The sequence below is a fragment of the Mycolicibacterium setense genome (assembly GCF_000805385.1).
GTDB classification, from domain to species: domain Bacteria; phylum Actinomycetota; class Actinomycetes; order Mycobacteriales; family Mycobacteriaceae; genus Mycobacterium; species Mycobacterium setense.
In genome coordinates this window covers 228,173-284,463 of record NZ_JTJW01000001.1, presented here as the reverse complement: position 1 = coordinate 284,463, position 56,291 = coordinate 228,173, and the positions used below count along the sequence as shown (strand labels likewise).

The following is a 56,291-nucleotide window of genomic DNA, read 5'->3' as shown; positions in this document are numbered from 1 at the left end:
CGTCATAGGGGTGACGAGTCGGCTGGGCCTGACGTAACCACGAGGCCCGACCGTAACCACGAAACGGAGCGTGCAATGAACACCATCCTCTGGATCATCACCATCCTCGCCGCCGCGGCGTATGCGACCGGCGGAACCACCATGCTGGTGATGTCGCGCGAGAGATACCGGTCGATCGGCAAGACCCAGCACTGGGTCGACGACTTCGGCGCCGGTCACCTCAAGGCGATCGGGGCCATCAAACTGATCGGTGCGCTCGGCCTGGTGCTCCCCGTCGCGGTGGGCATCGCGCCCGTGCTGACCCCGGTGGCCGCCTGTGGCCTGGCACTGTTCATGGCCGGCGCGGCCACCACCAGATTCCGTCGCAGCGAATGGCCCTACATGGCAGGCGACGTGGTCTATCTCGGCGTGTTTGCCTTCTTGGCCTGGGGCTGGTTCACGCTGCCCGTCACCTGATGGTGCTGACTCCGCCGTCGACCGGGATCACCGCACCGGTGATGTACGCACTGGCCCGGCTGGCCAGGAACACCGAGATGCCGGCGATGTCGTCGGGTTGCCCGATGCGTCCGAGGGGCAGGGCCGACCCGACCGCGTCGGACCCGGCGCGCAGCATCTCCTTGGTCATCCGCGATTCGAACAGGCCGGGCGCGATCGCGTTGACCAGGATCCGCGGGGCGAGCTCACCCGCCAGATGCTTGGTCAGCATGTGCACGGCGGCCTTGCTGGCGCTGTAGGAGAAGTTGTCGCGGCCCTTTTCCGGTGCGACGATGCCGTCGATGCTGCCGGTGTTGACGACGCGGGCCGGATCTTCTTCGGTGGCACCGGAATTCAGCAGCGGGGTGAGCGCCCGGGTGAGCAGGAACACGCCTTTGACGTTGACGTCGTAGACCTTGTCGAAGCCCGATTCCGGGAACTCGTCGTAGGGTGCGCCCCAGGCCGCGCCCGCGTTGTTGAACAGCGCGTGGATCGCGCCCTCACGCCCGGTGACGGCCGCGGTGAGGGCGGCGACGCCTTCGGCAGTCCCGAGATCGGCAGGCACAGCGGAGATCCGGCCGAGCGGGGACAACGCGTCGACCGCCGCGGCCAGCTCGGCCTCCTTGCGGCTCGAGACGTACACGGACGCCCCCGCCTGCAGCAGGCCCCGGGCCATCATCAGGCCGATGCCACGGCCGCCTCCGGTGACGACGGCGACCTTGCCGTCCAGTCGGAACAGATCAGTCATGCCTACCCGTCCTTCAAGCCTTCTCGTCGATCTCGACACCGAGAGGGGATTCGTTGCGAACTGTCTCGTCTCGGATCAGGCCACGCAGCAGCGCGGTGCTGAACTCCACCGCGATCTCCTGGGCCGTCCGCCTGCCGTGCGGTCGCAACCACCGGTAGGAGCCCAACGTCATCCCGATGTAGCCGAGGGCCAGCACGTGCGAATCGCAGTCGTAGAACTCGCCGCTGGCGATGCCCCGGTCGATCACGTCACGGACATGCTCGTAGACCTGGGTCTCGGCGTGCCGGATATAGGCCACCTGCTCCTCGGTGAACCACTCCGCGATGTACGGGCCCTCCTGGAAGTACACGGCCGCGCGCTCCAGGTCGTTGGCGATGCCGACCATCAGCCGCCGGGTGAAGTTGTAGATGGTTTCCCGGGCCGAAGCCGTCGGATCATCGTGCAGCGCCTCGACGGTGAAGTCCGCCGTGCCTTTGTAGATGTCGTAGAGGATCAGCGACTTGCTGGAGTAGTAGTGGTAGACCGTGGCCTTGTTGAGGCCGACGGCCTCGGCGACATCGTCCATCCGGGTGCCGTGATAGCCGCGGGCGGCGAACAGTTTGGCCGCGACACTCAGCAGTTCATCACGGCGGGATGTCCCGTTGGCGGCCGCGCCGCCGCGGCCCCGGCCGCCCTCTGCATCGGATGACATAGCACACTCACTATCAGCATCGCCCGGACCTTGCCCAGGAAATCAATCAACTAGATGGTTGAAGAGTGTAGGCAATTCCGCGCGCGACCCTGTTCCGGCCTTGCCTTATACGACTAGACTCCGGGCATGGATCCGAATCCTGACTACGACCTCAGCGACGAGAGCGACTTCTTCTTCCCGTGGCTGGCCTGGGGTCTGCGCGGCGTCTACCCGCCCCCGGCCTATCCCCCGGTGTGATCAGGACTGTTCGTCAGTCTTCGCAGTCCGGGCGCGCTGGTGATGCCGGCGCGCCTTCATGCGGTTTCCGCAGGTAGCCATCGAACACCAGCGTGCGGTGTTCCGCTTGCTGCGATCAATCAGAAACAGCCGGCGATCCGGATTCCCACGCGCGTAGTCGGCATGGCCGCCCCGTTGACGATCGGCTCCAGCGCAGCCGCTGCCTCATTCCCACGGGCCACCGCCTGAAACACCCTCCAGGCCTCGGTCAGATCGGCCAATTCGGCTTCGGTAACCCCGTGCTCATGTAGCCAGCCCCGGCGTGCGTTCGGCGAGTATGTCGCGCCGCCCCCATTCGATCACCGGTGTCGCGTTGGGCAGATCCAGCAGTAGGACCCCGTCTCGCAGGCCGACTCGAGCAGCCTCATATCTAACCCCTTAATGCCTATTGACAGGTTAAGTCGCGAAGCGTTGACTGTCGCTAACCACTGAAACTAGTTATAGGAGTTAGATATGACCGTGCACCATCGCTTCGCCACCGTCGACGGACAGCGGCTGTTCTACCGTGAGGCAGGCACGCCGGACGCACCGACGATCGTGCTGCTGCACGGCTTCCCGACGAGCTCGCACATGTTCCGCGACCTCATCCCCCGGCTGGCCGAGCGCTACCGCGTCATCGCGCCCGACCACCTGGGCTACGGACACTCCGATGCACCGGCGGTCACCGAGTTCGACTACACCTTCGACGCGCTCGCCGACTTGACCGAAGGCCTGCTCAACCAACTCGGGGTCTCCCGCTACGCGATCTACGTCCAGGACTACGGCGCCCCGATCGGCTGGCGCCTGGCGCTGCGGCATCCGCAGGCCATCACGGCGATTGTGAGCCAGAACGGCAACGCCTACGACGAAGGCTTCGTCGAGAGCTTCTGGACCGGGGTGTGGGCCTACCAACGTGAGCAGACCCCCGAGACCGAAGCGGGAGTACGAACCGTATTGAACGTCGACGGCATCAAATGGCAGTACCTGACCGGGGTTTCCGACGAAAGCCTGGTCAACCCCGACACCTGGGTGCACGACGCGGCGATGGTGGCCCGCCCGGGCAATGACCTGGTGCAGCTCAAGCTTTTCCGTGACTACGCCACCAATGCACCGCTGTACCCGGCGTTGCACGAATACCTGCGCACCAGTGCGGTTCCCGTGCTTGCGGTGTGGGGCGAGGGTGATCCCATCTTCGGCCCCGACGGCGCCCGAGCGTTCGGCAAGGACGCTGTCGACGCCGAGGTCCACCTGCTCGACGGTGGGCATTTCCTGCTGGAGACACATGGCGACGAAGTCGCCGCATTGATCGACGACTTCCTGCAGCGGCGGGCCTGACGCGAAAGTCCTCCGCCGAAAGTGACGCCATGGTCGTTACCCGTGAGTGTTTACGACCATGGCGTCACTTTGGGCGCAAAGGTTTACGCCGCACCAGCCCAATTCGCGGCTACGCCGCGGGAGCCCGATTCGCGGCTACGCCGCCGGAGCCCGATTCGCGGCTACGCCGCGGCGGCAAGCTTTACCGCGTCACTCACATCCGTCCGCAACTTGAGGTACTCCGGCGAGCGACGCAGCTCATGCGCATCGACGCCGGTGCGCGGCAGATCCACCGGCAGGTCCAGGGCGATCTTGCCGGGCCTGCGGGTCAACACCACGATCCGTGAGCCCAAGAACGCGGCCTCGTCGGCGCTGTGCGTGACGAAAACTGTTGTGCGACCGGACTCTGCGCTCACCTGGCGGACATCCTCCTGCAATCGCTCGCGGGTCAGCGCGTCCAGTGCCGCGAACGGCTCGTCCAGCAGGAACAGAGGCGTCTCGGCGGCCAGTGCCCGCGCGATCGCGACACGCTGCTGTTGCCCGCCGCTGATCTCCCAGATCTTGCGTTTGGCAGTGCCTTCCAGCCCCACGCGTTCCAATATTTCCGCTCGGCGCTGAGGCCGTAGGTCACGCGGCACGTTGGCGTACTTCAGGGCCAGGTCCACGTTGCCGCCGACCGTGCGCCATGGAAACAGCCGCGGCTGCTGAAACACCACGCCCGAGGTGACCCCGGGCGTCGGGCGCCCACCCGAGACCTGAACCTCGCCCTCCGACGGGGTCTCGAACCCGGCGATGAGCCGCAGCAGCGTGCTCTTGCCGCACCCCGAGGCCCCGACCAGAACCAGGAACGCACCGGGCTCGACGTCGAGATCCACCGGGCCGAGCGCCGTGACCTCGTCCGAGCCACGCCCGTAGCGGTGCGCGACGTTCTTGATCACCAGGGCGCCGGCGTCACTGCTTGGTGATGACATCCGGCAATCCCTTCGTGTAGACGGCGTCCTTGAAGGTCTGCAGGGACGCCGCCGCCGGGATCTGTTTCTGATCGGCCAGGAACTGCGAGGCACTCTGCAGATTGGCCGCGATGTTGCCCGGCGCGCCCTCGGCGCCCAGCCACTCGGGTGAGGCCACCTGCGCCGGGGTCAGGTAGACGCCCTGCTTGAGTTGTCCGGCAACGTCTTCCGGGCTCAGACCGACCTCGGCGGCGATCGCCTTGGCCGCGGCCTGCGGATCGTCCTTGATGACATTGAGCGCGCGGGCCTGCTGCTGGCGCCAGATGTCGACGACCTCGGGGTGAGCCGTGGAGAACTCGTCGGACACGGCGGCCAGATCCAGCGTGGGCTTACCGTCCTTGGCCAACTGCCGGCTGGTGATCAGATCCTTACCGCTCTTGCGCAGCTGGTCCAGCGTCGGCAGCCAGCTGTAGGCCGCCGCGATGTCGCCCCGGTCCCACGCCGCCAAGATGGCCTGCGGCTGCAGGTCGATCAGCTGAACATCATTGGGCGACAAGCTGTTCTGCGCCAAAGCTGCCAGCAGGCTGTAGTGCGCGGTGGACGCGAACGGCGTCGCGACGCGCTTGCCCCGCAGATCGGGGATCGAGTTGACCCCGGCACCGTCACGGGCCACCAAGGCCTCATTGTCACCGGCGACGTCGAGGACGAAGGCCACCTTGTACGGAATGTTCAGCGGGGCCGACAATCCGCGTGCCACAGGGCTCGAGCCCAGGGCACCGAAGTCCAGTTCCTTGGCGATGAACGCGGTGTTCACGTCGGCCCCGGAGTCGAACTTCGTCCACTTGATGTTGTAATCGGGCAGCGCCTCTTCGAGCCACTTGTTGTTCTTGACGATCAGATCCCCACTCGGAAAGGACTGGTAGCCAAGGCGAATGGTAGGTTTCGCCGGATCGTTGCCGTTCCGCCCGTCCTGGCCCACCGCGCACCCGGACAGTGCCAGGGCCGATGTGACGGCCACCGCCACCAGTGCTTTGAACTTCATATCTTCCCTCTCCATGGAACAGCGCGCCGCTCCACGGCGCGCAGACCTCCGTCGATGACCAGACCAGAGATCCCGATGGCAAAGATCCCGACCAGCACGACCGGTGTGTTGTTGTAATTGCTTGCGTCCTTGACCAATCCGCCGATGCCGGGGATGCCGTTGAACAGTTCTGCGGCCACCACCGACGAGTACGCCATGCCGACGGCCAGCCGGATTCCGGTGAAGGTTTCCGGCAGCGCCGAGGGCACCACGACGTCACGGATCACCTGTGCCCGGGTGGCGCCCAGCGCCCGCGCCGCCTCTTGCAGCCCGACAGGTGCGGCGACCACGGCCGCCGTGGTTGCCACCGCGGCGGGCGGCAGCGCTGCGAGTGCCAGCAGCGCGATCTTGGGTGCCTCGTCGATGCCCAGCCAGATCACCAGCAGGAAGAAATAGGCCAGCGGTGGCAGAGCTCGCAGGAAGGTCAGCCACGGCTCGAGCACACTGCGCAGCCATCCGACCGAGCCCATCAGCAGACCGAGCGCGACGCCGACGACGACGCCTATCACGACACCGGCCAGCACACGGCGCAGCGTCATGTAGAGGTGCTCGTAGAGCAGGTACCCGCCGTAGCCGCGGGCCCCGTCATGCGTGGTCGAGACGTCGATGAAAGCGCGCCAGACCGCGGACGGGTAAGGAACGAACGTCTGATTCCAGATGCCGGCCCAGGCGACTGCCTGCCACACAGCGAAGAACACCACGACCGAAAGCAGCGGCAATACGGACTTGGCCAGCACACTGCGCCAGCGGTTGGACGACGCGGCGAGACGTGGCGGACCGGTTTCGGCCTCGCTGGGCACGATATCGACGAACACAGACACTGTGGGCAGCTTTCTGTTGCTGAAGCAGGATGTGGCGATCGGCTTCAGCGACGACAGCAACCGGGCAGCGTTCCGTTCACCCGGGTATTGCTACCGATGTCAGCCCGCTGCGAGAAGGGCTGGAATCGCGGTGAGTTTATGGGCCGCTCAGGTTGCCGAACGTGGCAATGCCCGGATCGCGTACCGGGCGCTGAGCAGAACCAGCGTGGTGGTCACGACGAACAACGGCCAGCCCATCGCGAGGCGGGCCACCGCGAGTAGCCCGTCCTGCCCCGTGTCGTAGAGGTAGTTCTGCACCAGGAACCGCGACCAGGACACCGTCGCCAGGACCGCGGTGACGACATTGAAAACCAGCCGCACCCCGGGGACCTGGCGCCAGGTGCCGTCCCGCCCGGTGGCCCAGGCCCAGATGACGCCGACGAGCGGACGCCTGACGAGGATCGAGACGGTCATCGCGATGGCCGAGGCCAGCGACATCCAGATACCCGGGAGATAGAAGTCCTTGGCCTGGCCCGTCACCAGGGCCAGCAGCGCACAGCCGGCAACACCGACGAATCCCCACAGTGCGGGTCTGATCGATTCGCGGCGCAGCAGTTGCCAACCGAACACGACGGCCGCCGTCGCCAGAGCGGCGATGATCGCAGGAACCCGCCCCGAGAGTGCCGAGACCGTCGCGTACACCGTCACCGGTAACGCCGAATAGACCATGCCGCTGACACCGCCGACGCGCGCCATCAGTCCGTCGAGTGGGGAATCCGTCATGGGGGTGTGGGCCTCGCGTTCAAGATCGGGCAGGTCCCCACCGAGAGTACCGAGTTCAGCAGACCAGACCGGCGGGCTCCGTGCGCCTGGTTCCCAACAGGGCGGGCAGCTTCACGTACCCGTGCAGATTGACCAGCCCTCGCGGGCAGGGAGTCTCGGTCAGCCGCAGGTCGGGGTACGCCTCGAACAGTGCACGCAGGGCGACGGCGCCTTCGATACGGGCCAGCGCCGCGCCGAGGCAGACGTGGATGCCCGACGCGAACGCCAGGTGGTCACGCGCGTTGGGACGGGTGATGTCGAAGCGCGTCGGCTCGGCGAACACCCGCGGATCCCGGTTGGCGCCACCCAACAGAACCGCGACTATGGTCCCGGCCGGCAGCCGCTGCCCGGCGATCTCGACGTCGGATTGCGCAGTGCGCGCGGTCATCTGCACCGGGCTTTCGATGCGCAGGATTTCCTCCACCGCAGCGGGCCACAGGTCCGGATTGTCGCGCAGCAGGGCGAGTTGGTCGGGGTGCTGCTGCAGCAACACGATCCCATTACCGATGAGGTTGACGGTGGTTTCGAATCCGGCGCCGATCAGAAGCGCTGCGTTGGCGGCGAGTTCGTGGTCGGTCAGCGTGTGGTCGGCGGCCATCTTGGTGAACGGGTTGTCTTCGGCCGCTCCCGCGCGGACCTTGTCGAAGAGGTCGGCGAGGAATCCGTCGAGCTCACGCATCCCGTCGATGCCGCGCCGATACGTCCGCCACGGAATCCCGACATCGAGCAGTGGCGCCCCGTCATGGCCCCACGCGAGCAGTTGCGCATGGGATTCGCCCGACAGGCCGAGAATCTCGGCGATCATGGCGACCGGAAGGAGGGCGGCGAAGTCCGCGATGAGATCGGGGCGGGGCGTACCGGCGAGCCGTTCGATGAGTTCGGTGGTCACCTCGGCCACCCTGGTGTCGAGCTTGTCGATCGCGCGCGGGGTGAAACTCTGTGCCACCAGCTGCCGGTACTGGGTGTGCGCCGGCGGGTCGACGATGACCATCGCCGGCGGCTCGACCGGGTTGGCCACTTTCGGATCGGTCCGGTCCAGCAGCTGCTGGACCGGCTTCGGCATGCCCATTCCCGTGGGTGGGGTGACGCCGAACCGCTTGTCCCTCAGGATTTCCCGGGCGACCCCGTGGTCGACGGTGACCCAGACGAATGGCGTCTTCACCAGTGGGCCGCGTCGGCGGATCTGCTCCATCAGCGGATACGGATCGATGCCCTTGCCATGGCTGGAGATCAACGCACCCATCGGGTTGCCCACCCGGCCCTGAAATGACATGAACGCCTTCGGTACGGCATGCAGCGCCAGCCAGCGAGTCCACAGTCCGATGCTCATAACGCCCTCCCTCGCAGGCCCGAACAACTATGGTGAGGCTTGTGAGACGACGAGACGCTAAATGTCTCGCTGGTCTCGATGGCTAGGCTACGGCCATCGGGTCGCACGGGCAAGGAGGGATTTCGTGGCTTCCACGCGAACAGCGGACTTCGTGCGACGCCTCGCCGAACCGGATCCCGCCATGCTGGCCCGCGTGCGCGAGCCCGACCCGATCAGCATCCGGATCCTGTCCGCAACGCTCGAACAGGCGGAGCTCGTCGGAATCCGGCGCACGACGATGGAGGACGTGGCCAGGCGCAGCGGTGTCGGCCGCGCCACGCTCTACCGACGGTTCCCCACCAAAGACGCCCTCATCGACGCTCTTGTGTTGTCCGAGGCGCGCCGCTACCTCGAGGGCAGCGCGCAGGCCCGGGCCCATGCCGAAACACTTGAAGACCGGCTCGTCTATGGCACCGTCTTCACGGTGACCTTCCTGCGGGACCACGCCCTGCTCAAGAAGCTCCTACGTACGGAACCCGAGACGATTCTGCCGAGCCTGACCGTCGACGCCGGGGCCATCATCGATTTCGCGACGCAGCACTCGGCCGCACAGTTGCGCACCGACCTCTACGGGTCGGCCGAAACCACTCCGGCACAGGAACGCCACCTCCGCACCGTCGCCGAGCTGCACACCCGACTTACGTTGTCGTTCATCGTGACTCCACACACCGGCATCAAACTGACCAGCCTGGAAGAAACCCGCGACTACGTGCGCACCTACCTGCTGCCGATGGTGGCGACCACATGAAGAATGTGCAGGGACGAGTCTGGCGGGCCGGAAAGCCGGTGGACGGTTTCACGTTCTCGGGCATATCGGATTGCCTGGCCGAAGAGGACGCGCTGGTGTGGGCCGACATCTACGACCCCGACCACGAGGCGCTGCGCGAGCTGGCCAAAGAACTCGGGCTCAACATCTGGGCCGTCGAAGACGCCGTCGCACCCAAGGAACGCACCAAAACCTCGGTGTACCAATCTCATACGTTCTTCACGGTGTACGCGATCGACACCCGGAAGCCCGACGAGGACCTGGCGCAGGACACCTCGATGTTGCTGAAACACCGCATCTCGGCATTCGTGCTGCCGCGTGGGCTGATCACCGTGCGACTGCCCAGCGTCAACGGTGCGGCCACCGAGTTCGACATCGGCGAGGTGTCCCGACGCTTCGATGACCTCGGCGGCCAGCGGTACGGCGTCGGCGCCCTGGTGCACGGTCTGCTCGACGTCGTGGTGGACGGGCACTTCGAGGCCGTCGAGGTGCTGGACGATGCCATCGAATCACTCGAGGATGAGTTGTTCGCCGACGGCGGTCCACGGCGCGGCCTGCAACGGAGGACCTTCCAGCTGCGCAAGGACCTGGTCGAACTGCGCCGGGTGGTGCTTCCCATGCGCGAGGTCGTCAGCACCATCCAGCACCGCAGGCTCGACTCCTCAACGGAACCCGCGCTCGATCCACTTTATGCCGACCTGTACGACCACGTGCTGCGGGCTTCGGAGTGGACCGAATCCCTGCGCGACATGGTCACCACGGTGTTCGAGACCAACCTTTCCCTGCAGGACGCCCGGCTCAACACCGTGATGAAGAAACTCAGCGGCTGGGCGGCCATCATCGCGGTACCGACCGCAATCACAGGTTTCTACGGCCAGAACGTCATGTACCCCGGGATCAACACCGTCGTCGGCTTCATCGCCAGCAGCATTTTGATCGTTGTGCTGGTCATCCTGTTGTATGTGATGTTCAAACGCCGGGACTGGCTGTAGCAAAAACTGCGCCATGGGTCACATCCCCCAAAAGGGGCATGGGCGTTATCTGAACACAAATGCGACACTCTTTCGGGCTGAACCAGTAGGCCCAACGAACAGAACGGAGCGGATTCGATGCTCATCGGGATCCCGCGCGAGTCTCTACCTGGGGAAACGCGCGTCGCCGCCACACCGCAGACTGTCGGGCAGATCATCAAGCTCGGGTACGCGGTAGTCGTAGAGTCCGGCGCCGGTGCTGCCTCGAGCTTCTCCGACGCCGCCTACGTCGACGCGGGTGCCGAGATCGGTCAGCCCTGGGACGCGGACGTCGTGCTGAAGGTCAACGCGCCCGATGATGCCGAGATCGCCAAGCTGCGCGACGGAGCGACGCTGGTGAGCTTGATCTCACCCGCTCTCAAGCCGGAGCTCGTCGAGAAGCTGTCCACCCGCCCCATCACCGTGCTGGCCATGGACGCGGTGCCGCGCATCTCGCGGGCCCAGTCGCTGGACGTGCTGTCCTCGATGGCCAACATCGCCGGCTACCGCGCCGTGGTCGAGGCCGCACACGCCTTCGGCCGGTTCTTCACCGGCCAGGTGACCGCAGCGGGCAAGGTGCCGCCGGCCAAGGTGCTCGTCGTGGGTGCCGGTGTGGCCGGCCTGGCCGCCATCGGTGCCGCGGGCAGCCTCGGCGCGATCGTGCGCGCCACCGATCCGCGGCCCGAGGTCGCCGACCAGGTCGCCTCCCTCGGTGGCGAGTACCTCTCCGTCGATCCGGCCGCTGCCGAGGTGTCGGCCACCGGCTACGCCAAAGAGATGGACGACGACTACAAGGCCCGCGAGGCGGCGCTGTACGCCGAGCAGTGCAAGGACGTCGACATCATCGTCACGACGGCACTGATCCCCGGCAGGCCCGCACCGCGCATCATCACCGCCGAGATGGTGGCGTCGATGAAGGCCGGCAGCGTGATCGTCGACATGGCCGCGGCCAACGGCGGCAACGTCGAAGGCACCGTGAAGGACCAGGCGATCGTCACCGACAACGGCGTGACGATCATCGGCTACACCGACCTGGCCGGCCGTCTGCCCGCCCAGGCCTCCCAGCTGTACGGCACCAACCTGGTGAATCTGCTCAAGCTGCTCACCCCGGAGAAGGACGGCAAGGTCGTCCTCGACTGGGACGACGTGGTGCAGCGCTCGGTGACCGTGGTGCGTGACGGCGAGACCACCTGGCCCCCGCCGCCCGTGCAGGTCTCCGCCGCCCCGGCCGCCCAGCCCGCTGCCGCGGCCCCGGTGGTCAAGGAAGAGAAGCAGCCGATGTCGACCGGGCGCCGGCTGGGCGTCACGTTCGCCGCGGCGGCCGCGATCTTCGCCCTGATCGCGATCTCCCCGGCCGCGCTGCAGGTCCACCTGACCGTGTTCGCGCTGGCGATCGTGATCGGCTACTACGTGATCGGCAATGTGCACCACGCGCTGCACACCCCGCTGATGTCGGTGACCAACGCGATCTCCGGAATCATCGTGGTGGGCGCCCTGCTGCAGGTCGGCCACGGCAATGCGCTGGTGACCGCGATCGCGACCTGCGCGATCCTGCTGGCCAGCATCAACGTATTCGGCGGCTTCGCGGTGACGCGTCGCATGCTCGCGATGTTCTCCCGCAGCTAGAACCTGCGTGCCCACTGAGACTTTGGAATGGATTCCATGTTCACCCTAGAAAACGTTGCCACCGCCGCCTACGTCGTCGCGGCCCTGCTGTTCATCCTCGCCCTGGCCGGACTGTCCAAGCACGAGACGTCAAGGGCCGGAAACACCTTCGGCATCGTCGGCATGGCGGTCGCCCTGATCGCCACCATCGCCCTGGCCTTCGAGCACAAGATCGAACCGCTGGGCCTGGCCCTGCTGGTCGGCGCCATGATCGTCGGCGCCGCGATCGGTCTGTGGCGCGCCAAGGTGGTCGAGATGACGGGCATGCCCGAACTGATCGCACTGCTGCACAGCTTCGTCGGTCTGGCCGCGGTGCTGGTCGGCTGGAACGGCTACCTGCACGTCGAGGGTGATGTGGCCGGCGCCGAAGCCACCAAGCTGGCCGGCGAAGGCATGCTCGGCATCCACTCGGCCGAGGTGTTCATCGGCGTGTTCATCGGTGCCGTCACCTTCACCGGTTCCATCGTGGCCAACCTGAAGCTCTCGGCCCGCATGAAGTCCGCACCCCTCATGCTGCCCGGCAAGAACTTCCTCAACATCGGCGCGCTCGTGGTGTTCGCCGCGCTGACCGTGTGGTTCGTCATCGAACCGCACCTGTGGCTGCTCATCGTGGTGACCGTGCTGGCGCTGCTGCTCGGTTGGCACCTGGTGGCCTCGATCGGCGGCGGTGACATGCCCGTCGTGGTGTCGATGCTCAACAGCTACTCGGGCTGGGCCGCGGCCGCATCGGGCTTCCTGCTCGGCAACGACCTGCTGATCATCACCGGCGCCCTCGTCGGCTCCTCCGGTGCCTACCTGTCCTACATCATGTGCAAGGCCATGAACCGGTCGTTCATCTCGGTGATCGCCGGCGGCTTCGGCATCGAGGCCGGCCCGGCCGAGGACAAGGACTACGGCGAGCACCGCGAGATCAACGCCGAGGGTGCGGCCGAACTGCTCGCCCACGCGGACTCGGTGATCATCACGCCGGGCTACGGCATGGCCGTGGCCCAGGCCCAGTACGGTGTGGCCGACCTGACCCGCAAGCTGCGGGAGCGCGGCGTCAACGTCCGCTTCGGCATCCACCCCGTCGCCGGCCGCCTGCCCGGGCACATGAACGTGCTGCTGGCCGAGGCCAAGGTGCCCTACGACATCGTGCTCGAGATGGACGAGATCAACGACGACTTCGACGGCACCTCCGTGGTTTTGGTGATCGGCGCCAACGACACCGTCAACCCGGCCGCAGCCGAGGATCCGAGCAGCCCCATAGCGGGTATGCCGGTGCTGACGGTGTGGAACGCCGACCACGTCATCGTGTTCAAGCGCTCCATGGCCTCCGGTTACGCCGGCGTGCAGAACCCGCTGTTCTTCCGCGAGAACACCCAGATGCTGTTCGGTGATGCCCGCGACCGCGTCAACGACATCCTCGCGGCCCTGCCCGTCGCGGAGCACGTGTAGTTTCTCTGCCCAGCAGACGTGAAGACCCCCTATTTCTCCGGAAATAGGGGGTTTTCGCGTCTTCTCGCGGTAGGCCGGTGCCCGACGCGCAACTGCGCTGAATCAGGAGCTATACATGAAAATAGTTGTCCCGCAGTGGATGCAGCCGATGTACGACGCCCACCACTTCGCGCCCGCGGTGATCGACGGCGAGCACCTGCACTGTTCGGGGATGATCGGCATCCGACCCGACATGAGCGTGGCCGAGAATCCGCGGGAACAGTTCACGCAGGCCTTCGAGAACCTGAACGGGCTGCTGGCGGAGGCCGGGCTGACCTTCGCCGACGTCACCGACATCACCAGCTACCACGTCGGCCTGCGACAACATGTGCAGGTGTTCGGTGAGGTCAAAGACGAATTCGTGGCTGCACCGTACCCGGCCTGGACCGCCGTCGGTGTCACCGAGTTGGCGATCCCTGGCGCGCTGGCCGAGATCCAGATCATCGCCCGGATGCGTTGAACGCCAACCGCTCCGACGCGCTCACCGTGAGGTGAGCGGGCCGGAGCGGCTGGTGTGTTCGGATACGTTCAGGGACTACATGTTGGCCCGATCCTCGTCGATCCTGTCCTGATCATTGACGCTCTGCACGTCACCATCGAGGTCAGAGGTGATGTAGCCGGTCATCGTGCGCTGGAGCTTGTTGATGGTGGCGTCCGCCTTCAGATACCCGGTGTGCTCACCCGTCACGGCGATATCAGCGACGTAATGGATGTTTGACTGGCTGGCGGTGGTGTCGGTTGACTCGGTGCCGTTGAGGATCATTCCCTCCTCGTTGACGTAGTCGGTGTAGGTGACGGTGCGGACGATGTGTCCCGTCGTCGGATCGGTCATCTCGCTGACCACCGCGGTGCCTCCGCCCGCGCCGGAATACGTTCCGGTGGGAGGCAGCGGTGCCGGGCTGGGCACGTAGGTCTTGAGTTCCGGCGCCCAGGTGGGATCCGGGGTCACCAGATTGCCCTCTACGGGTCCGACGCTGGTCGTGTACTTCAAGTTGGCGATAACCAACCGGGTGTCCGTCTCATCGTCCTGGCTGGCTTCCCAGAAGGCCACCGCATCGCCGGTGGTGTTCCAGCTCGCCATGCTGCGGGCGGTGTAGCCGTCGCCGTCGACGAACACCGGAATCCCGTACTCGCCCTTGAGGTCATCCTCGATTGCGATGACCCACTCTTGGTTCGTGATGTTCGTCGAATCCCCGGTGCCTCGGTACTTCTCGTACACCGCGCCTTGGATGTCCGCCGGTAGGAACGCCGGCCGCACGATCCGTGACATCGGCGTCAGCGCGTCGTACCCGCGGGTGCTGCCGACCGCGATCCACTGCCCGTTGGGCGACATGTCGATATCTTCGTCGTAATCGAGGTTGCCGGTCAGCCGCGTCACTTCACCGGTCTCCAGGTCGACCACGATGTCGTCGACGTTCCCGGCCTCGTAGCGCCCGCCGAGGATGATCACGCCCTTGCCGTCAGGTGTCCACTGCTTGCCCTCACCGACTGGGTAAACCACACGGGCATCGGCGATTTCATAGCCGGCGGCCGTGCGCTCCAACCTTCCCACCACCGGCACCGCCGTGATGAGGCCGGTCGGGGTCATCTGAATCTGGCTGAACAGCACATGCGTCCCGTCCGGCGAGATTCGCATCTCGCGTTGCGGGTCGAGGACGCGAGCCCCGGCCGGCGGCGAGACGACCGGAACCAATTGTTTGCCGTCGGCAGTCTCTTCGTAGACGACGTAGGAGTTCGGGCTGGTCCTCACTTGGATCATCAGCCGCCCCGTCCCGTCGTCGAACGGATCGACTCTCCCCAGCCCTCCGGTGATGTCCGTGGACACGCCGCAGGTAATGCACTGGACATCCGTACCGTCGACGCTGATCTGGTAGATCTCCTCGCGTCCGCCCTCGGCTGGCGTTGCCGCGAAGTAGAGAGACTGTCCGTCTTGGGCGAAGCGCGGAGTATTCGGGTTCGTGATGTTATCGGGCAGGTCGAGGATGACCCGCTCCACCTCGGGGCTGAGAACCGTGACATCGATGTCGTTCTGGGCGGTGCGCGGTTTGAAGAGCGCCAGCAGGTTGATCTTGTCACCGTCGGTGACCGACACGGTGAACGAATCCATCTGCGCCGCTTCGTAATCAATGTCGTCCGGGGTGTAGGTAAACTCGCCGGTCTCCTGGTTGATGGTGACCGTGCCGTACTTCGGCTGCTCGGTCACCGTGTAGATCAGCTCATCACCTTCGGCATCGGTAACGCCGATATTGCCGGTCACAGTCTGGCCCGTCTGCACTGTTGTGGTGGGGGCACTGACCACCGGCGCCTGGTTGAACAGATTTCGCCGAACCCAAGCCAACACCGCCCAAGACGCCGGATTCACCGGCTCCGGCCTAGACGGATCCGACGCAAGGAACGGATTGAAGATATTGGTGACGATGCCGTTGAGAACTCCCGCGGAACCATCGGTCGCAGCGACAGGCGCGACAACCCCCTCCGCAGGCTTCGCAACGGCAAAGGCCGTGGCACGCACATCGCGTGCGGCAGAGGAGAATACGGCCTCGGCTTCCTCGACCGCCGACTCCAGACCCACATCGCCGATCTTCTCGGCGACCTTGGCGGTCACCCGATCGCCGATCGTGCCGGTGACCTCCTGAACCCGCTCGGTGACCTCCTCAGTTTTCGCCAGCGAACGCTGGAGGGTTTCACTGAGCTTCACCGGCCCAACCGGCGCCGTGGTTTTGGATTCGGAATCCGACACCACCTCCACCGCCCGCGGCGCCGCCGCCTCGGGCAACGCAACCTCAGGCAGTGAAACTTCCGGCAACGAGAGCACCGGCAGGGACAACTCCGGCTTCTCCTTGCCGCCACTACCCGTCAGCACCGTCTCCCGCACCTTGTCCGGTATCGACGACAACGCCTCCAGGTGCACGTCGATCGCCCCCGCGAGCCCCTCCGGCTTGCCCGGCTCCCTCTGCGCCCCACCGCTACTGCTGATCGTCACACCCGGCGCCAACTGCCGCGTCGACGACGTCTTACCCGACCGCTTCGGCTTGACCGGCTTCTTGGCCCAGCCCTCGTCAGGACCCTCCGCCGATGTTCCGCTCTTGCTCGACGGCGAGGCCACCTCCGAGGAGCCAGTAGCGGTTGGCCCCGTTGAAGTCTCACCAGACGACGAACTCGCAGAGGTCGACGCGGAGGAATCCGAGGCCGCCCCGGTGGTATCGGCTGCGGCGACACCGTGGCCCGAAGCGAGCGCGGCTACCAGCCACCCCGTCACCACGACGCCGCTGTAGGCACCGATACGCGCGGTAGTTTGGGATGTTCGACCAAACGGCGTCGCGATTGCCGGGTTGCTCGACGAGCGAGAGGTGAAAGAGGGATTGAAGAGCGGATTGCGAGCTGTCATGGCTTGGCTCCGATGCCCTAGGTGTCTATTTAATTTATGTGACGAACTTAATAGCAGCATATTGTTGACGCCGTCAAGGAGGTTCCGCTGAAACGGTCAGAATCGGCGCGACAGGAATCGCAGGTGCTCCACCTGCTGCACCGCCAGCGTGTCGTTCATCTGCTGCGGACCGACGGTCCGCTGGCCCGGGCCGACCTGGCTGACCGACTCGGCCTGAGCCGACCATCGATCACGGCGATCGTCGGCGAACTGATCGCCGACGGCACCCTCGTCGAACTGGAATCCCGCGTGGAAGGACCCGGTTACCGTGGTCGTCCCCGCAAACTACTCGGCTGCAACCCACAGGCTCGGCGCGTGTTGGGGATCTGGATCGACGGACGTCGCGCACGCGTTGTTGTGGCCGATGCGACGGGCAACATCTCTATTGAAGACGAGACGCCCACCGGCGGCAGAACTGCGGCTGCGGTGATCAAGTCGATCATCCGGATAGCCAAGAAGCTGATCGACGACCCCAGTGGCGGTCCCGTTGCCGCGGCGGGCATCTGCATTCCTGGATTCGTCGATGGCACAACCGGTTTCGTCGTCGATTCGAAAGCGCTCGGCTGGTCCGATGTGGAACTGGGAAAGCCGATCTCCCGCGCCCTCGGCATACCGACCGCAGTGCAGGACGCGACCCAAGCCATGACACTTGCCGAGACCATTGCCGGTGACGCCAGGGAGGTGCGCTCAGCGCTGGTCCTCAACTGCGGCGGCCACGTCGATGTCGGATTGGTCATCGGCGGGCGCCCGTACTCGGGCGCGACCGGGGTTGCCGGAGCGATCGGTCACATGCCGGTGTCCGGGAGCACCGCGAAATGCACGTGCGGGCGGATAGGTTGCGTCAACGCCAGTATGTCGCTCAACGCCATGCAGGCGGTCGCTCCTCATACCGAGAATGTGCCGCTGAAAGAGATCGACCTTGACGCGGTCGCATCGGAAACCAGCCGAAATCCAGGCTCGCAGAAGATCATCCGCGAGGTGATCGACCAGATCGCGAGCATGGCCATCCTCATCGAAGCGATCTTCGACCCGGAGGTCCTCATTCTGTCGGGGCTCATCGTCGAGTTCGAAGACCTCATCGTCGCCCTTCAGGCCCGCATCGAGGAGATCCGACCGCCCGAGCGGCAGGGGCGGACGACCACCGTGCGCTCACAGATCGGCCGTGATTACCGGGTCGCCGTCATCGTCGCCCTGCAACAACTCGATCCCGACATCGCTGGGCTGTTGCACACCCCGAGTTCGTAGGCGCCCACCATCCATTCATTCCGCAAATTGGGTGGCCGGCCCGTTCCCGCGCTCTAATAGGGTGACTGGATTGCCGGCCCGGTGATTGATGGAGGGGTTCAATGACCTACCCGCCCGCGGGTTTTCCGCCGCCGTCCGGACCGTATCCGACACCGGATCCGTTTCAGGGGATGTCCTCACCCGCCTATCCCAACCCTTTCCAACAGGCCGGCCCGCCACCATCCGCCCCGAGCCCTTGCGGGGCCGACACCTGGCAGCCTCCCGTGTTCCAGGCGGGATACGGGCCGACCCCTCCGACGCCGGAACCACCACGCGGAAGCAAGCGATGGTTGGTGATAGCGGTGGTGGCTGCCGTCGTCGTCGCGGCCGCGGGCACCGGGACGCTCCTGTGGTGGCTGAACGCCCGCGACGACGCATCGAGCACGGCCGCGGCATCGCCGCTGCCCACGTCGGTGCCGCCGCTGGGTACGCTGCGACCGCCACGCGATCAACTCGTGCCGTCGCTCGAAAAGCCACTCGGAGAACCGAAATGGAGCTTCCGAATAGGGAGCTCCCGAAACGACATCTTGGGCGGCGACTCCTACACCGTGGTGGTCAGCGTCAACGACTACGGCGGCAACAAGGGTGTGATCGCGGTGGACGCGGGGAATGGGCAGCCGCGCTGGCCGAAGCCGGTGATGCCGGCCATCCTGCAGGGCCGCGACCTCGGGAGCATGTTTTCGAAGTGCGTAATCGATCGCGCCGCCACGACCATCGGATGTGCCTTCGGTACCGGTGTCGGCGACGAAGAAACAGCCAAAGGGATCGCGCTCGTATTTCTCGATACGGCAACGGGAGCCGAGAAGAACACCACCATGGTGCCCGGGACGTACTGGGGAAACACCAGAGGGATGTACAGCGCCGGCGACGGGTTCGTCGCAGTGCTCGACGATGAGGTGGTGGGGTATCGAGCAGACGGCTCAGAATCTTGGCGAACCCGCTACGAGCGAGAGAACCCGCAGGCGGGCGGTCATCACAACGTCGCCTTATACGGCGATCAGGGCATCGTCGTCACCCTCGATGGCCGAGCACTCGACGCCGATACCGGCAACACCATCCTCCAAGGCGCGAACTCGGTCGCAAGCGCTGCCTTCGCGTCGGGGTTCGGGTTGTCCGACGCGCAGACGATCAACTTCTACGATTTCACCGGCACAAAGACAGCAAGTATCCCGAGCGAGGGCTTCGCGTTCGTCGACGGATATTCGACCAACGGTTACCACTGGTCGGTGGGCCTGGATCTCCAAACTCCCGGGTCATCGGGCCTCTACTACCCGCTCGCATACAACAAAGCCACCGGCGACCTGCGTGCCTTCGACCCGGCATCCGGTCGCGTCCTCTGGAACCGGCACATCGATCAAGACGCGTCGCACGGTGTCGCAGCCTATGGGAACGGAACCACGTGCTTCATCGCCGTACGTGACGAGCGCGTAGTGCGGGTGAAGGTGCAGACATGTGAAACCGACAGTGACAACCCGTTCATAGAAGTGCCGACGAAAATCGACCTCGGCACGTACTTCATGTTCCTCGGGTCCGACGGCCAGCGCATGCTGTTCGGTGTCGACACCGAGAACAACGACGAAGTGGTGGCCATCGACGGGACCACGGGTCAAGAAGTGTGGCGGAAGAAGTCCGATCCCAATTTGGCGTTGTCACTCTGGGCGGGCAACGGGTTGTATTCCACATACGACGGTGTGTGCCGCTGGTTGTGACCTCACCCGCGTTCGACGCCGAGCAGGGAAACTAGGATGTGCAACTATGCCTGTTGACCGCCTACTCCCCTCTGACGAGGCGCGCGAGCTGATCGAGCTCACCCGGGACATCGCCGACAAGGTGCTCGATCCGATCGTCGACGAGCACGAGAAAGCCGAGACCTACCCCGAGGGCGTCTTCGCCCAGCTCGGCGCGGCGGGGCTGCTGAGTCTGCCCCAGCCCGAGGAGTGGGGCGGCGGTGGCCAGCCCTACGAGGTCTACCTGCAGGTCCTGGAGGAGATCGCCGCGCGGTGGGCGGCCATCGGTGTGGCAGTCAGCGTGCACAGTCTTTCCTCGCATCCCCTGCTGGCCTACGGCACCGAGGAGCAGAGGAAGCGGTGGCTGCCCGGCATGCTGTCCGGCGAGCAGATCGGCGCCTACAGCCTGTCCGAGCCGCAGGCCGGATCCGATGCCGCGGCACTGAACTGCAAGGCCACCCGCGACGGCGACGGCTACGTGCTCAACGGTTCCAAGGCCTGGATCACCCATGGCGGTAAGGCTGATTTCTACACCTTGTTCGCCCGCACAGGAGAGGGCAGCAAGGGCATCTCGTGCTTCCTGGTCCCGGGCGATCTCGAGGGGCTGAGCTTCGGCAAGCCCGAGGAGAAGATGGGCCTGCACGCGGTCCCGACCACCTCGGCCTTCTATGACAACGCGCGCGTGGACGCCGGACGACTGATCGGCCAAGAGGGACAAGGCCTTTCGATCGCGTTCTCCGCGTTGGATTCCGGCCGACTCGGGATTGCCGCGGTGGCGGTGGGCATCGCCCAGGCCGCCCTCGACGAGGCCGTTCGGTACGCCAACGAACGAACCACCTTCGGCCGCAAGATCATCGACCACCAAGGCCTGGGTTTCCTGCTGGCCGACATGGCCGCCGCCGTCGTCAGCGCACGCGCCACCTATCTCGATGCCGCCCGTCGTCGCGATCTCGGCCTGGCCTATTCGACCCAGGCCAGCGTCGCGAAGCTGATCGCCACCGACGCCGCGATGAAGGTCACCACCGATGCCGTGCAGGTGTTCGGCGGCGTCGGCTACACCCGCGACTTCCGCGTCGAGCGCTACATGCGGGAAGCCAAGATCACCCAGATTTTCGAGGGCACCAATCAGATTCAGCGCCTGGTCATCTCGCGGGGGCTGGGTTCCTGACAAATGGCGTCACAGCGGCCAGGAACTGGTCGGGCTGCTCGACCATCGGCGTATGCCCGGAGCCCTCGATGATCACCGGAGGAAACCCGGCCGCGGTGTAGCGCTCGACATTCGGCGCCGTCGGCGTCAGCACATCCTGCTCACCCCACAACACCAGCACCGGCTTGTGCAGCGCGGCAAGCGTTTCCACAACGGGGTGCGGGCCCTCGGTCGAGTCGCACACCCCGGCATAGGTCAACCGCTCCAAGGAGCGGTGCGCGTATGCGGGGACCGGATAGTCCGCGGCGAAGCCGGTCTGCAGCGAACTCTCGGTGATGGCATCGACGGTGCGGAAGCGGTCCAGTGCGGGTCCGATCACCGGCCAGCACACCATCTTTCCCAGCAGCGGCATGGTGACCAGATCGTCGGCACCCGGGGTATCGGACACCACCACGCGCTCCACCAGGTCCGGATATTGCCGGGCGAGTTCGGCCGACACCGCCCCGCCCATCGAATGCCCGATCAGCACCGCACGACGCACGCCCAGTTGCACCAGCGCGTTGCGTACCGCCTTGGCCTGCTCGGCCGAACCATAGGCAGCGCCGTCGCTGGGCGCCTCCGAGCCGCCATGGCCGACCAGATCGATCGCGACCACCCGCTGATCGCGCGCCAGCTGCGGGGCCACCCGCTCCCACCACTCGATCGAGGCCGAATAGCCGTGCAGCAACACCAGGGCCCGGTCACCCGGCGGCCCGTACTCCCGCACGTTGAGATCGGGGCCGTCCAGCTCCAGCACATGTCCACCTGCGAAGGGCTCGGCCGGGCGATGCCCCTTGGTCACCACCAGTTCGTTCACCAGCAACGCCAGGACGGCCAACACCAGCACGCCCACGGCGATGCGCAATTTCATGGTGCGCACGGTAGTGCCCAGGCGCCGGGGTTGACCAGCGTTTTTCCCCGGTGGGCGCAGGCTCAGCGAACGGCCGCATAATGGCAGGTGCCATGAACGCACCCGCCCACACCGCCAGCACCCCCCGGCACCGCATGCCGCGTCGTGGCGTACGGGCCGCCCGCCGCGCCGCCGTGGGCCTGGTGGCGGTATCGGTGCTGGCCGGGACCGGTGCCGGATGGGTGTCCTACCACGGCGCCCTGGACGGCATCACCACGTCGAACGCTCTCGAAGGCGGCCCCGTCTCATCCGGGGACACCGAGAACATCCTCATCATGGGGCTGGACAGCCGGCTGGATCAGCACGGCAACCCGCTGCCCCAGGACATCTACGAGGCCCTGCATGCCGGCGACGAGACGGTCGGGGGTTACAACGCCAACGTGCTGATCGTGGTGCACCTGCCCGGCAACGGCGGCCCGCCGACCGCGTTCTCTATCCCCCGTGACGACTATGTCGAGTTGGCCGGCTGCGACGTCGACCCCTGCAAGGGCAAGGTCAAGCAGGCCTACGGTTGGGCCTACCAGCGCGAGATGGAGTCGGTGGAGGACTCGTCCGAAGATCCGTCGGTGCATGAACAGCAGGCCCGTGAGGCGGGGCGCAGGGCCCAGATCGCCACGGTGCGCAACCTGCTCGGCATTCCCATCGACCATTTCGTCGAAGTCACCCTCGGCGCGTTCTTCCAGATCGCCAAGGCCGTGGCGCCGATCACGGTGTGCCTCAACGCCGACACCGCTGACCCGTTCTCCGGCGCCGACTTCCGCAGGGGCGTGCAGCAGATCGACGCCGCGCAGGCGATGGCCTTCGTACGTCAGCGCCGCGATATCAATGACGAGAACTTCACCGACCTCGACCGCACGCGACGCCAGCAGGCGTTCATCGCCGCACTGGTATCGGCGCTCGGCAAGAGCGGGGCCCTGTCCAGCCCCACGATGCTGCGTGATCTGCTCAATGTCACCAAACAGAATGTCGCGCTGGATTCAGGTTTCGACCTGGCCAGCTTCGCCAGCCGGGCCTCGGCATTGACCGGTGCGCCGCCCACGCTCTACACGTTGCCCATCAAGGAGTTCGGCCAGAACTCGATGGGCGAGGACATCAACATCGTCGATGTCCCCACCATCCGAGCCATCGTCAAGGACCTCGTGGCCGAACCGGGCAGCACCACCAGCGCTCCCGTCGCACCAGCGCATGTCCTCGAAGGTCACGGCGCGGTGCTCGACGTGGTCAACGCCTCCACCTACTCCGGACTGGCAGCGCAGCTCGAAACCACGTTCTCCGCGAACGGGTTCACCCCGGGCCAGATCGGCGACGCCGAATCGCTGGCCGCGGTCACCACGATCGACTACGGGGCCGGCGCCGAGGCGGCCGCCCAGTCGCTGGCCGGTGAGCTGGACGTGATCGCCACTCCCTCGTCGGAGATCAGCCCCGGGACGGTACAACTGACGCTCGGCACCGATTTTCCGGGAGACGAGTACCTGACCGGATCGAGTGAATCGTCCACGGCCGATTCGTCGGACTCAGACTCGGAGTCGACGTGGGACTCCTCCGGCGAGACGACAGAGGAAACCACACCCAGCACACCGGTGACCACGGTGGCCGCGACCGCGTCCGGCACCAAGTCCGCAGCGCCCACCGATCTCAGCCAGATGAAGGTCTCCGGCATCCCCTGCGTGAAATAGTCGCGGTTACAGCGTGATCCGGACCTGAGCACCGAACCCGGCTTCCGAACTGATCGCCATCGAGCCACCCATGGCCTCGACGCGGACCTGCAGCGAGGCCAGCCCGATGTGCCCTTCGGCCACCGATTGGGCCACCGTCGATGGATCGAAACCTCTGCCGTCGTCGGCCACGGTCAGCACCACCCGGTCCCCCGAGCGGTAGAGGCCGACCGAGATCGTGCTCGCGCCGGCATGTTTGTTGACGTTGGCCAACAGCTCGCGAGCCGCGCGGTACAGCAACGCCTGACCTTCGGGATGCCCGACATCCTCGAGATCGGTCCGCACGGTGACATCTGGCTGAGACTCGTACTGACGCAACAATTCCCGCACCGCTGGGGTGAGGCCCAGCTGTGCCAGAACCTGCGGGTGCAGCGCCGTCACCGTGGAGCGCAGCCCGACCGCGGTCTCCTGCAGCGCCGCATGTATCCGGTCCAGCGCGGGATCCGGGGTGCGTTCGCGGATCTCGTCGAGGTCCAGGCGCGCGGCCAGCAGCGTCTGCAGCGGCCCGTCGTGAAGCTGTTCGGCCAGTTCGGCATTGCGCAGATCGTCGGCCCGGGTGGACTCCGACACCAACTGCCGTCGTACCTCCATGAGCGTCCGTACCCGCGCCGAACGCCGCGCCAGCACGAACGACAACGCGGTGGATGCGACCGCCAGCCAGGCCAAGAATCCGACGTGCATGTAGACGAGGTCGGGCAGTCCGACGTTGTCGTCCCGCTTGGAATAGAGAATCCAGACCACCAGATAACCCAGGGCGGTGCCGCCACCGAGCAGCGCCGTCAGCCACGGGCGATCCTGGAACGCAACGGATATCGGCAACAGGAAGAACACCGGGAGCAGTGCCGCGGTGGCACCGCCCGACACCGCACACAGGGCGACCAGCACCAGCACATCGACTGCGGTGGAGGCCCACTCGGCCCACGGCGGCATCGGCCCGCGGAACACCACGACCAGCCACAGCACCGCCACAGCGGCATACCCGCTCAAGATCACCGCGTACAGGACGGGCAGCCAGTGGTCGACGTCCCACACCGAGACCAACACCACGATCAGACCGATCAGGGGCAGCCGCAACAGCGCCGAAACCCGGACCGGTTGAGTGCTGAAGAATTCGACGACGCCGCCACTGGCCATGGTCAGTCCAGCAGGCGGCGGCGCATCGCCTCTGCGACCGCCGCACCCCGGTCGCTCACACCCAGCTTCTCGTAGAGCCGTTGCACATGGGTCTTCACCGTCGAAGGGGCCAGGAACAACTCCTTGGCCATCGCCGGGATGGAACGGCCCTCGGCGATCAGTGCGAGCACCTCGCGTTCGCGCGGGCTCAGCACCGGGACGTCGGGTTCGTTGCGCCGACGGATCTCACCGGCCAACCCCGCCGCCAGGTTCGGGTCGAGTATGTCGCGCCCCTTGGCACACGACAGCACTGCGTTCACCAGCTCACTGCGAGTGGACTCCTTGGAGAGGAATCCTGCCGCGCCCTGCTGCAGCGCGGTGTAGACGATGGCCGACTCGTCATGAGCGGAGACCAGCAACACCCGCGTGGGCAGCTCGTCACGGCTCACCGCGGCGGCCACCTGGGCCCCGTCGAGCTGCGGCATCCGGTAGTCCAGCACCGCCACCTGCGGTTGATGGGTCCGGATCAATTCCAGTGCGTCGGCGCCGTTGTCGGCCTCGGCCACCACGTCGATCTCACCGCTGGAGGTCAGGGCGCGCACCACGCCTTCGCGGAACATCGGATGGTCATCGCCCACCACCACCCGCACCTTGGCGGCCATGCGGCCCAGCATCCCACAGCAACCGACACGCCGAGCCCGATGAAGCATTTTGGTGCCGCGCGACATCGAAAATGCGGAAGAGTCATCACCATGCATCTGGACGAGCTGCAGTGGTTCGTGGTGCTCGCCGAAACCGAGCATGTCACCGACGCCGCAGCAGAACTCGGCATCAGCCAGCCGACCCTGTCGCGCGCGTTGGCCAGGATCGAAGAACAGGTGGGAGTGCCGCTCTTCGATCGGGTCCACCGACGCCTGAGGCTCAACGCCTACGGACACATCCTCTTGGAGCACGCTCGCCGCAGCATCGGTGAAATCCGTTCGGCCACCGAGAGAATCGCCGAGCTGCGCGACCCGGATACCGGGATCGTGAGGCTGGCGTTCCTGCATTCGCAGGCAGGCTGGTTCGTACCGGATCTCCTGCGGCGGTTTCGCGCCGAGGCTCCGTTGGTGCGCTTCGAGCTGTTCCAGGGTGCTGCCCACCACATCGTCGAACGCCTGGCCAACGGTGAGGCCGATCTCGCGATCACCTCGCCGCGGCCGGACGGCTTCCGCTGGCGCGGGCTCTACATGGAAAAGTTGTGCCTGGCGGTTCCGCGCGAACACCGCTTCGCCCGCCGGTCCCGCATTCGGCTGGCCGACGCAGGAACTGAACCCTTCGTCTCCCTCGCGCCGGATTTCGGGTTACGCCAGCTCACCGACGAACTGTGGGCCGAGGCCGGCATCTCACCTCCGATCGTCTTCGAGGCAATGGAGATTCCCACCATGGAAGGCCTGGTGGCCGCGGGTTTCGGCGTTGCCGTCGTGCCGGTGCCACGGCCCGAACGCGCCGAACCGGGCGCGGCCTACGTACCGCTGTCGGAGAGTTCGGCCAAACGTCAGATCGGCCTGACCTGGAACGCCGACCGGCAGCTGCCGCCGGCGGCGGCACGCCTGGCGGAGTTCGTCATACGTAACGCGCATGAGTTTGACTAAACTGATGCATTGGACACATCTTCGTCGCCGTCCTACCGTCGACTGAGTGTCCACCTCCCTGACCTCCGTTGACTGGCAGGGGCATTCACGTGGCTCGAGCGAATACCGGCGCCTGCTTGCCGCGCTGTTCTGCGCGGGAGTCGCCACCTTCGCCCAGCTCTACTCGCCCCAGGCCGTCCTGCCGCTGATCGCCCGCGACATGGGCACCGGCGCCGCCCACGCCGCGCTGACCATCTCGGCGGCCACGGTGGGTCTGGCGCTGGGCGTCATCCCGTGGTCCGCCCTGGCCGACCGCATCGGCCGGGTCCAGGCGATGACGATATCCATCACTGCGGCAACATTTCTCGGGCTCATCGTGCCGCTCGCCCCGAATGCGGCGCTGCTCCTGTCCGGCCGGCTCATCGAAGGGCTGATGCTGGGTGGAGTACCCGCGGTGGCCATCGCGTACCTCACCGAGGAGATCGACGCCGGACATGCCGCTCGAGCGGCAGGCACATACGTCGCGGGCACCACGATCGGCGGACTGGCGGGCCGGCTGGTTACCGGACCCATCGCCGAGTTCGCCGGATGGCGCGTCGGCGTGCTGGTGGTCGCGGTGTTGTGCGGTCTGTCGGCGTTCGCCTTCGTCAAACTCGCCCCGCCCGCGCGCGGCTTCACCCCGACCCGCAGTCACCGGCTGGCCCGGCGGCTGGCGCAGAACCTGCGCTCACCGCGTCAGCTCGTCCTCTACAGCCAGGGCTTCCTGCTGATGGGCGGATTCGTGGCGATGTACAACTTCCTCGGATTCCGGCTGATGGCCGCACCGTTCAACCTGCCGCAGACGCTGGTGAGCCTGGTCTTCCTGGCCTATCTGTCGGGTACCTGGGCTTCGGCGCGGGCCGGTGCCGAGGCCACACGGTTCGGCCGCAAGACCGTGCTGCTCGGCTCGATCGCCACGATGATCATCGGTGTCGCGATCACCATGGCCGGCAACGTCATCGTGGTACTCGCCGGCCTGGTGATCGCGACCGCAGGGTTCTTCGGTGCCCACGCGATCGCGTCGGGATGGGTCGGCGCCGACGCCGGTGACGGCAAGGCACAGGCATCGTCGCTGTACAACCTCTTCTACTACGCGGGATCCAGCTTGATCGGCTGGGCCGGTGGGCTCGCGTTCGACGCCGCGGGGTGGCCTGCCGTGGCAGGCACGGTGATGGGCCTGGCGGTGGTGGCCGGGGTGCTGGCCTGCACGTTAGGAGTGACGAAAGGCGGGCCGGTCGATTGCCATACCGGCGGGCCGGTCGATTACCACACCGGCGGGCCGGTCGATTACCAGAGCTCGATGTCCCGGCCGTACTCCGATTCGGGGCGCGGTCCGAAGTAGCGCCGCTGCGACTCGTCGATGAGGACATCGTTGATGCTCGCCTCGCGCCGCGACATCAGGCCCTCGGGCGTGAACTGCCACAGCTCGTTTCCGTAACTGCGGTACCACTGGCCTGCCTCGTCATGCCACTCGTACTGGAACCGCACCGCCATCCGGTTCTCCCGAAATCCCCACAGACTCTTGCGCAGCACGTAATCCAGCTCGCGCTCCCATTTCGCGGTCAGGAACTCCACGATCTGCTCGCGTCCGACGATGTGCAGGTCGCGATTGCGCCATTGCGAGTCGGGTGTGTACGCCAGGCTGACCCGCTGCGGGTCGCGGGTGTTCCAGGCATCCTCTGCGGCTTGGACCTTCTGGACGGCTGTTTCCAGAGTGAAAGGTGGGAGGGGCGGACGGGTGCCCTGTGGGATGGCGGGTGGCGATCCGGTCATGCCACCTTTCTACCTGTCTAACCATGTGGCTATCGTGGCTGGCATGGACTTCGCGCTGTCGGCCAAAGCGGCTGATTACCACTCTCGGCTCACCGACTTCATGACCGAGCAGGTGTTGCCGGCGGAGGCCGCGTATCACGCCTACCGCGAAGAGAAGGGCCCCAGGGATCACACGGTGCCGCCGGTGGTCGAGGAACTCAAGGCCAAGGCGAAGGCCGCCGGGTTGTGGAACCTCTTCCTACCCTCGGAGTCGGGCCTGACCAACCTGGAGTACGCGCCGCTGGCCGAGCTGAGCGGTTGGAGCATGGAGATCGCCCCGGAGGCGCTGAACTGCGCGGCACCGGACACCGGGAACATGGAGACGTTGCACCTGTTCGCCGACGAGTCCCAGCGCAAGCAGTGGCTGGAGCCGCTGCTGGCCGGTGAGATCCGCAGCGCGTTCGCGATGACCGAGCCCGCGGTGGCCTCGTCGGATGCCCGCAACATCGAGACCACCATGCTGCGTGACGGCGCGGATTATGTGATCAACGGCCGTAAGTGGTGGATCACCGGGGCGGCCGATCCGCGCTGCAAGATCCTGATCGTGATGGGCCGGACCAATCCCGACGCGGCGTCGCATCAGCAGCAGTCGATGATCCTGGTGCCGGTAGATACCCCCGGGGTGGATATTCAGCGCTCGCTACCGGTGTTCGGCTGGCAGGACCAGCACGGGCACTGCGAGATCGTGTTCGACAACGTGCGGGTGCCGGCCGAGAACCTGCTCCACGAGGAGGGCAGCGGTTTCGCGATCGCCCAGGCCCGGCTGGGTCCGGGTCGTATCCACCACTGCATGCGGGCGCTGGGTGCCGCCGAGCGGGCCCTGGCGTTGATGGTCGACCGGGTGCAGACGCGGGTGGCGTTCGGCAAGCCGCTGGCCGAGCAGGGTGTGGTGCGTGAGTCGATCGCCAAGTCCCGCAACGAGATCGATCAAGCCCGGCTGCTGTGTGAGAAGGCCGCCTGGATGATCGACCAGGAAGGCAACAAGGCCGCCCACGTTCTGGTCTCCCAGATCAAGTCGGTCGCCCCGCAGGTCGCGTGCGACGTGATCGACCGCGCCATCCAGGTGCACGGCGCAGCCGGGGTCAGCGACGACTTCCCGCTGGCCCGGCTGTATGCCTGGCACCGCGCCATGAGGCTGTTCGACGGACCCGACGAGGTGCACATGCGCACCATCGCCCGTGCGGAGTTGGGCCGCGAGAAATCGCCTCTTGCAGCAGCGGCATGCAGCCGGCCCGGTTCGGTGGCCGCGCAGTGACCGTCGAACTGGGAGAACTGGCCGGCGCGTGGAACTTTCGGGATGTCGCCGACATCACCGGAATCCGGCCGGGGCTGCTCTACCGCTCCAGCCAACTCAGCCAGCTCTCCGACGCCGGCCGCGCGGTGTTCCGCCGTCTCGGCATCACCGATGTCGCGGACCTGCGATCGCATCAGGAAGTGCAACGGCAAGGCACCGGGCAGGTTCCCGACGGCGTCGCCGTCCACCAACTGCCGTTTCACGCCGACGACACGTCGAATCAAGATGCACCGCACGAGAGCACCTTTCAGCGGGTGATGGCCGAATCCTCCGAGGGGGAAGATGTCGCGACCGCAGCCCGGCGGTACATGACCGAGGTGTACGAGGAGTTCCCGACGCTGCCGGGCGCGCATATGGCGGTGCGCGAGGTGATTTCCCTTCTGGCACAAGAACGTCCGGTGATTGCTCACTGCTTCGCCGGCAAGGACCGCACCGGGTTCACCGTGGCGACCGTGCTGGAAACCGTGGGTGTCGAACGCGATCGCATCATCGGCGACTTCCTGGCCAGCAACGGCGCGATACCGGCTCTGCGAAATCGGATCATGGAATCCGTGCGGGCCAGGACCCAGGATGCGCCCGAGCTCGTCACCTATGCCGAGGCCCGGCTCACCGATGAAGTTCTGGGGGTCCGCGAGGATTACCTCATGGCGGCGTGGGACCGCCTGGTGCAGGACTATGGCTCGATCAGCGGCTTCGTCGAGTCGGCTGGGGTGGCGCCCGAGACTGTCGCAGCGCTGCGGTCGAAGCTGCTCGGCTGACCTCGCCGGTGTGGTCAGGCCTCCTCCAGCGCCTCACCCACCTGTTGGGCCACCCGATTGTGCTCGTTCTGCATCAACACGTGCCCGGCGCCGAGCAACAGCGCCACCGGCCAATCGATGATCTCCACCGCCGCGAGTATGCCGAGCGCACCGTAATAGGCCAGCTGCTCAGGGTGAGGCACCTTGACCCGGCCCACGACCGGCAGCGTCATGGCGAATCCACGGGCGTCGCGCACGGCGTCCACCGCGTGGCGGTGCCCTAAGGACTGGGTAGATTTTTCAGCCATTGGTCACCTCTCTGTCATGTCGACTTCGACTCTTGGAGATCTCGACTTCGGACCGTGAAAGGGATGGCAACTTCCGGCTCCGGCACACCGTCTGATCCCTTGACCGACGCCGTGTCCCGCGTCCTCGTGCTGCCGTTGCGGGAGCTGTACGCGGTGCTGTGGCGCTGCGGAGTGCTCGACATCGAAGACTGACCCGACGCCGGCTGATTCGAAGCAGGCGACAGCGGATCGAACCTGAGCAACAGCCTCGGCGCGACGGCGGCCACCCCGGTGGCGACACCGGCTGCGGCGAGCGCATGCGCCCACCCGAGGGGATCGAGCGGCGTGCATCCCAACATCTGGCTGAGCCCAGGGGTGCTGATCAACGCCCCCAGACATACCAAGGATCCGGCTGCGGTACCGACTACCAACGGGCTGTGCGAGTCGATCAAGGTCTGGGCCAACTGAGTGGAGACCAGCGCCACCAGTGCCAGCGTCGAGGCGCGCCTGGGCGCCAGCGGGAAGCCCGCAGTCACCCAGGCCCCCGTTGCTGCGCCTGCCGTGGCCGCACCACGGATCGCCACCGTCCGCCACAGCTCGGCCTGATCGGGCCCGTGGCCGGCACCGGTCCCAGTGCGGGTGGTCGGGCTGACGGCCAGGGCGGCGGCCGGGAGAGCATCGGTCATCATGTTGACCAGCAACAGCTGCCGGGTGTTGAGCGGTGACCGGCCGGTGAGCGCACTCCCCACGATCGAGAACACAACCTCGCCGGCGTTTCCGCCGAGGAGTACCGCGACGGCGGCCTGAACCCGCCGCCACAGCTGGTGCCCCTCGTCCAGCGCGTCGATCAGGGAACCGATCCGCCCGTCGAGCAGCAGCACATCAGCTGAACTGCGGGCCGGATCGCTGCCACGCGCGGCCACTCCGATTCCGACGGTGGCGGCCCGAATGGCGGCGGCATCGTTGGCGCCGTCGCCGACCATGGCGCACACCTGCCCGGTTCGTTCCAGCGTCTGCACGATCTGGACCTTGTGCTCGGGAGACATCCGGGCGAACACACGCCGTTCCCGCACCGCCTTTTCCTGGCTGCGGCGCGGCAACGCCACCCATTCCTCGCCGCTGATGACCTGGTCGGCGGTGACCGGCAGGCCCAGCTCCGCGGCAATCGCCTCGGCCGTGACTGGGTGGTCACCTGTGATCAGCCGCACACCGATCTCGTTGTCCTGCAAGGCTTTCAACACCTGCGCCGCCTCAGCCCGCGGGGTGTCGGACAATCCCAGCAGGCCGACGAGCACCAAACCACGGCCACACAGCGCGGCGAGCTTGTCGGCGTCGGAACGGCCGCGGTCAGCCTGCCCCGCAGTCAGCGGCCGCCGAGCCACCGCGAGCACCCGCAACCCGTCCCGGGCCATCGCCTCGACCGTGCGCTCAACCGCAGGATCCAGATCCGCACAGGCGGCCAACACCACCTCCGGCGCGCCCTTGATCGCCAGCTCTTCGCCGAGCAGTGCCGCCGAGAGCTTCCGGCCGGACCGGAACGGCAGATACGTCCCACTTTCCTTGGGCGGCTGGGAAGTTGGCGCAGCCTCGGCCACCGCCGCGTCGGTGGCGTGCTCGTATTGCTCACCGTTCTTCGGTGGGGTCGCCCGGGCCGCGTAATCGAGCACCTGCTGTTCGGAAGTCTGACCGCTCACCGGATGAACCTGCGACACCCGCAAGCGGTTCTCGCTCAGGGTGCCCGTCTTGTCGAAACACACCACATCCACGCGACCGAGCGCCTCCACCGAGCGCGGACTGCGCACCAGCACCCCAGCCCGGGTCAGCCGCCGCGCCGAGGCCTGCTGCGCCAGCGTCGCCACCAGCGGCAACCCTTCGGGCACGGCGGCCACCGCGACCGCGACGCCACTGGCCACCGCGCTGCGCAGCGGCAACCTGCGCAGCAGGCCGAGCCCGCTGACCAGGGCGCCGCCGGCCAAGCTGAACGGCAGTGCCCGGTTGGTCAGTTCGCGCAGCTGCGTCTGCAGGCCGACGGCCGGGCCGGTACCGTGCCCGATGTCCGTGGCCCGCCGGGCCTGGGTCGCCGCGCCCACCTCGGTGACCACCGCCACCGCCGTTCCGGCGACCAATGTCGTTGTGGCATAGAGCATGCAGTGCCGTTCGGCCAGGACCGCGCCGGGGGTGGGGTCCACCTGCTTGGGTACCGGCAACGATTCACCGGTGAGCGAGGCTTCATCGGCCTCGGCATCGAGCGCCTCGATGATCCGGGCATCGGCCGGGACCACTTCGCCCGGCCTCACCTCGATGATGTCCCCGGGCCGCAGCTCGGTCGCCGGCACACTTTCGTACCCGTCGTCACTGTCCTCTTTGTGCCCTGAGCCGAGGACCCGTCGCGCCGGCGGATCCTGGACCGCCAACAGCCTCGTCAACAGCCGCTCGGCCCGGACTTGCTGGGTGGCGGCCAGGATCGCGTTCCCGGTCAGCACCGATCCCACCAGAATCGCGTCGACCGGCGAACCGAGCATGGCGCTGGCTGCCGATCCGACCGCGAGCACCGGCGTCAGCGGGTCCGAGAGCTCGGCGCGCAGAGCGTCGAGGAGTTCGGCCACCTGGCGCGGGAGTACCCGGCGGCCCGATGTCTGCGCCTCAGCATCGGTACGGCCCGAATCCTCTGCTGCGCCATCGGTTTCAGCCAGATGGCGGAGCACCTGATCGGCCGTCATCGCATGCCAGTCTTCGACCGGTTCGGCCCTGGGCCGGCCATCCAGCAGGGCTTTGCGGGCCAGCCAGAAGCCATTGGCCAGGCCGACCGCCGCCCCCGCGGTCACCGGCCCGGGGCCCAGGCCGCGGACACCGGGAACCATCAGCAGCGCACCCAGCGCGGTGCCACCGGTGGCCAGCTCCACTCCGCGTTCGCTGGCTCGGCGGGCTGCAGGAATGGCATGCAGCAGGCGCCACACCGCGGCCAGATCGACCGCCAGCACGTCGGCCTGCCAAGGGATTCCGGCGCGGTCGCGCAGCACCCCCACAGCGAGATCAGCCGCACACAACGCGCGGGCAGCATCCGCCGACAGCACCGCCACGGTGCGACCATCGCGCTGCAGGGTGTCGACCACGTCGGCCAACGCCGCACCAATGTCGGCGCGGGCCTCGTACAGCTCGTCGAACGAGGACCGCAGGTCCCCGAGTTCGTCGAGATCCAGGGATACCGCCTGGGCGCCGGCGCGGCGGATCTCGGCCAGCATCGCGTGCGCTCGAGGGTCGTGGCGGTTGCGCACCAGCACCTGTCCGCGGGATGTCCCGTTCGTCGCCGACCCGGTGACAGCCGGGGGGACGCGATGCCACCCGGCCGGCAATTTGCCGTCCCGTAGCCGGTCCTGGGCCCATTGCCACACCGCCGGGCGATCGGCTTGCGCGACGTCGCGGAATTGCCCCACCCGGAGCTCATCGGTGGTCAGCACGCGGGGGTCGACCACCACGGCGTCAACCCGGTCGAGAAGACGCAATGCGTCGGGCCGCAACTGAAGCACGTCACGCCGGTCGGCCAGGCCGCGCCCCAGGGTGCTGGTGAAGGCCTCGCGAGAATTGCGCGCCGCCTTGGGCGCGGTCACCACCGCAGCCGTCGCGGCGGCATTGGCGTTTCGTGTCAGTGCGCCGACCGAGGCCGCGGCGATCGCCTGGGCCCGGCCGCAGCGTTCGGCGTACCGCTCCACCACGCCGTCGGGCAGGGCACGCGGCCGCGGGGACACGGGCGTCACGGTGTCGCATTCGGCTTCGGCTGCCAGCCTCGGCTCGAGTTCTTGCCAAGCATCGGCAGCGGCGGCGGCCTCGGCGAGTTGGGAGAGGTGACGCACAAACTCCACCGTGACCGCCGCAGGCGCCTGGGTCAGCGCATAGACCGTGGCGGCACCGACGCTCAGCACCGCATCGGCACCGTGCGGGCCCAGCCGGCTTTCGAGAACCGCTCGCACCTTCGGCTGGTAATCGATGGCATTGACCAACGCCATCACCCCGGCGGGCACTTTCGGCAACATCAGCGTTCGGCCCACGACCGCCGCACCGACGCCGACACCGCTCACCGCAGCGGCGATGCCTTTGAGAGCCAGCAGTATCCCGTCGCCCGGCAGGTCGGTGGGCCGCGACGTCGGGGCGGGCGCCCCAGATTCGGCGTCGGCCACCACCGCACACAGCCGGGTCAGATCCGTGCCGTGTGGATCGGTGCCGTCGAGCTCGATGACCACGCGGGACAACGGATAGTTCAGATATGCGCGGCGTATCCCCGGCCGGTCGCGAAGCGCCCGCATCACCGCGCGTCCGATTCGCCGGCCGTCGTCGGTCTGCAGCCCACGAACTTCGATCCAGCACCGGTCGGCACCCCGCCAGCACCGGCGGGAGGGTGCGCCACCGACCATCTCGACCGCGGCGGAAAGAACCGTCTGGATCGGCTGGGCGAAAGGCACCGCAGCCATCTCGGCTGCGCCCTGAATCATCCGGCCGATTGCGCCGATCACTTGGTCCGGGTTGCCGCCGCGGTGCGTCGAGACGTCGACCGGCGACCCGCCGCCTTGGCAGCGCTGCTCGAAGTGGACCGCTTGGCCGGGGCTGACCGCTTGGCCGGCGAGCGCTTGGCCGGGGCAGAGCGCTTGGCCGGGGCGGTGCGTTTGGCCGATGATGCGCGCTTCGGTGCCGCCGCCTTCGCCGCCGGTTCCTCGACCTGGCCGCCGCTCACGCGCTGGTTGATCTGATGCACGACGAGGGCCGCACCGCCGACGGTCAGCAGCACGGGCCATTCCACGAGACCGGCCGCCCCGACCGCGCCCAGCGTGAGCGCTGCGGCGGCAGGCGATCTGCTGCCCTGGCTCAACCCGCTACGAATGCCGTTGCCAACCCCTTTGATTCCGCCGACCACGCCACTGACCGCGGCACCGCCAACGGCTCCCGCAGCGGCGGTGGTGGCGTCCGCGGTTCGACTTACCGCTTGCAGCGTGCCTGAGACGATGTTCACGATCGGACTCCTCACGTTCACCGTGTGAACTACCCCGATGATCGGCTTTCTACACGCCGGTTGGGCAAGGCTTGTCAGATCGGTGAGCAGCGGCCCCGGATTCCGTCAGGCGACGGTGACCACCAAGGTCACGCGGACCTCGTCGGCCACTTTCATCGCTCCCATCAGCATCGAGTACTGCTTGAGGCTGAAGTCGGTGTGCCGCACGCCCGCCTCACCATGGATGCGCCATCCGTCGCCGTCGGCCTCAACCCGCACTTCGAGAGTTTCAGGGCCGCTGTGGTCGGCGATCTCGAGCGTTCCGGCGATCCGATACAGATCGCCGTCGCGGTCGATCTCGGTGGACCGGAACACCGCCTGCGGAAAACGCTTCGTGCGCAACGTCTTCAATGCGTTGGACCGGATCAGCACCTTCTCGGCTCCCGACAGCGGAGTCATGCCGCCCTCGCCTCGCAGCACATCGAGGGAATCGAGGTCGACCGTCACCTCGACCGCAGCTGGTTCCTCGCCCTCCCGGTCCACGACCGCCTGCCATGACCGCATCGCGATGGTCAGCCGATGACCCATCCGCGACGCACTGCCCGTCACACCGGTGGTCAGTAGCAGCTCACCCGAATCGGGGCCCAGGGTCCACCGCGTCACGACGCGATCACCAGACCCACCACCCAGGCCACGGTCGCGAGCAGCGCGCCGGTCAGCTCAACCCCGACCGACAGCGCAACACCTTTGAGCGCGTGCACCGTTGACGTCCAAGCCCGGCGGTAGTCGTGCCGTGCGGCCAGCTCGGCCAGGTAGATGCCTGCGACGAAACCGATCACCAGACCGATCACCGGGATGACGAAGAAGCCGATCACGCCCAGCACGCCACCGGCCACCAGGCTCCATATCCCCACCTCGGCGGCCCGCATGCGTCGTACCGGCCAGGTGTACTTGATCACCTCGCAGGTCACGAAGAACACGGCCGCGACCCCCAGCGTCACCCACGCGACGGTGGCGTGCGCCGCATCGGCCCGGGCCTCCAAGACTGCCCACACCGCGATCGCGGCGAACACCAGAAACCCGCCACCGGGCAGGACGGGCAGCACGATGCCGACGAGTCCGACCGCGATCACCAGTGCGACGAGAACGATCCCCAGTGTGCTCACGGCATCTGCCCACGCACCCACTGCAGGGCGCCCATGCTCTTGGACCGCACCCGTTGCAGGCCGAGCGCCTCGAACCGATCGGCAAGCTCATCCTCGGAGAAAAAGCGGGCGCCGCCCTTCGCGAGCAGCCGCGCAGGCCCGCGGTTCGTCGCCGTCGGCACCATGATCGCCATGCGCCCGCCGGGGCGCAGCACCCGCACCATCTCCGCCAGTGCCGCCTCGGCGTCGGGAATCAACTGCAGCACGGCGATCGATGTCACCGCATCGAAGACGTCGTCCCGGAACGGGAGCTTCTGGGCGTCGGCGCGCAGGAACCCGACCTGCCTGCCCGCTTCGGCCTCGACCGCACGGGCCAGCATGGGCTCGGAGATGTCCACGCCGAACGCGAATCCGTCGAGCCCGGCCGCCCGTGCCAGCGCCGCGGTCACGTTGCCCGGGCCACTGCCGACATCGAGCGCGAGACCGCCCGGCGGAATGTTCAGCCATTCGGTGGGTTGGTGCCACGCCGTCATCAGCTTGCGGCCGATCCCCTGGGCATTGTCGTAGAGCATCGACCCGACCGGTGACGCCCACACCTTCTGGATGAATCCCGCGTTCTTCGGGGCGTCAGTGCTCTCGCCCAACAGATCGAGATACCCCTTGCTGACATCCGGCTCGGCCGGCGGATCGATCAGGAGATCGAGCGCCTTGCGCAATGCCCCACTCGATGCGGTGTCCACACCCCTACGCTACGCACCCAGCTGGTCGGCGAGGTCGACAAAATCCGTCGCGACGATGTCGAAGTCGTCGGGTGCCACGGCGTGCGGAGGGCGATCCGGTCCGTACTCCATCGGCCGGGCCACGTACGCCGTGCCCAGCCCGGCCGCGCGGGCGGCCCGCAGATCGGAGGGATGGGCTGCGACGAGCGTGAGCTCCGCGGGTGCGATGTCGAGCAGTTCGGCACAGCCGCGATAGGCCTCGGGGTCGGGCTTGTAATGCCGGAACAGTTCCGCCGAGATCACGCAATCCCACGGCAGCCCGGCGTGTTTGGCCATGTTGGTGAGCAGTGAGACGTTGCCGTTGGACAACGTGGTGATGATGTAGCGCTGCTTGAGCCGGGCCAGCCCGGGCACCGAGTCCGGCCACGGATCCAGCCGGTGCCAGGCCCGGTTGAGATGGTCGATCTCAGCGTCGGTGACCCGGATGTCCGCGGCGACGAGCAAGTCGACCAGGATCGCGCGATGCAGATCGTCGATCCTGGTCCACGGCAGCTCACCGCGGCGCACCCGGGCCATCGCCGGGACGTAGCCGGCCCGCCAACTGTCGGCGAAGGCCGGCCAATCCCGTTGCAGCCCGTGGCTTTCGCCGAATGCTTCCAACTCAGCGATGACGCTGGACCGCCAGTCCACGACGGTGCCGAACACATCGAAGGCCAGGGCTTTCATGTTTTTACGGCTCCAGGACGAGCTTCCCGCGCACCCGCCCTTCGGCCAACGCATCGAGCGCGGCCGCACCGTCGGACAACGGGAACCGTACCGGCGGAGGCGGCCGCAATCCGGCGGCCACCAACTTGGTCAGCTCGGCCCCGACCTGTGCCTGGGCCTCCGGCCGGCGGCGCACGAACTCACCCCAGCCGACACCGACCACGCTGACGTTGCGCAGCAGCAGCCGGTTGACCTTGACGGTCGGGATGCCGCTGCCCGCGGCGAATCCGATGACCAGCAGCCGGCCTTCGGGAGCCAGCACCCGGATGGCGTCGTCGAAGGCGTCTCCGCCGATCGGGTCGACCACCAGATCGACGCCCTGCCCGTCGGTGGCCTCCATGACCGCCTCGCGCCAGCCTTCGGTCAGCGGCAGCACCACATCGGCCCCCAGAGAGGAGACGAACTCCTCGGCCCCGGACCGATGCACCATCGCAATGACCTTGGCGCCCACGGCTTTGGCCAATTGGATCGATGCCGCGCCGATACCGCCCGCCGAGCCGAGCACCAGTACGGTCTCCCCCGGCATGAGCCCACCGCGGCGGGCCAGTGCGAACTGCATCGTGTAGTAGTTGCCCAGCAGTGAGGCCGCCTGACCGTCGTCGAGCCCGTCAGCCGTGGGGATCACGTTGGCGGGCAGCGCCATCACCTGCTCGGCGTAACCGCCCAGCATCGTCATCGCGGACACCCGCTGACCCGGGGTGAACCCCGAGCCGTCGGGTGCCGAGCGCACCGTTCCGGCCACCTCCATACCCGGCGTGAACGGCGGTTCCAGCCGCAGCTGGTACTCACCGCGCAACAACAGCAGATCGGGGAAGCAGACGCCGGCGGCGCCGACGTCGATGATCACCGCGTCCGAGGAGACGGGATCCGGCACGTCGACGTACGCCAGCCCGGATGTACCGGTAAGTGCCTGCGCTACAAGCGCTTTCACCTGTATCAGCCGAGCTTGAAGCTGGCCTGCTGGGCTGCCGAGAGGTCGGTGATCTCGCCCCACTTGGCGGCGATGTCATCGACCGACGGCACGCCCTCGGAGAACGTGACACCGTCGTTCTGGAACAGCGCGGTCCGCTGTACCTTGCCGCCGCCGACGATGAACACCGAATCGGTATCGGGCAGTTCCTCGGTCATCAGGTAGGCCACCACGGGGGCGACGTACTCGGGGGTGAGCTTCTCGAACACCTCGGGCGGCAGGATGTCCTGGGTCATGCGGGTCGCGGCGATCGGCGCGACGGCATTGGTCTTGATGTTGTACTTGGCGCCTTCCTGGGCCAGCGTGTTGATCAGACCGACGAGACCGAGCTTGGCGGCGCCGTAGTTGGCCTGACCGAAGTTGCCGAACAGACCGCTGGTGGAGGTCGCGACGACGACGCGGCCGAAGCTCTGCTCCCGGAAGTGCGGCCAGGCGGCGCGGATGACGTTGTAGCCACCGTAGAGGTGCACCTTGAGCACGGCATCCCACTGCTCGAACGTCATCTTGTGGAAGGTGCCGTCACGGAGGATGCCCGCGTTGCTCACCACGCCGTCGACCTTGCCGAACTCGTCGATGGCCGTCTTGATGATGTTGGCGGCACCCTCGGCCTCGGCGACGCTGTCGTAGTTGGCGACCGCGCGGCCACCGGCGGCCTTGATCTCGTTGACGACCTCGTCGGCCATGTTGTGGCCGGCGCCGGTGCCGTCGCGGGCACCGCCCAGGTCGTTGACCACGACGCTGGCGCCCTCGCGGGCCAGCGTCAGGGCGTATTCACGGCCCAGACCGCCACCGGCTCCGGTGACGACGACGACACGGTCCTGCACTCCTGGCATGGGGATTCCTCCTCGATAACGGGCCGCGAACCGGCTCAGCTCTACTCCTGTATACGGCGGGCGGGCAACTGCCGGTCAACCGGGTCCGTCAGTGCTCGTTCGCGGCTCATTCGTGGCGTGGCCGACCGGTTTCTGCCATCGGACAGTCAATTGCTGCCAACGCCGAAAACCCGGAATCAGCAGCCCGCCCCTTTAGTTGAATCAGTCAAGAAAACAGATCGAAGGAAGAGGCAAGAGAAATGAAGAAGTTCGGAATTAGGACTGGGATCAGCACAGTGATCGCCAGTGGTCTGGCCGCCGCCGTCCTGGGCCTGGCGGGCCCCGCCTCAGCCGATGTGGCCCACCACAGCTGGCTGGATCAGATCGGCCCGCACGTGACCGTGCCCCAGGTCGACACCACGGTGCACCAGAGTCGCTGAGCCACCCGACTCAGACCGGCCGAGTGGCCAGTTGTGACACGCGAACGCTGAAAGAGCGTGTCACAACTGGCCACTCGGCTTTGAGGTCAACTCTTTTCGGCAGTGACGAACGTCGAGAACGCCCGCGTGTCGTCATGCTCGATCTCGACGTAGCGGCCGAGCCGGCGCATCTCGTCGAGTGAGTGCACCCCGTCGGCCCGCCAACCATGGTCGTTCAGCCACTCGGCGACATCGGCACGGTCGGGATCCTCGTAGATGAGGTCTTGGATGTTGAGCGCCTGCTCCATGTTGAACTGCGCGGCGAAACGCTCGAAGCGCTCGCGCATCTCCTCACGACGCTCGCCGGCCGTCACCCCGGCGGTTTCGGCGGCGATCCGGCTGCCCGGCGCCGACAGCTCGGTGACGAGCTCGAACAGCCGATCCTGGGCATCGGCGGGCAGATACATCAGCAGGCCCTCGGCCAGCCACGCGGTCGGCTGCCCATCGTCAAAACCCGCTTCCCGCAACGCCGTAGGCCAATCCTGACGCAGATCGATGGCCACCTCACGGCGCTGAGCCGACGGCTGCACACCGTGGGCGGCCAGCGTTTCGGCCTTGTACTCCAGCACCTTGGGCTGGTCAATCTCGTACACCGTGGTGCCGGCCGGCCAATCCAACCGGTATGCCCGCGAATCCAGGCCTGACGCCAGGATGACGATCTGGCGGATGCCTGCCGCGGCGGCGGCGGCGAAGTACTCGTCGAAGAAATGCGTACGCACCGCCTGGTAGCTGCCCATGTGTTCGAAGATCTTGGCGGCCTCGTCGTCCACCTCGGCGATCTTCGCGGCGACATCCTGATCGAGCAGCGTCTCCCAGAAACCGGTCCCGGCACCGGCGACCAGAATGGCGGCGTACGGATCGCGGATCAGCGGGTTGTCGCGTCCGGTCTCCCCCGCCCGGGCGGCGGCCACCATGACGGCCGTCGAGCCCACGCTGGTGGCGATGTCCCACGTGTCGTCGTGGCTGCGCAGTGAGCTCATCAGGATTCTCCATCCAATCGGGCGCGCAACAGCACGCTGTCCAAACCCAGTTCGGCCAATTCGTCCACGGGAGCAGGCCGGCCCAGCCGGGCCATCTCGTCGGCGCTGTCCACCGCATCCACGTCCCAGCCGTGTGCCGCAAGCCATTCCGCGGCGTCAGCTCGATCGTCACCGGTGTACATCAGCGCGTCAGCGTCGATATCGAGCCCGAGCGAGATCCGCATGTGCTCGCCCCGGGCGCGACGCTCGGCCCGCTTTTCCGGTGTGTAGCGGGCCGGGTCCATGGCGAAATCCTCGACAGCCACGCGGCTGCCGGGTGCGCTGTGGGAACTGACGAGTTCGAAGAGCCGGTCCTGGGCGTCGCCGGGCAGATACGGCAGCAGCCCCTCGGCCAGCCATGCGGTGGGCTGCGCCGGATCGAATCCGGCGGCGATCAGGGCTGCGGGCCAGTCGTCGCGCAGATCGATCGGCACCGGGACGTGCTCGGCCCGGGAGACGGCTCCGTGCGCCTGCAGCGTCGCGGTCTTGTACTCGAGCACCTTGGGCTGGTCGATCTCGTACACCGTGGTGCCGGCCGGCCAATCCAACCGGTATGCCCGGGAGTCCAGTCCGGCGGCCAGGATCACCACCTGGCGGATGCCGTCGTGGGTGACCTCGGTGAAGTAGTCGTCGAAGTAGTGGGTACGCACAGCCTGGTAGTTGCGGGCCATGACGTGGATGCGGTGGGCCTCCGGATCGTCACCGATCCAGTGCGGTTCGCTGCCGGCCAACTGTGCCCACGCCGGGCCTGCGGCCGCCACCAACAGGAACGCGAACTCGTCGCGAATCAGGGCTTCAGGTTGCGCGGTCTCGGCGGCCCGGGCGGCGGCCACCGCCAGCGCGGTCGCACCGACGCTCTCGGTTACATCCCAACTGTCGCCCTCGGCACGACTCTGCCGCACATCGCTCAGTTCAGTCATTTGCCAATCGATGCTACCGAACAACTTAGCCAAGCTATACGGTGATGTGGGCCACCTCACGACCCCGATGTGTCAGTCGCGCAACTGCCAGAGCTTGTTCGCCATCAACAGTTCGAACTTGTCCACGATGACGGCCACATCCTCGCGATGCCCCACGTAACCGGCATAAAAGCCCATGCCCCACATCACCGCGACCAGCATCTCCACGATCGCCGGAATGTCTGTGTCCGTGCTCAACTCGCCGCGCTGAATCGCCTCGTCAACAGCCCACCTGACGAACTCCCGCGAGCTGCGCAGCGCGTCGTGCTCCTCGGAGATCAACTCGGGGTGACGCTGCGCCTCCAGAACGGAGGTCACGAGGAACGCCGCCGCCGACCGGTCAGTGGATTCGGCATCCATCGCCGCGGCGAAGAACGCCGAGATTCTGTTCACCAGAGTCGAGGCTTCCCGGGCCCTGGCAATGCCTGCGGCGATCACTTTCGCATTGGTCTGTTCCACCACATCGCGGTAGAGAACACGTTTGCTGCTGAAGTAATGATTGATTGCCGGACGGGTGAGATCAGCACGGATCGCGATCGCTTGAAATGTAGCTGCGTCGTAGCCAAGTTCGCTGAAAACTTCACGGGCAGCACGCACGATGCGTTCTCGGGTCTCCGCCGCCTTTGCTGCGGGCGGGCGTCCCGGTCCTCGGCTCGCTGTGTGGGCCACGAACAAATTGTGCCACACGTCACCTGGATGCCTCGATCCCGTCATGTTTGCGTGCGTTATATGCGGCTGACCAGCAAAGCCCCACCGCGACCAAAAATCGACGACGAACTAGCGTTGTGCCCCATGGCGGGGGTTGTTTCGCGGGAGGCGTACTTCGAAACCGGTCTGGACGTGTTGTCCGATCTCGGTTACGGCGGGCTCAAACTCGCGGAGGTGTGCAACCGGCTGGGCGTCACGACCGGGTCGTTCTATCACTACTTTCCGAACTGGGCTTCCTACACGCGGGAGTTGATCGCGCACTGGCGCGAGGCGCGCACCCTGCGGGTCGTGGAAGCCGTCCGCGCCGACCACGATCCGCACCACCGCATCGAGACCCTCATCGGCGAGGCACTCGCCCTTCCGCACGGTGCCGAGGCCGCCATCCGGGTGTGGAGCTCGCTGGACCCCGACGTCTACACAGTGCAGGCGGTGGTGGACCAGCTGCGCTTCGACATTCTCTTCGAATCCGCTCTCGAACTCATCGGCGACGAGGTCAATGCCAGGTACTTCGCGGCCTGGGGCATCTACCTGATCGTCGGTTTCGAGCAGAGCACCCTGCCGCGCGACTTCGACGCCCTGCAGTGGATCACCACCCAGATGCGCGACGCGCTGGAATCAGGCCGCTTCACTCCGGCCACCGGATCTGACCAACCCGTCTAACATCGGCGATCATGCTGACCCCGGCCGAGATCTGGCGCCGGGCAGTTGATCGCCTGCGTGACTCGTTGCGCGCGCGGGATCCCGAAAACGACGCGTTGCGGCGCGCCGTGCGGGCCGCCATCGTCCTGCCCATAGCCGCGGCGATCGGCTTCGCCGTCGGCGGGGACTCCCAGACTCCGCTCTTCGCGATCTTCGGCGCGGTCTCCCTGCTCATCACGGCCGACTTCCCGGGCAACCGCCCCGCCCGCGCCCCGGCCTACGGCGGCCTGGCACTCAACGGGCTCATCCTGATCGTGTTGGGCACGATTCTGGCCCCCTACCCGTGGCTGAGCGTGGCGGCGATGTTCGTCGTCGGCCTGGTGGTGACGTTTTCCGGGGTGCTCAGCGAGATCGTCGCCGCCGGCCAGCGCGCCACCCTGCTGCTGTTCGTGTTGCCGCTGTGCACGCCTGTCGGACCCATTCCCGACCGGCTGCTGGGCTGGCTGATCGCGCTGGTGGTGTGCGTGCCCGCCGCACTGTTCCTCTTTGCGCCACGCCACCACGATGAGCTGCGCCGCGACGCGGCCCGCGTGTGCCGGCTACTGGCCGATCGGCTGGACGGCCAGGCCTCGGACCGCGACGTCACCCGCGCGATGAATGCGCTGTACGCGAGCTTCCTCGGCGCCGACTACCGTCCCGTCGCCCTCAGCGCGGGCAGTCGCGCGCTGGTGCGCGTCGTCGACGATCTGGGCTGGATCTGCGACCAGATCACCGACCAGACGGCTGAACTGCTCGGGGCCACGCGCGAGCCCACGGTGCGCGTACTGCGCGACAGTGCCGCGCTGCTCACGATTCACGACCGGGCCGAGCGGGCCGCCCGCGAAGCCGACCTGCGCGCGGCCCTGGCCGAGCAGCGCACCGTGGCCCAAGGCAGTTACCGCGAGGACATCACCCAGATCCTCGGCATGGCCGACGACGCGGCCGCCGCGAAGGTCGGCGCTGCCCTACTGAACCGGCGCACCATCTCGGCGACCGTCGCGGTCACCGGACGCGTGATCGGCAACGCGGCGTTGGCCGACGCGCGCCCGGTGTGGGCCCGGGTGCTGGGCCGGCGGCTGCCCGAAACCGGTGCCGCTGATTGGGTGATGCCCGAGACCGTCGCGGTCGCCGCCATCACCCGTGGCCTGGTGGCCGCCCGCGCGGTGGTGCTGCGCAACAGCCTGCGTACCGGGTTGGGATTGGCGCTCGCCGTGGCGGTCACCCACGTCTTTCCGGTACAGCACGGGTTCTGGGTGGTGCTGGGTGTGATGTCGGTGCTGCGCAGCAGCGCCCTGGACACCGGCACGCGCGTGCTGCGGGCAGTGGCCGGCACGACGATCGGCTTCATCCTCGGTGCGGTGCTCATCGAGTTCCTGGGCGTGGACCCGGTGGTGATGTGGATCCTGTTGCCGCTCGTGGCATTCGGGTCTGCCTATGTGCCGAAGGTCGGATCATTCATCGCCGGGCAGGCCGCGTTCACCATGATGATGCTGATCAACTTCAACCTGATCGCTCCGACCGGTTGGCGGGTCGGATTGGTCCGGGTCGAAGACGTCGTGGTGGGCGCACTCGTCGGGATCGTGGCGTCGGTGCTGTTGTGGCCGCGAGGAGCGACGGCCTCGGTGTCCAAGGCGATCGATGAGGCCCGGGCGGTGGGCGCGAAATTCCTCGATGCAGCCGTGTTGCGGGTGACGCGAGGCGCTTCCGAGGCGGCCACCGACCGCGTGATCGCGCTCGGCCATGACACTCTGACTGCCACTCGGACACTCGATGATGCTGTCCGCCAATATCTTTCGGAGACCGGCGGGCCCACAGACCAACGTGCACCGGCGGTGCGGGCGGCCAACCGCGTGATCCGGGTCAGGGCTGTCGCCGAGCTGATCGCCGACGTCGTGCCGCCGCCGCTCGGGGTCTATCCGCAGACCCGTGCGGTGATCGAAGAGCACGCCGCGGCGATCTGCGCCCGGCTCACCGGCGCGGACACCACGTCGGTGCTGGTACCGATCGGGGAGAGTTTCGTGGTGTCCCTCCGCGCCGAAGCCGCCGGAACCGAACTGGCGGTCTCGGCGGCCCTGCCGTTGGTGACGGCCGCAGCGCATCTCGGCGAGCTGGAGTTGCTCTACCCTCAGCCCGCCGAGTCGGTGGGTTAGTTCTCGTTCGATCAGCTCAGCGGCCGGTGCGGCATGAGCGCGTTCGGCGGGATCTGACCGAACTTGCCCGCCTGGTAGTCCTCCAGTGCCTGGATGAGCTCGGACTTCGAGTTCATCACGAACGGCCCGTAGTGGAACACCGGCTCCCGAATCGGCTTGCCGCCCAAGAGCAGAACCTCCATGGCGGGCCGGTGCGAATCCTGAGTTCCCTCGGCCGACACCGTGATCCGGTCACCGGGGCCCAGAACTGCGAGCTGGCCCTGATGGATCGGGTGCGCCACCGGTCCCACACTGCCGCGTCCGCTCAGCACGTACACCAACGCATTGAACTCGCGGTTCCACGGCAGGTTGAGCTGCGCGCCAGGTTCAATCGTGGCGTGCGCCATGGTGATCGGGGTGTGCGTAGAACCAGGACCGAATGCCGGCCCGGTCTCGCTTTCGACGTCGCCGGCGATGATGCGGACCAACGTGCCGCCGTCTTGAGAGGACAAGAGTTTGGCGTCGGTGCCCTCGATGGCCTGGTAACGCGGCGTGGCGAACTTGTCCTTCTTCGGCAGGTTCACCCACAGCTGGATGCCGTGGAAGGTGCCGCCGCTGTCGACGAGCTCGGCCGGCGGGGTCTCGATGTGCAGGATGCCGGATCCGGCCGTCATCCACTGGGTGGCACCGTCGGTGATCAGACCGCCGCCGCCGTGTGAATCCTGATGGGCGAACCGGCCGTCGATCATGTAGGTGACGGTTTCGAACCCGCGGTGCGGGTGCCAATCCGTGCCTCGCGGCTCGCCGGGCTGGTATTCCACCTCACCCATCTGGTCCATGTGAACGAACGGGTCCAGGTCTGCGGCGCTGACTCCACCGAAAGCGCGTACGACGGGGAACCCCTCGCCTTCGTATCCGCGCGGACCGGTCGTGATCGAGCGGACCGGGCGTTCGGTCTCAGATGCCTGAGCTGCCGCGATGCGGGGCAGAGTCAAGACGTCTGCGGTGATGGCTGGCATCTCCTACCTCCAATCTGTGTAGCTTGATGCTAGCTATAACCGGACTGCGGTCCGATTATTCCCCCTGCTCTCAGGCCAGGGCGGTCAGCGCGGCCTCCCGCGCTTCAGCAGCCGTGGCCGTGAGCAGGACCGCCTCGGCCGCAGCGCGGCACTGTTGCAGCGTGACCTGCGCGATCCGCGCGCCCACCGCCGAAATCGCCGCAGGCGCCATCGACAACGACGTCACCCCCAGCCCCACCAGGACGGCGGCCAACAGCGGATCGGCCGCGGCCTCACCGCACACGCCGACCGGTTTGCCCGCCGCCGCTCCGGCCCGGGCCGCCAACGCCACGAGGGTCAGCACCGCGGGCTGCCACGGGTCGGTCAGGGCGGCCAACTCCGCCGACATCCGGTCAGCCGCCATCGTGTACTGCGCGAGGTCGTTGGTGCCGATCGACAGAAAGTCGACGTGCTCGAGAATCCTGTCCGCCAACAACGCGGCGGCAGGCACCTCGATCATCACACCGGCCGTCAGCCCGTGGGTACGCGCTTGATCGGCAAAGGCTTTCGCCTCGGCCGCGGTCGCGATCATCGGAGCCATCACCCATGGACGGCTTCCCGTGGCCTTCGCCGCGGCGGCGATCGCTTCGAGTTGATGTTCCAGCAGAGCGGGATTGCCCGTGGCGATCCGGATGCCCCGCACGCCGAGCGCCGGATTGGCCTCTTCGGGATGACCCGCGAATTTCAACGGCTTGTCCGAACCCGCGTCGAGGGTGCGGACCACCACTTTGGCGGTATTGAACGCCTCGAGCACCTCGCCGTAGATCGTGGCCTGCTCGTCGACCGTTGGCTCGGTGTCCCGGTTGAGGAAGCACAGCTCGGTGCGGAACAGCCCGACACCTTCGGCCGGGGTTTCCCGCGCGGTTCTCGCAGCTGCACCGTCCTGCACATTGGCCAGGATCGCGACGGCGTGACCGTCCGCCGTCGCGCCCGGTCCGGTCCACTGCCTGGCCGCCAGTGCATCGCGTTGAGCCGCGGCGACTGCGGCAGCTGCCTGCGACGGGTCGGGGTCAACGGTCAGGGTGCCCGCCGTACCGTCGAGCAGCACCATGGCGCCGGCGGCGACGGAATCGAGCCCGCTGACAGCCACGACGCACGGAATCCCGAGCTGGCGGGCGATGATCGCGGTATGACTGGTGGGCCCACCCAGCGTGGTGACCAGCCCGACCACGAGCTGCGGGTCCAGGCCCGCGGTGTCGGCCGGGGCGAGGTCCTCGGCACAGAGGATCGACGGGACATCCGGTAGCGGCACACCGGGCTCCGGCAGTCCGGACAGCTCGGCGATGACGCGGTCGCGGATATCCCGCAGGTCGGTGACGCGCTCTGCCATCAATCCGCCGATTTGCGTGAACAACTCCACGAACTGGTCGACGGCTTCGGTCACGGCGCGTACCGCAGGCGTACCGGCGGCGATCCGTTTATCCGCGGCGCCCAGCCAGGCCCGGTCCTGGGCGAGCGTGGCGGTGGCGGCGAGCACCTCCGAAGCGGCGCCTGTGGCATGCGCGGCCCGGGCCCGGAGCCGGTCGGCGACAGCCGTCGCTGCCGCCGCGAAACGCCCCGCCTCTGCCGGCCGGTCCGCCTCGGCGATATCACCTGTGGGCAGGTCGATCTGCGGAAGCCGACTGGCCCGGATCGCGGGCGCGTACCGCACGCCGGGAACCACCGGAACGCCGCGCAGGAGTGACGGTGATGCAACCGATGATGTCGTGCTCATGTGAGCCACATTACAAGAATCTGTTGACAAGTCAACACAGTCAAGCGTAAAACAACATATATCAACGTTCAAACGGGCTTTACCCCACGCAAACGGAGGCTCATGTACGCCGAGGAGCGCCAGCAGGCCATAGCCGCGCTGGTCATGAGCAGGGGCCGCGCCTCAGTCGCCGAACTGGCGCAGACATACGACGTCACCACCGAGACCGTCCGCCGCGATCTGGCGGTGCTCGACAAAGCCGGCTTCGTGCGCCGGGTCCACGGCGGGGCCGTACCCGCCCGCGCCCTGCACCTCGTGGAAGCCGGCGTCGGCGAACGTGACACCACCCGAGCGGCGCAGAAAGACGCGATCGCCGCCGCGGCAGTCGACTTCTTTCCCCTGAGCGGCGCCAGCGTGCTGCTCGATGCCGGGACCACAACAGCCCGCGTCGCCGCCCAACTGCCCACTGACCGGGAGCTCACGGTGGTGACCAACTCGGTGCCGGTCGCCGGCCGCCTGGCCGCGATGCCGACCGTCACCCTGCAGTTGCTCGGCGGAAGGGTCCGCGGCCTCACCCAGGCCGCCGTCGGTGAGCAGGTGCTGCGCGTGCTCGAAACCCTGCGGGTGGACATCGCATTCATCGGCACCAACGCCATCAGCGTGCGGCACGGTTTGTCCACCCCGGACACCGAGGAAGCGGCGGTCAAACGGGCCATGGTGCAGGCGGCGAATTACGTTGTGGTGGTTGCAGACTCATCAAAGATCGGCGAAGAGAACTTCGTCAGCTTCGCCCCCATCGACAGCGTCGACACGCTGATCACCGACAACGAGATCTCGGACGCCGACCACGCACAGCTCACCGAACGCGGCGTCGAGGTGGTGATCGCATGATCATCACCGTCACCCCGAACCCCAGCCTGGACCGCACCGTCACCCTTGGATCGCCGTTGACGCGCGGAGCGGTGCAGCGCGTCGATTCCGTCACCGTCGAACCCGGCGGCAAGGGCATCAACGTGGCCCGCGCCTTGACCTTGGCCGACGTCGCCACGGAGGCTGTGCTGCCCGCCGCCGACGACGATCCCCTGCTCGCTGCCCTGCGGACGCTCGGTGTGCCGTTCGTCGGTGTGCCCATTGCCGAGCCCGTCCGCACCAACCTGGCCATCACCGAAACAGACGGCACCACAACCAAACTCAACGAACGTGGCGCTCTTGTCGACGATCACGCACTGCAGGCACTCACCCGCTGCGTGCTGGCCAAGGCACAGGAAGCGTCCTGGGTGGTGTTGTCCGGGTCGCTGCCACCGGGGATTCCCGTCGACTGGTACGCGCAGGTGGTGTCTCTTCTCGCTCCGCTCGACTGCCGGGTGGCCGTCGACAGCTCCGAGGCGCCGCTGGCAGCGCTCGCCGGTGCGTTCGACGTGGCCGCGCCCGACCTGATCAAGCCGAATGCCGAGGAACTGGCCGATCTGGCCGGGTTACCAGCCGCTGACCTGGAAGATGCTGCTGCCCAAGGCGATATGTCGCCCGTGGTGGCGGCCGCGCGTGAACTTGTCGCCCGTGGTGTGGGCACTGTGCTGGCGACGCTCGGTTCTGCCGGCGCGGTTCTGGTGGATAGCTTTGGCGCCTGGTTCGCCACGCCACCGCCGATCGTTCCGCGCAGCACTGTCGGTGCGGGTGACGCCTCGCTGGCCGGCTACCTGCGTGCCGCCGTCGCCGGTGCCGAAGCCCCACAACGCCTGCAGATGGCCGTCGCGTACGGCAGCGCCGCCGCGGCACTACCTGGATCGGCCCTACCAGGCCCTGCCCAACTCGACCTCGACGCAGTCCGTACCCACCCCATGAAGGTGTCGCTATGACTCAGCCGATCATCACCCCCGATCTCGTCCTGCTCGACGTCGACGCAGGAGGCGACAAGGAGGCCGTCATCACCCGCCTGGTCGGGACGCTCGCCGCAGCCGGCCGCACCAGTGACGCCGATGGACTGGTGGGCGCCGCGATGGCGCGCGAGGGGCAGTCCGCCACCGGGCTTCCCGGCGGCATCGCGATTCCACACTGCCGCTCGCCCTACGTCGACACACCGACGATCGGCTTCGCCCGGCTCTCTCCCAAGGTCGACTTCGGTGCCCCCGACGGCCCGGCCGATCTGGTGTTCCTGATCGCCGCGCCGGACTCCGGTGGCGCCGAACATATGAAACTGCTGTCCAGTCTGGCGCGGGCGCTGGTCCGCAAGGACTTCGTCGCGTCACTGCGCGACGCCGCGAGTATCGACGAAGTGGTGACGCTGGTCGACGGTGTGGTGAACCCGGCGCCCGCTCCTGCTGCTCCTGCTGTGGCTGTGGCGCCTGTGGCTGAAGCGCCCAAGGCGGTGTCGGTCGTCGCGATCACGGCCTGCCCCACCGGCATTGCCCACACCTACATGGCGGCCGATGCACTCAAACAGGCCGCCGAGGAGGCCGGAGTTGACTTGACCGTCGAGACCCAGGGTTCCTCCGGCAGCACGCCCCTGTCGGCAGCGACGATCGCGGCGGCCGACGCCGTCATCTTCGCCACCGATGTCGGGGTCAAGGACAAGCAACGCTTCGCCGGCAAGCCGGTCGTCGCCTCCGGCGTCAAACGCGCAATCAACGAACCCGCTGCCATGATCTCCGAAGCGGTCAGTGCCGCAAGCGATCCCAAGGCGCCTCGGGTGGCAGGCTCGGCCGAAGCTGCCGTTGCAACGACCAGCTCTGGTGACGTGGGCTGGGGAACCCGCACCCGGCAGATCCTGCTCACCGGCGTGAGCTACATGATCCCGTTCGTCGCGGCCGGCGGTCTGCTCATCGCCTTGGGGTTCCTGTTCGCGGGCTACGACATCGGCAATACCCCTGAGGGTCAACCGAGTCCGCTGGCCTATGGAATGAACTCGCTGGGCCACCACATCGCCGTCACCAACACGCTGGCCGATCTGCCGCCCGGAGGTCTGACGCAATATCTCGGGGCCGTGCTGTTCACGCTCGGCGGGCTGGCCTTCATGTTCCTGGTCCCCGCACTGGCCGGCTACATCTCGTTCGCGATCGCCGACCGGCCCGGTATCGCACCGGGTTTCACCGCCGGCGCGGTGGCGGTGTTCGTCGGCGGTGGGTTCATCGGCGGCATTGTCGGCGGTCTCATCGCCGGGTTCGCCGCCCACTGGATCAGCTCGTTCAAGGTGCCGCAGTGGTTCCGAGGCTTGATGCCCGTGGTGGTGATCCCGCTCGGCGCGTCGTTGATCGTGGGCCTGTTGATGTTCCTGCTGCTCGGGCGACCGCTGGCCGCGCTGACCACCGGACTGACCAACTGGCTCAGCGGGATGACCGGCACCTCCGTCCTCATCCTCGGTGTCATCCTCGGCCTGATGATGTGCTTCGACCTCGGCGGCCCGGTCAACAAGGCGGCCTACGCGTTTGCGACCGCGGGCCTCAACGTCGCCGACCCCGCCACACTTCGCATCATGGCCGCGGTGATGGCCGCCGGTATGGTGCCGCCGCTCGCCATGGCGCTGGCGTCCACGCTGCGGCCACGGCTGTTCACCGAGCCGGAGCGCGAGAATGGCCGTGCGGCATGGCTTCTCGGAGCGTCCTTCATCTCCGAAGGCGCCATCCCATTTGCCGCAGCCGATCCGCTGCGGGTGATTCCGTCGATGATGCTCGGTGGCGCCGTCACCGGCGGCCTGATCATGGCCTTCGACGTCACCCTCAAGGCACCACACGGCGGCATCTTCGTGTTCTTCGCGATCGGCAACCTGCTGTGGTTCTTGGTCGCACTCGCACTGGGCACCGTCGTCGCCGCCCTGGCCGTCATCACGGCCAAACAATTCGCCAAACCCACCGTCACCACGCCGGAAGCCCCGGCGCTGGCCACCACCTAAGGAGAAAACATGCCCAGCAAGACTGTCACCGTCGGTTCGGCCATCGGCCTGCATGCCCGCCCCGCCGCGATCATCGCCGAGGCTGTGGTCAACGCCGGCGTCCCGGTCACCCTGTCCATGGATGGCGGCGAGCCCGTCGATGCCGGTTCAGCCCTGATGATCATGACGCTCGGCGCCGGCAACGGTGCGCAGGTGACTGTTGAATCCGATGACGCCGATGCGTTGGCCACTGTGGCGGGGTTAGTGGAGCAGGATTTGGACGCGTAGGGGCGCCCAGATGATCCCGTGGCCTTGGCACTTGCTTACCTCGGCAGCTGGACCTTGGCGCCTCCGACTCTCGAGCTACCACTTATGCCCATTCGGTTGCAGCGAAGTCCAGTAAGACATCCTCCATCGCCACCCCTCGACTCTGTAGTTCGCTCACGACAATCTGATTAGCCGATCTCGTTGGTGGGTAGTGGCCACTGTGGTCGGTTATGACCGAGAGACGCCCCTCACGTACACGCAGCTCGCCCGCTGCTGCAACAGGTCCGCCTCCGGAAAGCGTGGAATGGTGTATGCGCCCAATCACTCGTCTCAAGGACACATAAAAGTTGCCATGTGGATCCATGATGAACAGGGCCAACTCCGCATTCGTACGCCACGATGCGGTAGCCATGCGCGTGTCAAGAACCCCACCGTCAATCGTCCTGAAAAAACCCTCTTCATCGACCACTACGCGCTGCCGTTCGATCCGCTCGGCGGACCATCGCTCAACTCCCGACGACAGAGGTTCCAGATCTGGAAGAAGCCCTGGTTGTCGCTGCTTGAGCAACTGTGTTGAAGACGCTGTGGACTGGCCGTTCGTTACGAATACCGTCAAGCTCGAGGGGTGAAGGTCAATCATCCGACTAATTTCGTCGATAGCCTGTCGAGCATGGGCCTCACTGCCAGAAAATATCGAAACTCCAGCGTGGTTTATCATTGCCGGAGCCAAAAGTCCGACGACTGCACCGGACTTCAGTCGGAGAAGCAGACCCGGCTCTTGCATGCCCGTGATATCGCCGAATTCAAACCCCAGTAGCTGGCTTACTTCCAACTGGCGCAACTCAATCCGGCCGACGGGTTGAGCAGTTCCGAATAGGCGAGTCCAGTTGTCCAGTCGCAGCTCTAGCGCAGGGGGCGGCGACCAAGGATGGTTTCTTCGGATCTCCCCGGCTAGTGCCTGCAGAAACGGACGAACATCGTTGTCGTCATGGGGTGTTGATACGACGCAAACCGATCTCTCCTGCAACAGGGCGGCGTCAATCGCGTCAAGATAAGCCTGCGGTCCGTCCGAGAGACACCGCCGAGCGATGATGGCCCGTGATACTTCCGAGGCCGCACGGCCATCCAAGACGGCAACGTATTGCACACAGTAAAGTATCTGGGCAATCGCGCCACGCCACCCCATGTTGGTAGTCATAACCCCTTCAATCAAACAGAATCTGCATCACCTAGTTTGAAACGACTCCTGAGCCGATTCCAACCGCAGATGATCCAACATCAATGATTCGCCGCGGTCTTCGGCGGCCAGGGCTGTCGCCGTTTCAGTTGCTCAGCCACCATCGCTAGAAAGTTGCGGACCTCACCTTCGGAGTGGCGCAGTTCCTCGAGGCCATACGGTGGTTCTGCCCATTCGTCCGTCATTATTACAGCCCGGGTAGCGAGTGCATCCTGAATTGCGGTTAAGAAGAATTGTGGTCCGTCGACGAAGTATCGGTACTCGACCATGGCATCTGCCATTAGTGCGGCGTTGGCCTCATCAAGTTCTTTGGTGTTCTCAAGACCATACAAAATCATGTTGATTCCACCGCGCCACGTTTCTGCCGTCATCTCATGTTCCTTCCGGGGCACTTAAGCGAATAGATATTGACCCGACATCAACACCTCGTCCGGCCAGTTCATCGAGAACACTCTTGGTATTGGAACGCAATGGTCGATAATGACCGCTATCGTCGGTAAGCTCGACCACGCGGCCATCGACTACGGCGATCTCGCCTGCGCCCCCGACTGGATTCCCATTCCCCAATGTTGAATGATGAATCTTTCCGGGCGCATGTTCATGGGATAAGTAGAAATTGCCATGAGGGTCCATGATAAATATCGCGCGCCCACCCTGGGGAGTCCATGCCGTACGTGCATTTTGTGTATCGACGAGGCGCCCGTCGATATGACGAAGTGATCCATTTTGATCGACCACAACTCGATGCTCCTCAAGTTTCTCTGGAGTCCATCGTTCGACGCTCCGTCCTCCGAAGGGGTTCTGCGGATGATTGGCTTGTGTCTCTGCCCAGTATTTCGGCGACATGTATTTTGGCGGATACGGGTTCTCGCGGTGCAGCGGCGGATGGGACGACGCGAAATCACCAGGCTCACCCACATCCGGCGCGCCAGGCGCACTGTGCGCCGGCGCATCGCCCGGCGAATCACCATCGGCGGGCGACCGGGTTTCATGCAGAAGGTCGGCTGGCCGCCGCTCCTCCACCTCACGATGCTCCATCCGGCTGGGTGCCGGCGCTTCACCGTGGCCTGCGGCACCGACCGGCGCATGCGGTGTGCTCCGCGGCGCCGGGCCTGCAGCAGCATCTGTTGGTTGTCTCCGCGGGGTCTCCGGCGAACTTCCTTGTGGTGCCTTACTTTCAGGGTTGCGTGAGGCTGGCTCTGGAGCAGGCGTCTTGCCGGAAGCGGGAGAGCCATCGCCCGCGCTGTGGCCTGTTCCCGGTATATGTGGTGCGGGTGGGATACCGCCGGCGAATACACCAACCGGTGTGGCCGGGCCAGGTTCGTGACGGACCGTGGTGCCGTCATGCGTAAGCCGCGGTTGTTCGGCTTGACGGTTGCCACCCTCAGGCGTCCCGCGTTCGTGTCCACTCGTCGGTGTCGCGGGCTCGTGGGCAGGCTGGTGCTCCGTCGGCGTATGCACACGTTGATCCGACGGACCATTACGCTCGTCGGGACCGGACACGTTCGTCTCGCTCGGTGAGTGATTGCCGACGGGGCCCTGTCCCGCGTCCTCTCGAACACCGGAATTGTGGCCCTGGCCGTCGGCCATCTGACCGTTGTTGTGGGTCTCCGGTGTGCTCGGCTCATGACTGGTCGGCGTCTGGCCATTACCGGGATGCGACTGTCCCGAGTCGGGAGTGTGTGCCGGACTGGATGTTTCGGGTACGTGGTTGATGTTCGGCGTCACAGGATCACCTGACGCCGGTGTATGGCTAGGTGTTGACGGCCCGGGCGAATGCGGTGGGTCAGCGGGATGACCCAGCCCTCCAGAAGTCGGGGACTGCGGGGACGGACCAGCCGACTGGCTCGGTCCAGATTCCGACGGCCCGGTTGCGCGGCCCGGCGGGTCGGGTGGATCGTCGCCGCCTCCGCCGTGATGGCCACGTGGGCTAGATGACTCCGGAGAACCGGCGGACGCTTCAAGGCCCGGTCGGCCTGGGGTTCCTCCAAAGTCGTTGGGCGCCTTCGGACCAATTACCGACTCGGGGACACCGGGTGCTGGTGCGAATTCTGGAACTTCGGGCGCCTTCGGACTTCCGGGACTATCCAGTCCGTCCAGCTTGCCTTTGCCGGATCCCATCTTCGCCAGGTCCCCAAGCTTGCTGAGCTTTCCGTCCGCTTCCATGGCACCTTTGGCCGCTTTCAGGCCTTTGGCGGCGAGCCCGGTCTTCGACAACGGACCGCTGGGACCAAAAGACGAG

General features: G+C 66.6%; 52 protein-coding genes and 2 pseudogenes (1 of these 54 cut by a window edge). 24 read left to right on the top strand and 30 right to left on the bottom strand.

Features of this window, described 5'->3' with window-relative positions; genetic code table 11:
• Positions 1 to 75 precede the first annotated feature (75 nt).
• Complete coding sequence (locus tag QQ25_RS01330) at positions 76 to 456, top strand: DoxX family protein (RefSeq protein WP_039326785.1); 381 nt, start codon at positions 76 to 78, stop codon at positions 454 to 456.
• Here the strand turns inward: QQ25_RS01330 and QQ25_RS01325 are convergent.
• Both QQ25_RS01325 and QQ25_RS01320 read right to left on the bottom strand, forming a co-directional pair.
• A complete protein-coding gene (locus QQ25_RS01325) occupies positions 449 to 1,222 on the bottom strand; it encodes an SDR family oxidoreductase (RefSeq protein ID WP_039326783.1) in 774 nt (257 codons plus the stop codon). The two genes, QQ25_RS01330 and QQ25_RS01325, sit on opposite strands and share 8 nt — an antisense overlap.
• Positions 1,223 to 1,235: 13 nt before the next feature.
• Positions 1,236 to 1,913 (bottom strand): TetR/AcrR family transcriptional regulator, encoded by a 678-nt coding sequence (locus QQ25_RS01320; protein WP_039326781.1) that lies wholly within the window; start codon positions 1,911 to 1,913, stop codon positions 1,236 to 1,238.
• 126 nt (positions 1,914 to 2,039) lie between these two features.
• Between QQ25_RS01320 and QQ25_RS30450 the strand changes: the two genes are divergently transcribed.
• Positions 2,040 to 2,150: a hypothetical protein gene (locus tag QQ25_RS30450; protein WP_003883225.1), complete on the top strand. Its 111-nt coding sequence runs from the start codon at positions 2,040 to 2,042 to the stop codon at positions 2,148 to 2,150.
• Here QQ25_RS30450 and QQ25_RS29965 read toward each other — a convergent pair.
• Positions 2,151 to 2,282 (bottom strand): annotated as a pseudogene (locus tag QQ25_RS29965) (CGNR zinc finger domain-containing protein); the annotation flags it as partial. It abuts the gene before it with no gap.
• A 360-nt stretch (positions 2,283 to 2,642) separates the two neighbouring features.
• Here QQ25_RS29965 and QQ25_RS01315 point away from each other — a divergent pair.
• Positions 2,643 to 3,503 (top strand): alpha/beta fold hydrolase, encoded by an 861-nt coding sequence (locus tag QQ25_RS01315; RefSeq protein ID WP_039326780.1) that lies wholly within the window; start codon positions 2,643 to 2,645, stop codon positions 3,501 to 3,503.
• Between the two features lie 161 nt (positions 3,504 to 3,664).
• Here the strand turns inward: QQ25_RS01315 and QQ25_RS01310 are convergent, their stop codons facing one another.
• The 5 genes from QQ25_RS01310 to QQ25_RS01290 all read right to left on the bottom strand — a co-directional run bounded on the left by QQ25_RS01310 (position 3,665) and on the right by QQ25_RS01290 (position 8,465).
• Positions 3,665 to 4,453, bottom strand: coding sequence for an ABC transporter ATP-binding protein (locus QQ25_RS01310; protein ID WP_039326778.1), 789 nt, complete (start codon positions 4,451 to 4,453; stop codon positions 3,665 to 3,667).
• Complete coding sequence (locus QQ25_RS01305) at positions 4,434 to 5,474, bottom strand: taurine ABC transporter substrate-binding protein (protein WP_039326776.1); 1,041 nt, start codon at positions 5,472 to 5,474, stop codon at positions 4,434 to 4,436. The genes QQ25_RS01310 and QQ25_RS01305 overlap by 20 nt, the downstream gene beginning before the upstream one ends.
• Positions 5,471 to 6,334 carry an ABC transporter permease gene (locus tag QQ25_RS01300; protein WP_039376800.1) on the bottom strand — a complete coding sequence of 288 codons (864 nt, stop codon included), beginning with the start codon at positions 6,332 to 6,334 and terminating at the stop codon, positions 5,471 to 5,473. Before QQ25_RS01300 ends, QQ25_RS01305 begins: the two co-directional genes overlap by 4 nt.
• A gap of 147 nt (positions 6,335 to 6,481) precedes the next feature.
• Positions 6,482 to 7,096 carry a DUF3159 domain-containing protein gene (locus tag QQ25_RS01295; protein WP_039326774.1) on the bottom strand — a complete coding sequence of 205 codons (615 nt, stop codon included), beginning with the start codon at positions 7,094 to 7,096 and terminating at the stop codon, positions 6,482 to 6,484.
• A gap of 55 nt (positions 7,097 to 7,151) precedes the next feature.
• A complete protein-coding gene (locus QQ25_RS01290; protein WP_039376707.1) occupies positions 7,152 to 8,465 on the bottom strand; it encodes a cytochrome P450 in 1,314 nt (437 codons plus the stop codon).
• Between the two features lie 124 nt (positions 8,466 to 8,589).
• Between QQ25_RS01290 and QQ25_RS01285 the strand changes: the two genes are divergently transcribed.
• The 5 genes from QQ25_RS01285 to QQ25_RS01265 all read left to right on the top strand — a co-directional run bounded on the left by QQ25_RS01285 (position 8,590) and on the right by QQ25_RS01265 (position 13,881).
• Positions 8,590 to 9,252, top strand: a complete 663-nt coding sequence (locus QQ25_RS01285; protein WP_039326770.1) for a TetR/AcrR family transcriptional regulator — start codon at positions 8,590 to 8,592, stop codon at positions 9,250 to 9,252.
• On the top strand, positions 9,249 to 10,262 hold the full coding sequence (locus QQ25_RS01280; protein WP_039326768.1) for a magnesium transporter CorA family protein: 1,014 nt from the start codon (positions 9,249 to 9,251) through the stop codon (positions 10,260 to 10,262). The genes QQ25_RS01285 and QQ25_RS01280 overlap by 4 nt, the downstream gene beginning before the upstream one ends.
• Before the next feature lie 117 nt (positions 10,263 to 10,379).
• Positions 10,380 to 11,906 (top strand): Re/Si-specific NAD(P)(+) transhydrogenase subunit alpha, encoded by a 1,527-nt coding sequence (locus QQ25_RS01275; protein WP_039326766.1) that lies wholly within the window; start codon positions 10,380 to 10,382, stop codon positions 11,904 to 11,906.
• A gap of 36 nt (positions 11,907 to 11,942) precedes the next feature.
• Entirely contained in the window at positions 11,943 to 13,382 is a 1,440-nt protein-coding gene (gene pntB / locus QQ25_RS01270) for a Re/Si-specific NAD(P)(+) transhydrogenase subunit beta (RefSeq protein ID WP_039327376.1), read from the top strand.
• 115 nt (positions 13,383 to 13,497) lie between these two features.
• The gene (locus QQ25_RS01265) at positions 13,498 to 13,881 is read left to right on the top strand and encodes a RidA family protein (protein WP_039376706.1); all 384 of its coding nucleotides are present in this window, start codon (positions 13,498 to 13,500) and stop codon (positions 13,879 to 13,881) included.
• A 75-nt stretch (positions 13,882 to 13,956) separates the two neighbouring features.
• On the opposite strand, the gene QQ25_RS29960 is transcribed toward QQ25_RS01265, so the two are convergent.
• Positions 13,957 to 16,527, bottom strand: coding sequence for a cadherin-like domain-containing protein (locus tag QQ25_RS29960; RefSeq protein ID WP_234711819.1), 2,571 nt, complete (start codon positions 16,525 to 16,527; stop codon positions 13,957 to 13,959).
• Between the two features lie 405 nt (positions 16,528 to 16,932).
• On the opposite strand from QQ25_RS29960, the gene QQ25_RS01255 reads away from it, so the two are divergent.
• From QQ25_RS01255 to QQ25_RS01245, 3 genes are all read left to right on the top strand, one after another.
• Positions 16,933 to 18,093 carry an ROK family transcriptional regulator gene (locus tag QQ25_RS01255; protein ID WP_039376704.1) on the top strand — a complete coding sequence of 387 codons (1,161 nt, stop codon included), beginning with the start codon at positions 16,933 to 16,935 and terminating at the stop codon, positions 18,091 to 18,093.
• 101 nt (positions 18,094 to 18,194) lie between these two features.
• A complete protein-coding gene (locus tag QQ25_RS01250; protein ID WP_082017364.1) occupies positions 18,195 to 19,841 on the top strand; it encodes a BamB-related PQQ repeat family beta-propellar protein in 1,647 nt (548 codons plus the stop codon).
• Positions 19,842 to 19,887: 46 nt separating this feature from the next.
• Positions 19,888 to 21,027 carry an acyl-CoA dehydrogenase family protein gene (locus tag QQ25_RS01245; protein ID WP_039326761.1) on the top strand — a complete coding sequence of 380 codons (1,140 nt, stop codon included), beginning with the start codon at positions 19,888 to 19,890 and terminating at the stop codon, positions 21,025 to 21,027.
• Here the strand turns inward: QQ25_RS01245 and QQ25_RS01240 are convergent.
• The gene (locus tag QQ25_RS01240) at positions 21,002 to 21,916 is read right to left on the bottom strand and encodes an alpha/beta fold hydrolase (protein WP_039376701.1); all 915 of its coding nucleotides are present in this window, start codon (positions 21,914 to 21,916) and stop codon (positions 21,002 to 21,004) included. The two genes, QQ25_RS01245 and QQ25_RS01240, sit on opposite strands and share 26 nt — an antisense overlap.
• A 92-nt stretch (positions 21,917 to 22,008) precedes the next feature.
• Between QQ25_RS01240 and QQ25_RS01235 the strand changes: the two genes are divergently transcribed.
• Positions 22,009 to 23,631: an LCP family protein gene (locus tag QQ25_RS01235; RefSeq protein WP_039327370.1), complete on the top strand. Its 1,623-nt coding sequence runs from the start codon at positions 22,009 to 22,011 to the stop codon at positions 23,629 to 23,631.
• A gap of 6 nt (positions 23,632 to 23,637) precedes the next feature.
• Here QQ25_RS01235 and QQ25_RS01230 read toward each other — a convergent pair whose 3' ends face one another.
• Positions 23,638 to 24,804, bottom strand: a complete 1,167-nt coding sequence (locus tag QQ25_RS01230) for a sensor histidine kinase (RefSeq protein WP_039376699.1) — start codon at positions 24,802 to 24,804, stop codon at positions 23,638 to 23,640.
• A gap of 2 nt (positions 24,805 to 24,806) precedes the next feature.
• The gene (locus tag QQ25_RS01225) at positions 24,807 to 25,445 is read right to left on the bottom strand and encodes a response regulator (protein WP_234706244.1); all 639 of its coding nucleotides are present in this window, start codon (positions 25,443 to 25,445) and stop codon (positions 24,807 to 24,809) included.
• A gap of 90 nt (positions 25,446 to 25,535) precedes the next feature.
• On the opposite strand from QQ25_RS01225, the gene QQ25_RS01220 reads away from it, so the two are divergent.
• Both QQ25_RS01220 and QQ25_RS01215 read left to right on the top strand, forming a co-directional pair.
• Positions 25,536 to 26,417 carry a LysR family transcriptional regulator gene (locus tag QQ25_RS01220; protein WP_039376698.1) on the top strand — a complete coding sequence of 294 codons (882 nt, stop codon included), beginning with the start codon at positions 25,536 to 25,538 and terminating at the stop codon, positions 26,415 to 26,417.
• Between the two features lie 46 nt (positions 26,418 to 26,463).
• On the top strand, positions 26,464 to 27,777 hold the full coding sequence (locus QQ25_RS01215) for an MFS transporter (RefSeq protein ID WP_234711818.1): 1,314 nt from the start codon (positions 26,464 to 26,466) through the stop codon (positions 27,775 to 27,777).
• On the opposite strand, the gene QQ25_RS01210 is transcribed toward QQ25_RS01215, so the two are convergent.
• Positions 27,723 to 28,208, bottom strand: coding sequence for a nuclear transport factor 2 family protein (locus tag QQ25_RS01210; protein ID WP_039376697.1), 486 nt, complete (start codon positions 28,206 to 28,208; stop codon positions 27,723 to 27,725). The genes QQ25_RS01215 and QQ25_RS01210 overlap by 55 nt on opposite strands.
• A gap of 43 nt (positions 28,209 to 28,251) precedes the next feature.
• Between QQ25_RS01210 and QQ25_RS01205 the strand changes: the two genes are divergently transcribed.
• Positions 28,252 to 29,502: an acyl-CoA dehydrogenase family protein gene (locus QQ25_RS01205; protein ID WP_039376696.1), complete on the top strand. Its 1,251-nt coding sequence runs from the start codon at positions 28,252 to 28,254 to the stop codon at positions 29,500 to 29,502.
• A complete protein-coding gene (locus QQ25_RS01200; RefSeq protein ID WP_039376796.1) occupies positions 29,499 to 30,299 on the top strand; it encodes a tyrosine-protein phosphatase in 801 nt (266 codons plus the stop codon). Before QQ25_RS01205 ends, QQ25_RS01200 begins: the two co-directional genes overlap by 4 nt.
• Before the next feature lie 14 nt (positions 30,300 to 30,313).
• On the opposite strand, the gene QQ25_RS01195 is transcribed toward QQ25_RS01200, so the two are convergent.
• Positions 30,314 to 30,586: a hypothetical protein gene (locus QQ25_RS01195; RefSeq protein ID WP_039326751.1), complete on the bottom strand. Its 273-nt coding sequence runs from the start codon at positions 30,584 to 30,586 to the stop codon at positions 30,314 to 30,316.
• Positions 30,587 to 30,649: 63 nt separating this feature from the next.
• Here QQ25_RS01195 and QQ25_RS31625 point away from each other — a divergent pair, with 63 nt between their 5' ends.
• Positions 30,650 to 30,778, top strand: coding sequence for an Rv1535 domain-containing protein (locus QQ25_RS31625; protein WP_268948542.1), 129 nt, complete (start codon positions 30,650 to 30,652; stop codon positions 30,776 to 30,778).
• A gap of 8 nt (positions 30,779 to 30,786) precedes the next feature.
• On the opposite strand, the pseudogene QQ25_RS31675 reads toward QQ25_RS31625, so the two are convergent.
• The 8 genes and pseudogenes from QQ25_RS31675 to QQ25_RS01155 all read right to left on the bottom strand — a co-directional run.
• Positions 30,787 to 35,052: pseudogene (locus QQ25_RS31675) on the bottom strand (cation-translocating P-type ATPase); the annotation flags it as partial.
• A 17-nt stretch (positions 35,053 to 35,069) separates the two neighbouring features.
• On the bottom strand, positions 35,070 to 35,567 hold the full coding sequence (locus tag QQ25_RS01185) for a hypothetical protein (protein ID WP_039376694.1): 498 nt from the start codon (positions 35,565 to 35,567) through the stop codon (positions 35,070 to 35,072).
• A gap of 105 nt (positions 35,568 to 35,672) precedes the next feature.
• A complete protein-coding gene (locus tag QQ25_RS01180; protein ID WP_101906387.1) occupies positions 35,673 to 36,209 on the bottom strand; it encodes a YceI family protein in 537 nt (178 codons plus the stop codon).
• Complete coding sequence (locus tag QQ25_RS01175) at positions 36,206 to 36,712, bottom strand: DUF456 domain-containing protein (protein ID WP_039376794.1); 507 nt, start codon at positions 36,710 to 36,712, stop codon at positions 36,206 to 36,208. The genes QQ25_RS01180 and QQ25_RS01175 overlap by 4 nt, the downstream gene beginning before the upstream one ends.
• Positions 36,709 to 37,431, bottom strand: coding sequence for a methyltransferase domain-containing protein (locus tag QQ25_RS01170; RefSeq protein WP_039376692.1), 723 nt, complete (start codon positions 37,429 to 37,431; stop codon positions 36,709 to 36,711). Before QQ25_RS01170 ends, QQ25_RS01175 begins: the two co-directional genes overlap by 4 nt.
• Positions 37,432 to 37,440: 9 nt before the next feature.
• Positions 37,441 to 38,136 (bottom strand): haloacid dehalogenase type II, encoded by a 696-nt coding sequence (locus QQ25_RS01165; protein ID WP_039376690.1) that lies wholly within the window; start codon positions 38,134 to 38,136, stop codon positions 37,441 to 37,443.
• Positions 38,137 to 38,140: 4 nt separating this feature from the next.
• On the bottom strand, positions 38,141 to 39,106 hold the full coding sequence (locus QQ25_RS01160; protein ID WP_039376689.1) for an NADPH:quinone oxidoreductase family protein: 966 nt from the start codon (positions 39,104 to 39,106) through the stop codon (positions 38,141 to 38,143).
• Positions 39,107 to 39,111: 5 nt separating this feature from the next.
• A complete protein-coding gene (locus tag QQ25_RS01155; RefSeq protein WP_039376686.1) occupies positions 39,112 to 39,978 on the bottom strand; it encodes an SDR family oxidoreductase in 867 nt (288 codons plus the stop codon).
• A 239-nt stretch (positions 39,979 to 40,217) separates the two neighbouring features.
• On the opposite strand from QQ25_RS01155, the gene QQ25_RS01150 reads away from it, so the two are divergent.
• Positions 40,218 to 40,397 (top strand): hypothetical protein, encoded by a 180-nt coding sequence (locus QQ25_RS01150; RefSeq protein WP_039376685.1) that lies wholly within the window; start codon positions 40,218 to 40,220, stop codon positions 40,395 to 40,397.
• Between the two features lie 86 nt (positions 40,398 to 40,483).
• On the opposite strand, the gene QQ25_RS01145 is transcribed toward QQ25_RS01150, so the two are convergent.
• The 3 genes from QQ25_RS01145 to QQ25_RS01135 all read right to left on the bottom strand — a co-directional run bounded on the left by QQ25_RS01145 (position 40,484) and on the right by QQ25_RS01135 (position 43,083).
• Positions 40,484 to 41,416: a class I SAM-dependent methyltransferase gene (locus QQ25_RS01145; protein WP_039376682.1), complete on the bottom strand. Its 933-nt coding sequence runs from the start codon at positions 41,414 to 41,416 to the stop codon at positions 40,484 to 40,486.
• Positions 41,416 to 42,375 (bottom strand): SAM-dependent methyltransferase, encoded by a 960-nt coding sequence (locus QQ25_RS01140; protein ID WP_039376680.1) that lies wholly within the window; start codon positions 42,373 to 42,375, stop codon positions 41,416 to 41,418. The genes QQ25_RS01145 and QQ25_RS01140 overlap by 1 nt, the downstream gene beginning before the upstream one ends.
• A gap of 72 nt (positions 42,376 to 42,447) precedes the next feature.
• A complete protein-coding gene (locus tag QQ25_RS01135; protein WP_052235554.1) occupies positions 42,448 to 43,083 on the bottom strand; it encodes a TetR/AcrR family transcriptional regulator in 636 nt (211 codons plus the stop codon).
• A gap of 123 nt (positions 43,084 to 43,206) precedes the next feature.
• Between QQ25_RS01135 and QQ25_RS01130 the strand changes: the two genes are divergently transcribed.
• Positions 43,207 to 43,782: a TetR/AcrR family transcriptional regulator gene (locus tag QQ25_RS01130; protein WP_039376679.1), complete on the top strand. Its 576-nt coding sequence runs from the start codon at positions 43,207 to 43,209 to the stop codon at positions 43,780 to 43,782.
• A gap of 11 nt (positions 43,783 to 43,793) precedes the next feature.
• Complete coding sequence (locus QQ25_RS01125) at positions 43,794 to 45,950, top strand: FUSC family protein (protein ID WP_039376677.1); 2,157 nt, start codon at positions 43,794 to 43,796, stop codon at positions 45,948 to 45,950.
• A gap of 11 nt (positions 45,951 to 45,961) precedes the next feature.
• Here the strand turns inward: QQ25_RS01125 and QQ25_RS01120 are convergent, their stop codons facing one another.
• Complete coding sequence (locus tag QQ25_RS01120) at positions 45,962 to 46,948, bottom strand: pirin family protein (RefSeq protein ID WP_039376676.1); 987 nt, start codon at positions 46,946 to 46,948, stop codon at positions 45,962 to 45,964.
• Between the two features lie 70 nt (positions 46,949 to 47,018).
• Positions 47,019 to 48,701: a phosphoenolpyruvate--protein phosphotransferase gene (ptsP, locus tag QQ25_RS01115; RefSeq protein WP_052235543.1), complete on the bottom strand. Its 1,683-nt coding sequence runs from the start codon at positions 48,699 to 48,701 to the stop codon at positions 47,019 to 47,021.
• A 102-nt stretch (positions 48,702 to 48,803) separates the two neighbouring features.
• On the opposite strand from ptsP, the gene QQ25_RS01110 reads away from it, so the two are divergent.
• From QQ25_RS01110 to QQ25_RS01095, 4 genes are read left to right on the top strand one after another with little or no spacing between them, the layout of a single operon-like run.
• On the top strand, positions 48,804 to 49,571 hold the full coding sequence (locus QQ25_RS01110; protein WP_039376675.1) for a DeoR/GlpR family DNA-binding transcription regulator: 768 nt from the start codon (positions 48,804 to 48,806) through the stop codon (positions 49,569 to 49,571).
• A complete protein-coding gene (locus QQ25_RS01105; protein WP_039376673.1) occupies positions 49,568 to 50,536 on the top strand; it encodes a 1-phosphofructokinase family hexose kinase in 969 nt (322 codons plus the stop codon). The genes QQ25_RS01110 and QQ25_RS01105 overlap by 4 nt, the downstream gene beginning before the upstream one ends.
• Positions 50,533 to 52,566 (top strand): PTS fructose transporter subunit IIABC, encoded by a 2,034-nt coding sequence (locus QQ25_RS01100; protein WP_039376672.1) that lies wholly within the window; start codon positions 50,533 to 50,535, stop codon positions 52,564 to 52,566. Before QQ25_RS01105 ends, QQ25_RS01100 begins: the two co-directional genes overlap by 4 nt.
• A gap of 9 nt (positions 52,567 to 52,575) precedes the next feature.
• Complete coding sequence (locus QQ25_RS01095; RefSeq protein WP_029110534.1) at positions 52,576 to 52,833, top strand: HPr family phosphocarrier protein; 258 nt, start codon at positions 52,576 to 52,578, stop codon at positions 52,831 to 52,833.
• A gap of 82 nt (positions 52,834 to 52,915) precedes the next feature.
• Here QQ25_RS01095 and QQ25_RS01090 read toward each other — a convergent pair whose 3' ends face one another.
• From QQ25_RS01090 to QQ25_RS30775, 3 genes are all read right to left on the bottom strand, one after another.
• Positions 52,916 to 54,010 carry an IQM protein middle domain-containing protein gene (locus QQ25_RS01090; RefSeq protein WP_039376671.1) on the bottom strand — a complete coding sequence of 365 codons (1,095 nt, stop codon included), beginning with the start codon at positions 54,008 to 54,010 and terminating at the stop codon, positions 52,916 to 52,918.
• 80 nt (positions 54,011 to 54,090) lie between these two features.
• Positions 54,091 to 54,420, bottom strand: coding sequence for a hypothetical protein (locus tag QQ25_RS01085; protein WP_039376670.1), 330 nt, complete (start codon positions 54,418 to 54,420; stop codon positions 54,091 to 54,093).
• Position 54,421: 1 nt separating this feature from the next.
• Positions 54,422 to 56,291, bottom strand: the 3' portion of a protein-coding gene (locus QQ25_RS30775) for an IQM protein middle domain-containing protein (RefSeq protein ID WP_131546063.1). 1,127 nt of this gene lie beyond the right edge of the window; 1,870 of the gene's 2,997 nt are visible here — the last part of the coding sequence; its start codon lies beyond the right edge, outside the window; the stop codon is at positions 54,422 to 54,424.

What these genes read in the sequence shown, in the direction of transcription:
- QQ25_RS01090 (WP_039376671.1), bottom strand. Translation starts at nt 54,010, where the DNA reads ATGACTACCAACATGGGGTGGCGTGGCGCGATTGCCCAGATACTTTAC.
- QQ25_RS01155 (WP_039376686.1), bottom strand. Translation starts at nt 39,978, where the DNA reads ATGCCAGGAGTGCAGGACCGTGTCGTCGTCGTCACCGGAGCCGGTGGC.
- QQ25_RS01250 (WP_082017364.1), top strand. Translation starts at nt 18,195, where the DNA reads ATGACCTACCCGCCCGCGGGTTTTCCGCCGCCGTCCGGACCGTATCCG.
- QQ25_RS01265 (WP_039376706.1), top strand. Translation starts at nt 13,498, where the DNA reads ATGAAAATAGTTGTCCCGCAGTGGATGCAGCCGATGTACGACGCCCAC.
- QQ25_RS01205 (WP_039376696.1), top strand. Translation starts at nt 28,252, where the DNA reads ATGGACTTCGCGCTGTCGGCCAAAGCGGCTGATTACCACTCTCGGCTC.
- QQ25_RS01100 (WP_039376672.1), top strand. Translation starts at nt 50,533, where the DNA reads ATGACTCAGCCGATCATCACCCCCGATCTCGTCCTGCTCGACGTCGAC.
- QQ25_RS01195 (WP_039326751.1), bottom strand. Translation starts at nt 30,586, where the DNA reads ATGGCTGAAAAATCTACCCAGTCCTTAGGGCACCGCCACGCGGTGGAC.
- QQ25_RS30450 (WP_003883225.1), top strand. Translation starts at nt 2,040, where the DNA reads ATGGATCCGAATCCTGACTACGACCTCAGCGACGAGAGCGACTTCTTC.
- QQ25_RS01225 (WP_234706244.1), bottom strand. Translation starts at nt 25,445, where the DNA reads ATGGCCGCCAAGGTGCGGGTGGTGGTGGGCGATGACCATCCGATGTTC.
- QQ25_RS01305 (WP_039326776.1), bottom strand. Translation starts at nt 5,474, where the DNA reads ATGAAGTTCAAAGCACTGGTGGCGGTGGCCGTCACATCGGCCCTGGCA.
- QQ25_RS01220 (WP_039376698.1), top strand. Translation starts at nt 25,536, where the DNA reads ATGCATCTGGACGAGCTGCAGTGGTTCGTGGTGCTCGCCGAAACCGAG.
- QQ25_RS01325 (WP_039326783.1), bottom strand. Translation starts at nt 1,222, where the DNA reads ATGACTGATCTGTTCCGACTGGACGGCAAGGTCGCCGTCGTCACCGGA.
- QQ25_RS01235 (WP_039327370.1), top strand. Translation starts at nt 22,009, where the DNA reads ATGAACGCACCCGCCCACACCGCCAGCACCCCCCGGCACCGCATGCCG.
- QQ25_RS01320 (WP_039326781.1), bottom strand. Translation starts at nt 1,913, where the DNA reads ATGTCATCCGATGCAGAGGGCGGCCGGGGCCGCGGCGGCGCGGCCGCC.
- QQ25_RS31625 (WP_268948542.1), top strand. Translation starts at nt 30,650, where the DNA reads ATGGCAACTTCCGGCTCCGGCACACCGTCTGATCCCTTGACCGACGCC.
- ptsP (WP_052235543.1), bottom strand. Translation starts at nt 48,701, where the DNA reads ATGAGCACGACATCATCGGTTGCATCACCGTCACTCCTGCGCGGCGTT.
- QQ25_RS01085 (WP_039376670.1), bottom strand. Translation starts at nt 54,420, where the DNA reads ATGACGGCAGAAACGTGGCGCGGTGGAATCAACATGATTTTGTATGGT.
- QQ25_RS01315 (WP_039326780.1), top strand. Translation starts at nt 2,643, where the DNA reads ATGACCGTGCACCATCGCTTCGCCACCGTCGACGGACAGCGGCTGTTC.
- QQ25_RS01165 (WP_039376690.1), bottom strand. Translation starts at nt 38,136, where the DNA reads ATGAAAGCCCTGGCCTTCGATGTGTTCGGCACCGTCGTGGACTGGCGG.
- QQ25_RS01140 (WP_039376680.1), bottom strand. Translation starts at nt 42,375, where the DNA reads ATGACTGAACTGAGCGATGTGCGGCAGAGTCGTGCCGAGGGCGACAGT.
- QQ25_RS01110 (WP_039376675.1), top strand. Translation starts at nt 48,804, where the DNA reads ATGTACGCCGAGGAGCGCCAGCAGGCCATAGCCGCGCTGGTCATGAGC.
- pntB (WP_039327376.1), top strand. Translation starts at nt 11,943, where the DNA reads ATGTTCACCCTAGAAAACGTTGCCACCGCCGCCTACGTCGTCGCGGCC.
- QQ25_RS01290 (WP_039376707.1), bottom strand. Translation starts at nt 8,465, where the DNA reads ATGAGCATCGGACTGTGGACTCGCTGGCTGGCGCTGCATGCCGTACCG.
- QQ25_RS01210 (WP_039376697.1), bottom strand. Translation starts at nt 28,208, where the DNA reads ATGACCGGATCGCCACCCGCCATCCCACAGGGCACCCGTCCGCCCCTC.
- QQ25_RS01240 (WP_039376701.1), bottom strand. Translation starts at nt 21,916, where the DNA reads ATGAAATTGCGCATCGCCGTGGGCGTGCTGGTGTTGGCCGTCCTGGCG.
- QQ25_RS01295 (WP_039326774.1), bottom strand. Translation starts at nt 7,096, where the DNA reads ATGACGGATTCCCCACTCGACGGACTGATGGCGCGCGTCGGCGGTGTC.
- QQ25_RS01150 (WP_039376685.1), top strand. Translation starts at nt 40,218, where the DNA reads ATGAAGAAGTTCGGAATTAGGACTGGGATCAGCACAGTGATCGCCAGT.
- QQ25_RS01120 (WP_039376676.1), bottom strand. Translation starts at nt 46,948, where the DNA reads ATGCCAGCCATCACCGCAGACGTCTTGACTCTGCCCCGCATCGCGGCA.
- QQ25_RS01125 (WP_039376677.1), top strand. Translation starts at nt 43,794, where the DNA reads ATGCTGACCCCGGCCGAGATCTGGCGCCGGGCAGTTGATCGCCTGCGT.
- QQ25_RS01105 (WP_039376673.1), top strand. Translation starts at nt 49,568, where the DNA reads ATGATCATCACCGTCACCCCGAACCCCAGCCTGGACCGCACCGTCACC.
- QQ25_RS01310 (WP_039326778.1), bottom strand. Translation starts at nt 4,453, where the DNA reads ATGTCATCACCAAGCAGTGACGCCGGCGCCCTGGTGATCAAGAACGTC.
- QQ25_RS01130 (WP_039376679.1), top strand. Translation starts at nt 43,207, where the DNA reads ATGGCGGGGGTTGTTTCGCGGGAGGCGTACTTCGAAACCGGTCTGGAC.
- QQ25_RS01275 (WP_039326766.1), top strand. Translation starts at nt 10,380, where the DNA reads ATGCTCATCGGGATCCCGCGCGAGTCTCTACCTGGGGAAACGCGCGTC.
- QQ25_RS01145 (WP_039376682.1), bottom strand. Translation starts at nt 41,416, where the DNA reads ATGAGCTCACTGCGCAGCCACGACGACACGTGGGACATCGCCACCAGC.
- QQ25_RS01245 (WP_039326761.1), top strand. Translation starts at nt 19,888, where the DNA reads ATGCCTGTTGACCGCCTACTCCCCTCTGACGAGGCGCGCGAGCTGATC.
- QQ25_RS01230 (WP_039376699.1), bottom strand. Translation starts at nt 24,804, where the DNA reads ATGGCCAGTGGCGGCGTCGTCGAATTCTTCAGCACTCAACCGGTCCGG.
- QQ25_RS01280 (WP_039326768.1), top strand. Translation starts at nt 9,249, where the DNA reads ATGAAGAATGTGCAGGGACGAGTCTGGCGGGCCGGAAAGCCGGTGGAC.
- QQ25_RS01095 (WP_029110534.1), top strand. Translation starts at nt 52,576, where the DNA reads ATGCCCAGCAAGACTGTCACCGTCGGTTCGGCCATCGGCCTGCATGCC.
- QQ25_RS01330 (WP_039326785.1), top strand. Translation starts at nt 76, where the DNA reads ATGAACACCATCCTCTGGATCATCACCATCCTCGCCGCCGCGGCGTAT.